Origin of the sequence: Gemella sp. 20925_1_85, from assembly GCF_041433735.1 — a bacterium.
Lineage (GTDB): Bacteria > Bacillota > Bacilli > Staphylococcales > Gemellaceae > Gemella.
In genome coordinates, this window is the sequence record NZ_JAPWCC010000014.1 from 1 (window position 1) to 52,100 (window position 52,100).

The 52,100-nt window shown below is 32.2% G+C and carries 45 protein-coding genes and 1 riboswitch; of the genes, 12 read left to right on the top strand and 33 right to left on the bottom strand.

Annotated elements, in window-relative coordinates; all coding sequences use genetic code 11:
- Positions 1 to 756: 756 nt before the first annotated feature.
- The 7 genes from nadE to pip all read right to left on the bottom strand — a co-directional run bounded on the left by nadE (position 757) and on the right by pip (position 8,959).
- Entirely contained in the window at positions 757 to 1,578 is an 822-nt protein-coding gene (gene nadE / locus O3884_RS05450) for an ammonia-dependent NAD(+) synthetase (protein WP_371452257.1), read from the bottom strand.
- A 12-nt stretch (positions 1,579 to 1,590) separates the two neighbouring features.
- Entirely contained in the window at positions 1,591 to 3,033 is a 1,443-nt protein-coding gene (locus O3884_RS05455) for a nicotinate phosphoribosyltransferase (protein WP_371452259.1), read from the bottom strand.
- Positions 3,034 to 3,274: 241 nt separating this feature from the next.
- Positions 3,275 to 3,910, bottom strand: a complete 636-nt coding sequence (locus O3884_RS05460) for an FtsB family cell division protein (RefSeq protein ID WP_371452260.1) — start codon at positions 3,908 to 3,910, stop codon at positions 3,275 to 3,277.
- Positions 3,894 to 4,172: an RNA-binding S4 domain-containing protein gene (locus tag O3884_RS05465; protein WP_294683634.1), complete on the bottom strand. Its 279-nt coding sequence runs from the start codon at positions 4,170 to 4,172 to the stop codon at positions 3,894 to 3,896. Before O3884_RS05465 ends, O3884_RS05460 begins: the two co-directional genes overlap by 17 nt.
- A gap of 159 nt (positions 4,173 to 4,331) precedes the next feature.
- Entirely contained in the window at positions 4,332 to 5,561 is a 1,230-nt protein-coding gene (locus O3884_RS05470) for an aminopeptidase (protein WP_371452262.1), read from the bottom strand.
- A gap of 285 nt (positions 5,562 to 5,846) precedes the next feature.
- Positions 5,847 to 7,640 carry an aminopeptidase P family N-terminal domain-containing protein gene (locus tag O3884_RS05475; protein WP_371452264.1) on the bottom strand — a complete coding sequence of 598 codons (1,794 nt, stop codon included), beginning with the start codon at positions 7,638 to 7,640 and terminating at the stop codon, positions 5,847 to 5,849.
- Positions 7,641 to 7,996: 356 nt separating this feature from the next.
- Entirely contained in the window at positions 7,997 to 8,959 is a 963-nt protein-coding gene (gene pip, locus O3884_RS05480; protein ID WP_371452266.1) for a prolyl aminopeptidase, read from the bottom strand.
- 247 nt (positions 8,960 to 9,206) lie between these two features.
- On the opposite strand from pip, the gene O3884_RS05485 reads away from it, so the two are divergent.
- Positions 9,207 to 10,286: a M24 family metallopeptidase gene (locus tag O3884_RS05485; protein ID WP_371452268.1), complete on the top strand. Its 1,080-nt coding sequence runs from the start codon at positions 9,207 to 9,209 to the stop codon at positions 10,284 to 10,286.
- An 87-nt stretch (positions 10,287 to 10,373) separates the two neighbouring features.
- Here the strand turns inward: O3884_RS05485 and O3884_RS05490 are convergent, their stop codons facing one another.
- The 5 genes from O3884_RS05490 to O3884_RS05510 all read right to left on the bottom strand — a co-directional run bounded on the left by O3884_RS05490 (position 10,374) and on the right by O3884_RS05510 (position 16,527).
- The gene (locus tag O3884_RS05490) at positions 10,374 to 11,300 is read right to left on the bottom strand and encodes an alpha/beta hydrolase (RefSeq protein WP_371452269.1); all 927 of its coding nucleotides are present in this window, start codon (positions 11,298 to 11,300) and stop codon (positions 10,374 to 10,376) included.
- A gap of 115 nt (positions 11,301 to 11,415) precedes the next feature.
- Positions 11,416 to 12,339: an ABC transporter ATP-binding protein gene (locus tag O3884_RS05495; RefSeq protein ID WP_371452270.1), complete on the bottom strand. Its 924-nt coding sequence runs from the start codon at positions 12,337 to 12,339 to the stop codon at positions 11,416 to 11,418.
- A 3-nt stretch (positions 12,340 to 12,342) separates the two neighbouring features.
- Positions 12,343 to 13,941 (bottom strand): ABC transporter permease, encoded by a 1,599-nt coding sequence (locus O3884_RS05500; RefSeq protein WP_371452271.1) that lies wholly within the window; start codon positions 13,939 to 13,941, stop codon positions 12,343 to 12,345.
- A 210-nt stretch (positions 13,942 to 14,151) separates the two neighbouring features.
- A complete protein-coding gene (locus O3884_RS05505; RefSeq protein ID WP_294683642.1) occupies positions 14,152 to 15,192 on the bottom strand; it encodes an ABC transporter substrate-binding protein in 1,041 nt (346 codons plus the stop codon).
- A 189-nt stretch (positions 15,193 to 15,381) separates the two neighbouring features.
- Positions 15,382 to 16,527, bottom strand: coding sequence for a BaiN/RdsA family NAD(P)/FAD-dependent oxidoreductase (locus tag O3884_RS05510; protein ID WP_371452273.1), 1,146 nt, complete (start codon positions 16,525 to 16,527; stop codon positions 15,382 to 15,384).
- Between the two features lie 405 nt (positions 16,528 to 16,932).
- Here O3884_RS05510 and O3884_RS05515 point away from each other — a divergent pair, with 405 nt between their 5' ends.
- Together O3884_RS05515 and O3884_RS05520 are read left to right on the top strand one after the other, a co-directional pair.
- Positions 16,933 to 18,132 (top strand): D-alanyl-D-alanine carboxypeptidase family protein, encoded by a 1,200-nt coding sequence (locus O3884_RS05515; RefSeq protein ID WP_371452275.1) that lies wholly within the window; start codon positions 16,933 to 16,935, stop codon positions 18,130 to 18,132.
- A gap of 2 nt (positions 18,133 to 18,134) precedes the next feature.
- Entirely contained in the window at positions 18,135 to 18,422 is a 288-nt protein-coding gene (locus O3884_RS05520; protein WP_371452277.1) for a YutD-like domain-containing protein, read from the top strand.
- Between the two features lie 52 nt (positions 18,423 to 18,474).
- Here the strand turns inward: O3884_RS05520 and O3884_RS05525 are convergent, their stop codons facing one another.
- Positions 18,475 to 18,639 carry a hypothetical protein gene (locus O3884_RS05525; RefSeq protein WP_371452279.1) on the bottom strand — a complete coding sequence of 55 codons (165 nt, stop codon included), beginning with the start codon at positions 18,637 to 18,639 and terminating at the stop codon, positions 18,475 to 18,477.
- 135 nt (positions 18,640 to 18,774) lie between these two features.
- A complete protein-coding gene (locus O3884_RS05530) occupies positions 18,775 to 19,791 on the bottom strand; it encodes a lactonase family protein (RefSeq protein WP_371452280.1) in 1,017 nt (338 codons plus the stop codon).
- 303 nt (positions 19,792 to 20,094) lie between these two features.
- Here O3884_RS05530 and guaA point away from each other — a divergent pair, with 303 nt between their 5' ends.
- On the top strand, positions 20,095 to 21,639 hold the full coding sequence (guaA, locus tag O3884_RS05535; RefSeq protein ID WP_060914642.1) for a glutamine-hydrolyzing GMP synthase: 1,545 nt from the start codon (positions 20,095 to 20,097) through the stop codon (positions 21,637 to 21,639).
- A gap of 277 nt (positions 21,640 to 21,916) precedes the next feature.
- The gene (locus tag O3884_RS05540) at positions 21,917 to 22,387 is read left to right on the top strand and encodes a GNAT family N-acetyltransferase (protein ID WP_371452283.1); all 471 of its coding nucleotides are present in this window, start codon (positions 21,917 to 21,919) and stop codon (positions 22,385 to 22,387) included.
- 318 nt (positions 22,388 to 22,705) lie between these two features.
- On the opposite strand, the gene O3884_RS05545 is transcribed toward O3884_RS05540, so the two are convergent.
- Complete coding sequence (locus O3884_RS05545; protein WP_081450717.1) at positions 22,706 to 22,810, bottom strand: putative holin-like toxin; 105 nt, start codon at positions 22,808 to 22,810, stop codon at positions 22,706 to 22,708.
- Positions 22,811 to 23,400: 590 nt separating this feature from the next.
- On the opposite strand from O3884_RS05545, the gene O3884_RS05550 reads away from it, so the two are divergent.
- The 3 genes from O3884_RS05550 to O3884_RS05560 all read left to right on the top strand — a co-directional run bounded on the left by O3884_RS05550 (position 23,401) and on the right by O3884_RS05560 (position 26,366).
- A complete protein-coding gene (locus O3884_RS05550; RefSeq protein WP_371452285.1) occupies positions 23,401 to 24,267 on the top strand; it encodes a hypothetical protein in 867 nt (288 codons plus the stop codon).
- A 135-nt stretch (positions 24,268 to 24,402) separates the two neighbouring features.
- Entirely contained in the window at positions 24,403 to 25,347 is a 945-nt protein-coding gene (locus tag O3884_RS05555; protein WP_371452287.1) for a hypothetical protein, read from the top strand.
- A 182-nt stretch (positions 25,348 to 25,529) separates the two neighbouring features.
- Positions 25,530 to 26,366 (top strand): hypothetical protein, encoded by an 837-nt coding sequence (locus O3884_RS05560; protein ID WP_371452289.1) that lies wholly within the window; start codon positions 25,530 to 25,532, stop codon positions 26,364 to 26,366.
- Between the two features lie 131 nt (positions 26,367 to 26,497).
- Here the strand turns inward: O3884_RS05560 and O3884_RS05565 are convergent, their stop codons facing one another.
- From O3884_RS05565 to O3884_RS05595, 7 genes are all read right to left on the bottom strand, one after another.
- Positions 26,498 to 27,217 carry a hypothetical protein gene (locus tag O3884_RS05565; RefSeq protein ID WP_371452291.1) on the bottom strand — a complete coding sequence of 240 codons (720 nt, stop codon included), beginning with the start codon at positions 27,215 to 27,217 and terminating at the stop codon, positions 26,498 to 26,500.
- A 99-nt stretch (positions 27,218 to 27,316) separates the two neighbouring features.
- A complete protein-coding gene (locus tag O3884_RS05570) occupies positions 27,317 to 28,237 on the bottom strand; it encodes an ABC transporter permease (RefSeq protein WP_299324669.1) in 921 nt (306 codons plus the stop codon).
- A complete protein-coding gene (locus tag O3884_RS05575; RefSeq protein WP_060914648.1) occupies positions 28,238 to 29,302 on the bottom strand; it encodes an ABC transporter permease in 1,065 nt (354 codons plus the stop codon). It abuts the gene before it with no gap.
- Positions 29,303 to 29,314: 12 nt separating this feature from the next.
- Positions 29,315 to 30,826 (bottom strand): ABC transporter ATP-binding protein, encoded by a 1,512-nt coding sequence (locus tag O3884_RS05580; RefSeq protein ID WP_371452292.1) that lies wholly within the window; start codon positions 30,824 to 30,826, stop codon positions 29,315 to 29,317.
- A 298-nt stretch (positions 30,827 to 31,124) separates the two neighbouring features.
- Positions 31,125 to 32,231, bottom strand: coding sequence for a BMP family lipoprotein (locus tag O3884_RS05585; RefSeq protein WP_371452293.1), 1,107 nt, complete (start codon positions 32,229 to 32,231; stop codon positions 31,125 to 31,127).
- Between the two features lie 450 nt (positions 32,232 to 32,681).
- A complete protein-coding gene (locus tag O3884_RS05590; protein ID WP_371452295.1) occupies positions 32,682 to 33,785 on the bottom strand; it encodes a BMP family lipoprotein in 1,104 nt (367 codons plus the stop codon).
- Between the two features lie 438 nt (positions 33,786 to 34,223).
- Positions 34,224 to 35,339 (bottom strand): BMP family lipoprotein, encoded by a 1,116-nt coding sequence (locus tag O3884_RS05595; protein ID WP_371452297.1) that lies wholly within the window; start codon positions 35,337 to 35,339, stop codon positions 34,224 to 34,226.
- Positions 35,340 to 35,642: 303 nt separating this feature from the next.
- On the opposite strand from O3884_RS05595, the gene O3884_RS05600 reads away from it, so the two are divergent.
- Positions 35,643 to 36,467 (top strand): purine-nucleoside phosphorylase, encoded by an 825-nt coding sequence (locus O3884_RS05600; RefSeq protein WP_371452299.1) that lies wholly within the window; start codon positions 35,643 to 35,645, stop codon positions 36,465 to 36,467.
- A 15-nt stretch (positions 36,468 to 36,482) separates the two neighbouring features.
- On the top strand, positions 36,483 to 36,908 hold the full coding sequence (locus tag O3884_RS05605; protein ID WP_299323444.1) for an HIT family protein: 426 nt from the start codon (positions 36,483 to 36,485) through the stop codon (positions 36,906 to 36,908).
- Between the two features lie 170 nt (positions 36,909 to 37,078).
- Here the strand turns inward: O3884_RS05605 and O3884_RS05610 are convergent, their stop codons facing one another.
- Positions 37,079 to 37,792 (bottom strand): hypothetical protein, encoded by a 714-nt coding sequence (locus tag O3884_RS05610; protein ID WP_371452301.1) that lies wholly within the window; start codon positions 37,790 to 37,792, stop codon positions 37,079 to 37,081.
- A 177-nt stretch (positions 37,793 to 37,969) separates the two neighbouring features.
- The gene (gene nrdD / locus O3884_RS05615; RefSeq protein WP_371452303.1) at positions 37,970 to 40,153 is read right to left on the bottom strand and encodes an anaerobic ribonucleoside-triphosphate reductase; all 2,184 of its coding nucleotides are present in this window, start codon (positions 40,151 to 40,153) and stop codon (positions 37,970 to 37,972) included.
- Between the two features lie 405 nt (positions 40,154 to 40,558).
- Here nrdD and O3884_RS05620 point away from each other — a divergent pair, with 405 nt between their 5' ends.
- Positions 40,559 to 41,251 (top strand): GTP pyrophosphokinase, encoded by a 693-nt coding sequence (locus O3884_RS05620; protein ID WP_371452304.1) that lies wholly within the window; start codon positions 40,559 to 40,561, stop codon positions 41,249 to 41,251.
- 57 nt (positions 41,252 to 41,308) lie between these two features.
- On the opposite strand, the gene O3884_RS05625 is transcribed toward O3884_RS05620, so the two are convergent.
- The 9 genes from O3884_RS05625 to O3884_RS05665 form a co-directional block, all read right to left on the bottom strand.
- Complete coding sequence (locus O3884_RS05625; protein WP_371452306.1) at positions 41,309 to 42,679, bottom strand: APC family permease; 1,371 nt, start codon at positions 42,677 to 42,679, stop codon at positions 41,309 to 41,311.
- Positions 42,680 to 42,988: 309 nt separating this feature from the next.
- Positions 42,989 to 44,131 (bottom strand): glycine/sarcosine/betaine reductase complex component C subunit alpha, encoded by a 1,143-nt coding sequence (gene grdD, locus O3884_RS05630; RefSeq protein ID WP_371452307.1) that lies wholly within the window; start codon positions 44,129 to 44,131, stop codon positions 42,989 to 42,991.
- 10 nt (positions 44,132 to 44,141) lie between these two features.
- Positions 44,142 to 45,665 (bottom strand): glycine/sarcosine/betaine reductase complex component C subunit beta, encoded by a 1,524-nt coding sequence (gene grdC / locus O3884_RS05635; protein WP_371452308.1) that lies wholly within the window; start codon positions 45,663 to 45,665, stop codon positions 44,142 to 44,144.
- Between the two features lie 54 nt (positions 45,666 to 45,719).
- Positions 45,720 to 47,027: a glycine reductase complex selenoprotein B gene (grdB, locus tag O3884_RS05640; RefSeq protein WP_371452310.1), complete on the bottom strand. Its 1,308-nt coding sequence runs from the start codon at positions 47,025 to 47,027 to the stop codon at positions 45,720 to 45,722.
- A 37-nt stretch (positions 47,028 to 47,064) separates the two neighbouring features.
- Complete coding sequence (grdA, locus tag O3884_RS05645; protein ID WP_371452312.1) at positions 47,065 to 47,526, bottom strand: glycine/sarcosine/betaine reductase complex selenoprotein A; 462 nt, start codon at positions 47,524 to 47,526, stop codon at positions 47,065 to 47,067.
- Between the two features lie 52 nt (positions 47,527 to 47,578).
- Complete coding sequence (locus O3884_RS05650; RefSeq protein ID WP_371452314.1) at positions 47,579 to 48,865, bottom strand: glycine/sarcosine/betaine reductase component B subunit; 1,287 nt, start codon at positions 48,863 to 48,865, stop codon at positions 47,579 to 47,581.
- Between the two features lie 31 nt (positions 48,866 to 48,896).
- A complete protein-coding gene (trxA, locus tag O3884_RS05655) occupies positions 48,897 to 49,214 on the bottom strand; it encodes a thioredoxin TrxA (RefSeq protein WP_060914663.1) in 318 nt (105 codons plus the stop codon).
- A gap of 32 nt (positions 49,215 to 49,246) precedes the next feature.
- Complete coding sequence (locus O3884_RS05660; RefSeq protein WP_294683669.1) at positions 49,247 to 50,191, bottom strand: NAD(P)/FAD-dependent oxidoreductase; 945 nt, start codon at positions 50,189 to 50,191, stop codon at positions 49,247 to 49,249.
- Between the two features lie 24 nt (positions 50,192 to 50,215).
- Positions 50,216 to 50,584, bottom strand: a complete 369-nt coding sequence (locus tag O3884_RS05665; RefSeq protein WP_371452317.1) for a GrdX family protein — start codon at positions 50,582 to 50,584, stop codon at positions 50,216 to 50,218.
- Positions 50,585 to 50,658: 74 nt separating this feature from the next.
- Positions 50,659 to 50,755, bottom strand: a riboswitch (glycine riboswitch).
- A 393-nt stretch (positions 50,756 to 51,148) separates the two neighbouring features.
- Between O3884_RS05665 and rarD the strand changes: the two genes are divergently transcribed.
- Positions 51,149 to 52,066, top strand: coding sequence for an EamA family transporter RarD (gene rarD / locus O3884_RS05670; RefSeq protein ID WP_371452318.1), 918 nt, complete (start codon positions 51,149 to 51,151; stop codon positions 52,064 to 52,066).
- Positions 52,067 to 52,100: the final 34 nt, after the last annotated feature.

A 52,100-nucleotide genomic window follows, 5' to 3' on the forward strand; every position in this document is an offset into this window, starting at 1 on the left:
TTAGCTCATTAAAAAGTTTTATAGTTTCTTTTTAAAACTGTCCTTTTTTGGAATTAACGTTGACTTAATTCGTTTAGTTTTCAATGTTCAAATCGTTGCGATTAACAACTTTTATATTTTAACATTTTTAAATTTCTTTGTCAAGCTTTTTTTAAAACTTTTTTAAAAATGTTTATTCGTCTTCTTCAGAAGACTTTTATTATTCTATCATTTCTACGAATGTTTGTCAAGAAGTTTTTTTATATTTTTTAAAACTTTTTAACCGTTTACTTCGTTGAAATAATTGATTTTGTCTTTCTTTAAGACTTTTATAAGTTTATCATTTCTTTTATATTTTGTCAAGAACTTTTTTATAATTTCTTAACATTTAATATTTCGAAATGTTTGATTGTTCGTCTTCTTCTTGAGAAGACTTTTACTATTCTATCATCACTTTTAAAACTTGTCAATAGCTTTTTTATATTTTTTTAAAAACTATTTTAACAGTTTATTTGGATGATGCCGTCTTTATAAGACAGTAATTATTTTAGCATTTCTATTATCTTTTGTCAAGTCTTTTTCTTAACATTAGTTCTTTAGAAATTCTTTATTGTTCGTCTTCTCTATCAGAAGACTTTTATTATTCTATCATTACTTCTAGATTATGTCAACACATTTTTTTTAATTTATTTTTATTTCTACCTTAAAATCTTTTTTTCTATAATAAACGCAAAAAAGAGAGAATTGTTTCTCATTCTCTCTTCTCTAATTTATCTACTATATATTGTAAAAGTCAAATATTGTTACTGGCAGATTTCTCTTGTGTTCTGATCTTAAATAATGTCCTTCGATTATTTCTTTTACATTATTAGGAACTTCTTTCCCTTCCAAGTAATCGTCTATGTCATTATATGTTACACCAAGTGCCACTTCGTCTTCTAACGCTGGTCTATCCTCTTCTAGGTCTGCTGTTGGTTTTTTAAGATATAAGTGCTCTGGACAGTCTAACATTTTTAGTAGTGCTTTACCTTGTCTTTTATTTAATCTATATAATGGGACTATGTCCGCTCCACCGTCTCCATGTTTAGTAAAGAATCCAGTGATTGCTTCTGCAGCATGGTCAGTACCAACTACTATACCTTTATTCATTGTAGCAATAGAATACTGAGCTTTCATTCTTTCTCGAGCTTTCTCATTACCTTTCGCAAAATCAGTAATTTCTACTCCTGCTACTTTTAATGAATTGACACTAGCATCTACTGCATCTTTTATATTGACAGTATATACTTTGTCAGGACTAATAAATTTTAATGCATCGTTACAATCATCTTCATCAAATTGTTCTCCGTATGGTAGTCTAACAGCGATAAAGTTATACACTTCCCCTGTTTCTTCCCTCAATTCAGTAATTGCCATTTGACATAGTTTTCCGCAAAGTGTAGAATCTTGTCCACCCGATATTCCTAATACTAAACTTTTTATGAAGCTATTTTTCTTTATATAGTCTTTTAGAAAATTGATTGTTAATCTTATTTCCTCTTCTACATTAATTTCAGGTTTACATCTTAATCTTTTTATTACTTCTTGTTGTAATGTCATATTATCACCTAATTATTTTGATTTTTTTGTTACTCTTTCCAATATTTCTTTTCTATTTTGCCAACATTTAGCACTTAAGTCTACTGGATAGAATTCTGGATTTAATAGTCTAAGATACTCATTCCATAATAATTCTTTATTCTTTTGGAAGTACTTAGCACTTTCTTGTACTGTTGGTACCTCATACACTTGCTCACCGTTAACAAAAATATCTTCGTGAATATCTATTGCTTTGAAGTTTTTTACTTCCTTAGCTAAGTATGTATGAGTTGGGTGGAAAAGTTTTATACTTTGTTCTGCATTCACGTCTTCTTTTTCCAATGCAATGTAATCCCCTGCTGCCATACCCGTGTCTGTATTTATTATTCTATAAACCTTTTTAACACCAGGAACAGTAAGTTTTGCAGGATTTTCTGAGACTTTTAGTCTGTCAATCATCTCACCATTATCATTTTCAAGACACGCAAGTTTATAAACAGCACCTAATGCTGGATTATCATAAGCAGTTATAAGCTTTGTCCCTACACCCCACGCATCAATCACTGCACCTTCTTGTTTTAAATGCGTAATTGTATCTTCATCTAAGTCGTTTGAAGCTACTATTTTAGCATTTGGATAACCCGCTTCATCAAGCATTTTTCTAGCTTCTTTTGACAGATATGCTATATCTCCTGAATCCAATCTAATACCATGGAAATTAATTTTATCTTTTAATTCATCCGCTACTTTAATAGCTGTAGGAATTCCAGAGCGTAATGTATCATAAGTATCAACTAAGAAATAGCAGTCCTTATGTGCAGCTGCATATTTCTTAAATGCAACTTCTTCATCTTCATAAGCCTGAACAAATGAGTGAGCATGTGTTCCGCTACATGGAATATTAAATAATTTTGCAGCTTTCACGTTACTTGTAGCATCAAATCCACCGATAATAGAAGCTCTCGTCCCCCAAATCGCTGCATCAAATTCATGAGCACGACGAGTACCAAATTCCATACAAACTTCATCTGGACATAAGTGCTTAATTCTAGCAGCCTTTGTAGCTATTAATATTTGATAGTTAACAATATTCAAAATAGCTGTTTCCATTATTTGCGCTTGAATAAGTGGAGCCTCAATTCTAAGTAGCGGCTCATTAGCAAAAATAATTTCTCCCTCTTTTACTGAACGAATATTACCAGTGAACTTCATATTACTTAAATATTCTAAAAAGTCTTCCTCATATCCTAATTCTCGTAAAAATTCTATATCAGAATTTGAAAATTCAAATGAATTCACATAATCTATAATTTTAGCAAGACCAGCGAATACAGCATACCCTCCTCCAAATGGTATTTTTCTGAAATACACATCAAAATATGACTTTCTTTCATGTACTCCATCTTTAAAGTATGCATATCCCATATTAATTTGATAAAGGTCAGTATGCAAAGCATCACCTAGATATTTATTCATAATCTCCTCCGATTTATGTATATAATTAAATTTGTCACCTATTATATTAACATTTTAACACCTTTTTAACAAATATTTATACTTAAATATAATAAATTTAATACTACATTTCTACTCTTTAGCATTTAGTTATTTCTATTGAATTAACTATTCCTTTTATTAACATTCAGAAGTATTTTTTCATAAAGTTGTTATCTAATATTCTGTATCAACAAAAAAAAATAAAAGAAGTAACAGTTGATTATCCTCTGTTACTTCTCTGATTATTAGTGTTTGAATTTTTATTATTAGTTGCTCTTTGTGTCTGATTAGCTTCTTGTTTATCTTCATCCTCATTATCTGACGTATTATCATTAGTTTGCTTATCACTTGATTTTTTAGTGTCTTGTTTGTCAGTAGTCTTCTCAGAATCTTTTTTTGATGATGACTTCTTATTATCTTTTTTAGCTAACTCAGGAATCTTACTATCATCAATTCTACCATTGTTATCCCCAGATTTTTCTAGATTTCCATCCATTATAGATTTTATCGTTGCTTGCAAGAAATTCTCTTGTAATGGGATATTAAAAATCAATTCTCCTTGATAACTAAGACCATACTCTTGTCTTACCAAGTCAGTTATAAAGTACGGATCTTTCAGTTTATCTATGACTAGCTCATTTACTTTATTCTCTTTCTCCAGATTTTCAATCATCTGATTTTGTTCTGCTAATTGAGCGTTGATTTGTTTCTTATCTCGAATATATAGAAATGTTTGTAGTAGTGTTACAGCTAAAGCGAAAGTCATAATAGCTAGAATAATAAACTTACGGCGTTTTCTATACTTAGCTTTTGCTTTTAAGACATCTTTTTTGAATTGGCTATTCTGCTCTCTCATCTTCTACTTCTCTTGATTTTTCAGATAAGATTTTAAACATTTTTGTTGCATCTTCTTTCTTAGTACTATCTTTTAATTCTAGTACTTCATATACAACTTCCTTCTTAGCAAAGTAAATAGTAATCTTATCCCCTATTTTTAAAGTGCTAGATGGTTTCGCCTTTTTACCATTAATCGCTATATGCCCCTCTGATGATATTTCATTAGCAACTGTTCTTCTTTTTATAATTCTTGATACTTTTAAAAATTTATCCAAACGCATTTAATCACCCCTAAATATTAGTACATTCTATTATCACATATTTACTCTCTTTTCGCAAATAAAATCCACGATAATCTATGTATTTTTAAAAACTTCTATAGTTTGTGCCACAAAAATACACAGCTGAAGAACTTTTCAACTGTGTATTTTTTATAATTATTAAGCCCAATTTCCGTCTTTGAAAATTGCTACTTCTTTTCCATCTGCTGTGTAACCAGTAATATTTGTTGTTGCTTCTCCAATCATAAAGTCAACGTGAACTAAACTATCGTTAGCACCAACTTCTGCTAATTGTTCATCAGTCATTTCTGGTCCACCTTGAACACATGTTGGATATGCTTTACCAAGAGCAATGTGACATGCTGCGTTCTCATCAAATAATGTTTCTAAGAATAGAATTTTTGTATTTGAGATCGGTGAATCATACGGTACTAATGCCATTTCTCCTATTCTTCTTGATCCTTCATCAGTTTCTAATAAGTTTTTAAGAACATCATAACCACGCTCAGCTCCGAAGTCTACAACTTTACCTTCTTCAAATTTTAACCAGAAGTTATCGATTAATACTCCACTGTAGTTTAGAGGTTTAGCATTATAAACAATACCACTAGTCTCATCTTTATGAGGCATTGTAAATACTTCCTCTGTAGGGATGTTCGCTACGAAACGGCCAGCTTTTTTAGCATAACTTCCTGCACTTTGCCAAATATGATTTTTAGGTAATCCTACATATAGATCTGTTCCTAAGTCATTTGTGATATGTAATTTAACTAATTCATTTTCGTGTAAGAATTTCGCTTTTTCATCTAAAACTTTAATGTGTTCTTCCCATTCCGCTACCGGATCATCTCCAGTTGAACGACAAGCACTTAAGATTTGATCCCAAAGTTTTAAATAAGCCGCTTCATCATCTAATTCAGGGTATAGTCTTTTTGCCCATCCTACTGTTGATGCAGAAACAACACACCAAGGACACTCATCACTCATGATAGACTTCATATAATTACGCATAGCTTTTGAACGTCCTACCATAGATGCTTTTAATTTCGCACTATCTACACCTGCTAGTCCATCTGGATCATCTCCGATAATAGATAAGAATGCTGCTCCTTCATCTAATTCGTCTTGGTACTTATCGATGTACCATTGACCAACCGTACTTAATGACTCTTCACTTTGATATTTTAAATTTAATTTTGTTAACTCTTGATCACGCCATTCTACTGATACTCTTTTTGCTCCTAATTCATAGCAAGCCTCTACGACTTTTGCAACAAAATCACGTGTTTCAGTACTAGCACGAACTAATACAGGTTGTCCTTCTTGAACATTTAATCCAACTTTTGCTATTAGTTGAGCATATTTTTTTAATTGTGTATTTAATTCCATTTGATTCCCTCGACTTTTTCTCTTAATTTGCAAATTAAACAAATAACTATTTCTTTAATTGCACATAATCTATTATATCACTTTTTGTTAGATAATATTAGTAGGGAGTGACTCAAAAATCGTGATTTCATAGAAATCGATTTTGTCAAGTCACCCCGCACAGTTTATTAGATATCTAAAAAGCTTTTATAAAGCGATTTTAGATATCAATAAACCACTGCGTCTATGAGTTTACATAGGCACTTTGTTAAAATTTAGGACCTTTTTATCAGTCCCCATAAAAAATTAAACTTCTCTAGTTGCTTGTTTTAACCATTCTAACTCTTCACCTTCAAAGTGTGGAGCTAGTACTTCGAATACTTTCGCATGATATTTATTCAATTCATATTTATCTTCGATTGTAAGCATATTTAGATTGATAGCCTCTAAATCCCATGGTACGAATGTCATTACTTCGAATTCCATAAATTGACCATACTCATTTTTTACTGTTTTTCTAACAATAAGTTCATTCTCTAAACGAATACCATGAGATCCTGAGATGTATAATCCCGGTTCATTAGTAACAACCATACCGTGTTTAAATGGTTCAGCTGCACGATAGATTCCCCAGTGAATACCATGAGGTCCTTCATGAATATTACCTAAGTAACCTACACCATGACCTGTTCCGTGATTGAAGTTCTCATAATCTTGCCATAATGGAGCACGCGCGAATAAGTCCACATTAGCTCCAGACACACCTTCCATGAATTTTAATCTTGATAGGCGCAAGTGACATTGAAGCACTCGTGTATAATCGTATTTTAATTTGTCGCTAACTTCTCCCATCGCCGTAGTACGCGTGATATCAGTTGATCCTTCTTCAAAATGTGCACCAGTATCGGTTAAAAAGAAAGTACCTGTACGTAGCGGAATCGAAGTCTCTTTAGAAGATGAATAGTGCACAATAGCTCCATTTTCACCATGACCGCAAATCGGAGAAAAACTTGGGCAGATAAAGCCACCTTGTTCTTTTCTGAATTCTACAAGTTTCGCAGATGCCGAAAGTTCATCCTCTTGTTCACTTACACCTTGTTTTACTAGTTGTTTTAGCCAATAAATAAATTTCGTATGAGCAATACCGTCTTTCACATGAGCTTTAATAGTATGTTGTAACTCAACTTCATTTTTTATAGCTTTCATTAAAATTGTAGGATTACGTCTTTCCACTAGTGTTATCTCTTTTGGAATATTATTAAATACCGCATAGTTTAAGCACTCTGGATCGACTAAAACTACATCATTACCTGAGAATTGTTTCACTTCTTCATAAATATCATTGTATGGTTTAATATTTACATTGTGGTCTTCCAAGTGTTTTTTGATTTCATCAGATAGTTTTCTCTCATCTACATATAAGTCAACACTATTTTCATAAACAACTGCATAACTTAATAATACTGGTACATAATCAACATCCATACCACGAATATTTAATAACCATCCAATATCGTCAAGTGTAGTAATAACATGAATATTTGCTCCTACTTCATGCATTTCTTTACGAACTCTCTCAAGCTTACTAGCTACAGATTCTCCAGCTCTTTCTAAATTCATATAAAACGCTGGTTTCTCTGATAAAGATGGACGATTTTCCCAAATCTCATCAACTAAATCAACATCATATTTTACCGTAGCATTTTTACGTTTTAGTTTTGTAGCTAAGTCTTTTCCTTCACCAAAAGTCACAACACGACCATCAAATCCTAATACTCCATTCTCAGGTGTATTTTCGACAATAAACTCCGCGATAGTCGGAACTCCAGGTTCACGCATTTTTTGCAATTCAATACCAGTTCCTTCTAATTGTTTTTCTCCTTGTAAGAAATATCTCCCATCTGTCCATAAACCTGCAAAATCTTTCGTAACAATTAATGTCCCTGCAGAACCAGTAAATCCACTCATAAATGCACGAGCTTTAAAATGTTCTCCTACATATTCACTGTTGTGAAAGTCCGCTGTTGGAACCATATAGACATCAATTCCATTTTTTTCCATTAATGCTCTTAACTTAGAAACTCTATCTTTTATCTCCATTGTTCTTACTCCTTTGTTATTTCATATACGATTTCTATATGAATTTTCTAACCAATTGCGAGAAACTTCATCAATAAATAATTCCTCACAATTATCATACTTAATATTTTATCACATTATAATACGCATTTCACTAGGGAGTGACTCAAAAATCGTGATTTCGGAGAAATCGATTTTATCGAGTCACCCCTGCACAGTTTATTTGATATCAACAAACCACTGCGTCTATGAGTTCTCATATACACTTTGTTAAAATTTAGGACCTTTTTGTCAGCCCCTAGATTTTTAAAATTCGTTAATTTTCCAATAAAATATAGACTATAGAATCAACCTCTACAGCCTATATATTATAATTATTATTTTAATAGCTCTTTGAAATAATCAGTTGCTTTTACCAATGAATCCACTATCGCTGGTTCTCCTCCTGAGTGACCAGCTACAACAATATCCAATTTACAATTATTTAACTTTTTACTTAATTCGTAAGCACCTACAACACGGCAGTCAACATCATAACGCCCATGAGTTATTGTTGTAGGAATATCTTTTATAACATCGATATTGTTTAATATCCAATCATCGTCATTCCAGAACATATTATTCATCCAAAAGTGGCATTCAATAGTCGCCATCGAAACTGCATAGTGAATATCACCAAAACTTTGTTCCAAGTTAGGGTCTGGATGAAGTGTAACAAGACTTCCTTCCCACATGCTCCACTCCCTTGCTGCAAGTTCTCTTGTTTCTCTGTCTTCACTTGTCAAACGGTTATAATACGCACGGACCATATCACGACGTTCATCTCTAGGTATTATACTTTCATATCTCTCGAATGCTTCTGGATGTATATTACTCGCTCCACCTTTTTCATAAATCCATAATATATCTTCTCTACGTCCTAAGAAAATACCACGTAGTACTAGACCTAACACGCTCTCTGGGTGTTTAATAGCATAACAAAGTGCTAAGGTAGAACCCCAACTCCCTCCGAATACTAGCCATTTATCAATACTTAAATCCTCCCTTATTTTCTCCATGTCATCAATAATGTGCCAAGTATCATTATTCTCTAAACATGCATGAGGCGTAGACTTCCCACTTCCTCTTTGATCAAATAATATAATTCGGTAGAATTCTGGATCAAAATATTGTCTACCGCTTGCTGATGTTCCACAGCCTGGTCCTCCATGTAAAAAAACTACCGGGACACCTTGAGGATTCCCACTCTCCTCATAATAAATAGTATGGGTCTCATCGACCTTTAACATTTTAGAGAAATTTTCTTTAATTTCAGGATATAAACTCCTTAATTCCCCCATAATAATACCTCCTGTTGTGTACTTGTTTACAATTTATTTGTATCACATAACAGTTTATTTTCTATTTTTTAAAAATAAACTAATAAGCAATATTTATATTCCTCTTCTATTATAGCTCAACATTTTTTAATATTCAATTATTTTCTTAATATCTATAATAATCATCTATCTAACAACTTTGCAATCGATTAATAATAGTGATATAATTATATTAAAGATTACAATATAGTTAAAGGAGTCGAGAAAAGTGAAACTTTCAAGAACTAACAAAATTTTAGAAAAAATGAAACAACAAGGAATTAACCAAGCTTTAATTAGCGATCCTTATTCAATTTTCTATCTAACTGAATACTTAGAGCATCCAGGCGAAAGATTTTTTGCAGTACTACTTGATGAAAATGGTGATCACAAACTATTCATTAATGCTCTTTTCCCACTTGAAAATGATTTAGGATTAGAAAAAGTAGTCTATTCTGATACTGATAATCCTATTGAACTACTAGCAAGATTCATACCAAATGGTTCTGTTGTGGGTATAGATAAAGTGCTTCCTGCTCGATTCCTATTGCCTCTTATGAATCACCTACCAGAAAACAAATTTGTAGATGTATCTCAAATCGTCGATCGTGTACGCATGATTAAAGATGAAGAAGAAAAAGAACTTATGCGCCGTGCTTCTATTCTAAATGACGCGGCTTGCCAAAGAGTTATAAATAGTATTTCTGAAGGAAAATCAGAAAAAGATGTAGCTAAAGACTTGCTTGATATTCACGAAGATCTTGGTGTAGACGGATTATCATTCGATCCTATAATCGCTTATGGCGCTAACGGAGCTAATCCTCACGGCACTGTAGGGGATAGATATGTAAAACCAGGAGATGCTATAATTATCGATATGGGTGGAATTAAAGATAATTATTGTTCAGATATGACACGTACTGTATTTTGGAAACAGCCAAGCGAAAAAGCTCGTGAAGTATTTGAAATAGTACTAGAAGCTCAAAAACGAGGCGTTGCCGCTGTTAAACCAGGGGTTAGATTCTGCGATATAGACGCGGCTTGTCGTGATTATATTACAGAAAAAGGATATGGGGAATTCTTTACACATCGTACAGGTCACCACATTGGATTAGAATGTCATGAATATGGAGATATTTCTAGCATCAATGAAACTAAATGTGAGCCAGGTATGATTTTCTCTATCGAACCAGGTATTTATCTTCCAGGAGAATTCGGTGTTCGTATCGAAGACTTAGTTCTTGTTACGGAAGATGGCTGTGAAGTTTTAAACAAACTTAACAAAGAATTAGTTATTATCGGTGAATAACTAATTATATTAAATTAAGCTTTTCATATTTACTCTTCCTTTATAAAAACAGACGATTGAAATTAAGGTCAATCGTCTGTTTTGTTTTTATTCAAAATGTTTCTTTAGAAACTCTCCTACAATATTCCAATATTGTTCTCTGAATTTTCTTTCAGCCTGAACATGTTTCATTCCTGGGAAACTATGGAATTCTTTTTCTGAAGTTATTAGATCATATGCGGCTTTCCCATGTTCTAACGGAACAAAACCATCTTCTTCACCATGTAGTACTAATGCAGGAAGCTTAGTTTCTTTCAAAGCTTTTGTTGCATCTACATCCCCAAAGAAATATCCAGCTCTGATTTTCGTTACCGTATTTGCCGCTGGGATTACAGGGAAACTCGGTAAATTAAATAATTTTTTCAACTGATATGTAAATTCTACTTTTAAATTCACATAACCACTATCTTCGATAAAAGTTTTTACGTTAGATGGCAAATCCTTACCTACTGCATTCATTACTGTAGCTGCCCCCATACTAATTCCAAACAATGCACTATCAGCATTGTTATTTTCTGATGATATTTTCTTCACCCAATTAACTAAATCATCAGAATCGTAACCACCCATAGAAATAAAGTCACCTTCACTGTTACCGTGAGCTATTAAATCTGGTGCAAAAACACTATAACCCATGTCGTAGAATTTTTTGATATAATTAACCATTTTCTTAGCATCACTAGTGTATCCGTGAACTACAAATATCCACTTTTTAGCATCCGGATTAACAAATTTATATCCTACAAGTTTATTTTTAGTAACAGACTCCATCTCAACAGTTTGCTTCGTTTCATCAAACCATTTGTTTAAAGCTGTTTTATCCTCTTTGCTCCCATCGCTATCTTGATTTACGATAGCACTCTTATCTACCTTCGGATTCAAACCAAAGTTATAAAAATAGTTTCCAACAAAACCAAATGCAACAACTACTAAAATCAACAGCGTCGCTAATATTTTTTTAAAATGTTTTTTCACTTGTCTTTACCTTTCATCTTCAAATTCAATAAAACTATTATACTATCACTTCGAATAAAAGTAAATAAAAAATAACACTAATAGAGACTTGAGATATCTCTATTAGCGTTGTTATTTAATTATTAATTCTTACCGAAACCTTATCCCCAATGTTAAATCTTTCTGCTGTTGATATCGTTAAAACTTTTAAAGTATTCCCATAAGAAGTCTCAACTAAATACTCAACTGTAGATCCTAGATAGGTTACATCTACAACTTCCCCATCACCAGAATTATCTAATTTTATAGATATTTCTTCTGGTCTAATTACCAAGTTTTCATCAATAATATTATTTTCACCTATAAAACTTGAGATAAAATTGCTCTTAGGCTGTTTATAGAGTTCTTCTGGAGTACCTATTTGTTCTATATGGCCTTCATTTATCACGATAACTCGATCAGCAAGCTTAAAGGCATCCTCTTGATCATGAGTTACTATTATCATTGTAACACCAAATTGTTTTTGGATTCTTTTAATTTCTTTTCTCATTACGTCCCTAAGATGCACATCTAGATTAGATAAAGGTTCATCCAGTAACAACAATTTAGGATTTAATACCATACTTCTAGCTATAGCAACGCGTTGCTGTTCTCCTCCAGACAACTCCTTAATCTTTTTCTTATCATAGCCTGCCAGTCCGACTTTTTCTAGCATCTCTTGCGCTCTTTTTTCCCTCGTATTCTTATCAATTTTTAATAATTTCAGACCATAACTCACATTGTCTATAACATTTTTATGAGTAAATAAACCATACGATTGGAATACCGTAGCAATCTCTCTTCTTTCAGGTGGGATATTATTAATATTCTCATTAGATAACACTACATTACCTGAATAATCTGATACGAAGCCTCCTATAATATTTAATAGCGTAGTTTTTCCACATCCAGAGGGCCCTAATATACAAACCAACTCACCCTCTTTTATATCAAAAGTAATACTCTTTAAAATTTCTTTATCTTTATACTTCTTTGAGATATTTTTTAAACTTAAGTACATACTCTATCTCCTTCTATTTACTATCAAGTAATACGATATATTTATCACTAGGCATATCATAATTATGTAAAATGCAATAACCGAACCTATATCATACTTACCACTTTCTATCACATCAAACATAACAATAGTCGCTACTTTTTGACTAGGATATATTAAGAAAATAATAGACCCAATTGTTGTCATCGTCGCCGTAAAACCATTAATAAAGCTTATATAAAAACCTTCATAACTCATAGGAAATACAACATCCTTAATCTCATTGAACCTACTTCCTCCTAAGTCCCTCACTGATTTTAACTGATCTTCAGATACTTGACTTATAGAGCTATAACCTATTTTTGTAGCAAACGGCATCTGCTTAAACACTAAGTTTAATATTACTATTAATGCTGTTCCTGTTAATTTCAAAGGATATGAATTAAAGGCTAATACGTAACCTAATCCAAAGAATGTACCAGGTAGTATATACGGTAATGTCGCTACAAAATCAATCATTTTTAAGACTTTGACATTTCTTATGTAAATATAATATTGAAGAACATGACCTACTACTGAGGAAATCAATCCAGCAATAAGCGAATAAATCACACTTCTTACAAATACATCAGTTATATAATCGTTAGCATCTATAAAATTCTGCAGTGTAAATATTAATTTTCCATATTCCATAGTTGAAAATGCCGAAATAATTATCGCACTATATAAACTAGCTAACATCAAAACAATAACTACAGTAACTATTAAAGATATATAGTAAATAATACCAGATTTCTTAATATTAGCCTCTAATACACCAACATTTTTACTACCTAGTGTAGTATTTCTAAAACTCTTAAAGAATATCAAAAATATAAGAAGCGACGGTATTAGAATAATTAAATTCATTACTACTGCTTTACTAATATTTCCTTCAGCTATGAATGATAAATAACCTTCAGTGGCAAGAACATTATACTTACCTCCTATTATAGCCGGTGTTGCAAAATCAGCCATACTTCTTAAGAACGTCAATAGAATAACTACTTTAATAACAGGTCTCATGAGCGGAAGAAGAATATCTAGTATTATTCTATTAGTATTTGCACCTAAAGACCTAGCTGAGTTAATCACACCTCTATCAATTCCTTTTAGAAATCCAACTAAAAGTAGTACATTTATAGAAATATGCGTCACACTCTGCATACTGACAATCCCGAAAAAACCATAGGGATCATAATTTAATTTCAGAAGATTGTAAGTTATTAAGCCGCGTCTTCCAAATAAATTTATATATGATAATGAAGTCACAAAAGGTGGTGATATCATAGAAATCATAAATATAAGAACTATTATCTTCTTGAATTTCGATGTTCCAATAAAATAATAAAGTGAAACAGCCACCGATATAAAGACGGTAACTACAGTAGTTGCTGTAGCAACTTTTACAGTATTTAGTAATAAATGAGAATAACTAGTAATATTAGTTATTAGTTCCGAAAACAACTCACCTTTGTACCCATAATTAAAGACAGCAACAAACGGATATAATACAAAAAGTATAAAAGAAATAATAATAAGTCCTATGACAATACTGTCAAATAAGTTTATTTTTTTTAACATACTATCTCCTTTAATATTATAAAAATTGGGAGTGACTCAAAAATCACGATTTCTTAAGAAACAAGATTTTGTCGAGTCACCCCCACACGGTTTATTAGATATCTAAAAAGCTTTCATAAAAAGAATTTAGATATCAATAAACCACCGTGTCTATGAGTTATAATGCACACTTTTTTAAATTTAAATCTTTTGGGCCAAACCCAATCCATTCTATTTATCTCCCACTAATTCTTTCCATTTTTTAAGAATAGCGCTACGTTCATTACCAAATGAAGCTAAATCTTCTTTAAGAAGTTTGTCTTTTGGTAATCCTAAATCGGCTCCTTTAGAACCGTCAATTACCATTTGTGCTCCATCTTTACCATCAAGTTCAGCGATTAATTGTTGATTTTCAGGTTTTAAAATAAAGTCTTCAAATGCTTTTGCTATATCAGTAGCTTGAGAATTTTTAAATATTGCTACACCTTCAGGAATCCAAGGAATACCATCTTCAGGATAAACAACTTTTAAGTTGTGTTTTTTAGCTGCATCAAAGGCAGATTTATCAACAGGAATAATACCTATTCCAAATTCACCAGCAACTGTTTTTTCTTGTGGATCTTTACCACGTTTACTATAAAAATCAACATTTTTGTTAAATGCTGTCCAGTATTCCCATCCTTTTTCAGTACCTTTTTGTCCTAAAATACCTGCTACAGCACCGAAATTAGTTCCTGATATTGCTGGATTACTCATAATAATTGTCCCTTTGTATTTCGGATCAGTTAAATCAGACCATTTTTTAGGAACCTCTAATCCTTTTTCTTTTAAGACATTTTCATTAACTAAGAAACCAACTACAGTAATACCTTTTGATAACCAGTAATTTTCTGTATCTTTGAATCCTTCTTTGATTTTGTCAGAACCCTTAGCTTCATATTGCTCTAAAAGGCCATCTTTTTTAGCAGCCATGAAAGCATCAATTCCTCCACCAAACCAAAGATCTGCCATCGGCTTACCTTCTGCTTTAGTTCTTGAAATTACTTCTCCACTAGACATTGATAAAAACTCAACTTTACTATTTGTTTCAGCTGCAAACTTATCAAATAGCTTTTTATATTTTTCAGAAGTTGCCACAACATTCATTGTTTTACCACCGAAATCAATTTTGCTAGTTTCTTTTTTACTTTCAGTCGCTTGTTTTTGACCGCAACCTAATAAAATTAGAGAAATTGATAAAATAATAGTTAATACTTTTAATATTCTTTTCATATTTATTGTATCCTTTCTTCAACTATAAGTTTATACAAAAATTATACTAAGAAATAAAGATACTTTCAACCTGTGCAAGAGTACATAACTTTTATTATTTTAATATTTTTATGTAAATATCCTTATTATTATTTTAAGTGTTATATAACTATTTTCACAATATTTACATAATAAGAATAATAAAAATTTTTATTCTATTCCATACTTCTCTTTAATTGCATCTGCCACTATCATCCCTGTAAACCAGGCAACCATAAGATTGTAACCACCGATTTCTCCATGTAAATCTAAAATTTCTCCTGCAAAGTATAAATTCTCTATTTTTTTATGGCTACATGTCTTCGGACTTACTACTTTAAGATCTACTCCACCTGCTGTAGTAAAGGCATATTCTAATGGCATCGTCTTAACATCAACTAATTCATAACGTTTGATTTTCGTTACAAATTTTCTTAACTCTTTCTTACTAACATTTTCTGGGAAATGTTTTTCGATCATGAAGTTATAAAAACTTTTCGGTAATTTTCCTTGTAAGAATTTATTATCCTCCCATAGTTTAGCAAAAAGTTCTTCCTCATTAAGGTCAGGATAAAAGTCTAGATAAAATTTATCTTCTGGATAACGAGCCACAAATTCTCCCATAGAAATTGATAATGGTCCACTCAACCCTTTATGCGTGAATAGAAGATCTCCACTTCTCTCGTTTTTCTTATGGAACATTCTTACATTTTGCAGAGCAACCCCAGATAATTCTCTAAAGTCTTCAAAAACTAAAGCTACTTCACTAGGATATATTTTAGTAATCTTCACACCATGTTTTTTCAGAATTTTATGTAATGAACCATCACTTCCACTCTGAGGGTATGTTTTCCCTCCAGCGCAGACTACGATATTCTTTCCATAATACGTATCAACATTTGTTTTTACACCAACTAGTTTATCATCTTCGAATACTAAGTCTTCTACTTTCTCTTTATAATTAATCTTCGCATGGTCTATTTTGAACGCATTAACTACATCTCTAGATTTTTCACTCGCTGGATATAATCTTCTGTTTTCTTGTTTTAATTTCAAATTATGTTTATCAAAAAATTTCTTAACATTATATTTATGATAAGCACTTCTTAAAAATCTACCGTTATGTACTGCCGCGACAAAATCTTCAGCATTGTCACTACTCATAACATTACAACGTCCATTTCCTGTTAAAAGCAGTTTTATTCCTGCACGTCTATTTTGTTCAAGAACTAATACTTTTAAACCACTATCATTAAGCCTATCCGCTATCATAAGCCCTGCACTACCAAGACCTATCACAATCACATCGTATTTCATCTTAAATCTCAACTTTCTCTTAATTTAATCAAATATCATCTAATTATAACATGGAATCTAATACTTTCAAATTTTTCTATGTTAAACATAATTTTACACTACATGCTTATAATAAAAATTCTAAAATTTTCCTTTCTTCTTATTGGAATTTTTCGCTATTTTGTAATATACTAAAAGGTATGTGTTTAAAGATGGGACTGTCCCAAAAGTCCTAAAATTTAGCAAAGTTCATATTAGAACATATAGACGCATTGGTTTATTGATAACCAAGTTCGCTTTGTAAAAGCTCTATAGATAGCTAATAAACTGTGCAAGGGGACTCGACAAAATCTTGTTTCTTAAGAAATCGCGATTTTTGAGTTACTCCCATGATTTAAACAATTTTAAAATAAAGGATTTTAAATAATGAGATTGAAAAAAATTGGTATTTTGATTTTACTTCTTGTATTTTTAGTTCCAAACTTCTCGAAAGCTGATGATAACTTTCTAGATAACAACGCAGTAACAAATTTAAGCGATGTTAATGCTCATCTTGTAGTTTCGGAATTAAACACGGGGAAAATCATTTCTAAACGTGGAGAAAATGAAAAAGTATCTGTAGGTAAATTACCAAACTATCTTGCACTTTACCTACTTACTGACAATTTAAAAAATAAAAAAATAACATTAGATGAAAAAATTAATATTAATAGTAGCGACGACATTCTTTCTAAATACAAAATTGAATCGTCAATTACAGTTAAAGATGCAATCTTCCTATTAGAAAATGAAAATTCTAATAGTCTTAACCAAGCAATATTCGCTCACTTTAACATAACTCTTGATAAAGCTAAAGAAACATTAGCTGCCATGTCACTACATGACACAAAACTAGAATCACTAGATAACAATGGGAATAATACTAGTACCGCAAAGAATATCTCTTACCTTACTAGTTTGATTCTTAAAAATTATCCTGAGATTACAGAAATCACAAAAAATCCAGAACATACTTTAGCATCTGGAGAAAAAATTAACAATAGCGTTGAGTTTAAAGAATCAGATAAGTTTAGAGTTTTAGGTTTAGATTACTCAGACAAAAATAGTGTAACTTACGCGTACAGTGGGAATACTAAATTAATTATCACAGTATTAAACCAAAGCGATGATAAAGCTACTTATTTTGATAAACTTCAAAAAACTTACGATTACCTATTCTCAAACTATAGCTATAAACTAGCTCTTAAAGCTGGAACATATACTATAAACAATGAACGTATTACTTTTAACGAAGATATTTACGACTTATTCTATGAAAAACATTCAATTAAAGATGTAACATACCTTCTTATGAATAAAAAAATACTTTTATTCCAAAAATACGAAACAATTTCTGCAAATGAAGGAACTGTATTCTCTGACTTCACTTCTAACGATAATACAGGAAACCTAGCAAAAATCAAATCGAACTTCATCAATGATGATAACTTTGATAAGAAAGATAATTACGAAAAAACTACTATTGTAATAGATCGTACGAAATACTTCGCTACGGGTATACTTGCAATATACACACTTGTTTTCGCAGCACTATACGTTATGCGACAAGTTGTTAGAAAGGATTAAATATGGAGCAAAACAATTTGGTTTTCGAAGTTGATGGTACAATTTATGAGCTTATTTACAACTTCAAAGATGCCTTTCAAAAAGAAACATTTGAAGAAAAACTAGTAGATGTGTTAAAAAATAAACCATATATCGTAGGAGATATTTCTCACGAAAAACTACGACTTACTGGATTCATTTTAACAAAGGATAACAACAATCCTAAAAACATAAACAACCTTGAAGATTACATACTAGAATATTGTAATTTCGGAGCACCATTCTTCGTAGTTAAAAAACGAAATTCATAAAAAAAAAAAAAAAAACAGTTTAGTTAAAACACTAAACTGTTTTTTATATCACTTAGTCTTCGTCTTCCCAAGATTTTTCTTCTAATATTTCATCAACATTATAACCATAAGTATTACAATATTCATCAATACTCATGCCTTGCTCATCCATTCTTTGTTGATGATATTTGTCTACTTCTGGAGCATCACTAAATAAATCAAATATGTTAAAAGCCATAATAGTCTCCTTTCTAATAATATTTATTTTTAAATATATCTTTACGACCAAAGTATATCACCTTTTATTTTCCATGTCAATATAACTTTTTCTTAATATCATCACATTATTTTATTTATAAGATAATTTTTTACTTTATATAAACTTAGCACAAACTGCCTCAGGTACAACTACCTCAGAAGCAACAACAGTTAGCTCTCCTGTTTTCTTATTAACAGTGTACACAGTAATCGTTCCACTATTTTCATTTGTCGCAATTGCTAAAGTATTATCTTTTGATAGGTCAAAATCTCTAGGACCTTGCCCTTCAGTACTAATAGTTTGAAGTTGTTTTAAACCTGATTCTGTGTTTTCAAAAACAACTACAGCATCTTGCCCTCTATTAGAAACATAGATAAATCTATTATCGTTTGAAATTTTTATCGCACTACCTTTATTTTCTAATGAAAAATCTTCAGGCAATGTAGGATAATATGTTGGATTTGTTAAATTCCCCTCTCTATCATAATCAAAAGCAATTACTTCACTAGTAAGTTCAGTCATGACAAAAGCTTGTTTTTCATCACTACTAAATACTATATGGCGAACCCCGCTTCCATCTTTAGCTTTGAAAGTAGCTACTTTTTCTAAAACTCCTTCGTTAAGCTTATACGATGTAATCTCATCTGTTCCTAAATCACATGAAAAAACATATTTTTCACTTGGGGTAAATCCTGAAAAGTGCACATGAGGTTTCTCTTGTCTCACGTGTACTCCACTTCCTTCGTGATGATCTGTTGATAAGAGTTTTACAAGCTCACCATTTTCAACAGAATAACTATCAATCGTACCTAAATGATAGTTCGCTGATAATAAAGTGTTTTTATCCGAGTTTAACTCTACGTAACAAGGAGGATTTCCTTCTTGGGCAATCGATGTTAATTCCTTCAAATCACCATTTTCTTGAACTTCAAAGCTTGTAACAGCACCTTTTCCATCTACTCTTGATACACTATATAAATATTTATTATCATTTGACAATGCTAAATACGTTGGATTATCAACCTTAGCTACATTTCTAACTTCTAGTACTTTCCCTTCTTCAGATAGCTCAACTAAGTATATTCCTTCACTATCTTGTTTTGTGTATGTTCCAATATATGCTCTTACCATTATTTTTCCTCCTACTTTCTATAAACTTATTATAACATTTTCCAAAAAAATTTTATAAAATTTTCTCTCGCCTATAATTCGTATAAATCAAAATTATCGTTTTTTTTGAAAAGTTAAAATCTCATTTTACGAATTTTCTATCCCTTTCACAAAGTTAAAATTCGTTTTTAACTGTTTTTTCGTTAAAAAATCAATATTTCATCAGAAAAATTCACAAAAATTCTAACATTTAAGATTTTACATATCTTCAACTTCTTGATATAATAGTTTATATTAATAAAAGTATATTTTAGGAGGAAAACCGTGAAACACGAATTTATATTAGTTCTAGACTTCGGTAGTCAATATAACCAACTTATCACTCGCCGTGTACGTGAGCTTGGTGTATATTCTGAACTACACGACAATGAAATTTCTATTGAAGAAATCAAAAAAATGAACCCTAAAGGAATTATCCTTTCAGGTGGACCTAACTCAGTATATGAAGAAAACTCTCTTACAATTGATGATGAGATTTTCAACCTAGGTATTCCTGTATTAGGAATTTGTTACGGAATGCAACTTATGCAACACAAACTAGGAGGAAAAGTAGAATCTGCGACTAGTAGAGAATACGGAGCTCACAATGTTGACGTAACTCCAGGAGCTAAATTATTCGAAGGTACTCCTGCAACCCAACAAGTATTAATGAGTCACTCTGATAAAGTTGTTGAACTTGCTGAAGGATTCAAAGTTGTAGCGACAAGTGATAACTGCCCAATCGCTGCTGCTGAAAACGTAGAAAAAGATTTCTACTGCTTCCAATTCCACCCAGAAGTACGTCACTCAGAATACGGGTATGACTTAATTAAAAACTTCATCCGTAATGTATGTAAATGTACTGAAAACTGGACTATCCAAAACTTCATCGATGAAAAAATTGAAGAAATTCGTGCAGAAGTTGGAGATCAAAAAGTTCTTTGTGCACTATCTGGTGGTGTAGATTCATCAGTTGTAGCAGCCCTACTAGACAAAGCAATCGGAGATCAACTAATCTGTATGTTTATCGACCACGGTTTACTTCGTAAAGGTGAAGCTGAAGCTGTAATGAACACATTCAGTAAAGAAATCGAAGGTGGATTCAACATGAATCTAATCAAAGTCGACGCTAAAGATAGATTCCTTGGGAAACTTAAAGGTGTAAGTGATCCAGAACAAAAACGTAAAATTATCGGTAATGAATTCGTTTATGTATTTGATGAAGAATGTGCTAAACTTCACGATGTTCCATTCTTAGCTCAAGGTACTCTTTACACTGACGTTATTGAATCAGGAACTAAGAATGCACAAACAATCAAATCTCACCACAACGTAGGTGGATTACCAGAAGATATGCGTTTCTCTCTAATCGAGCCACTTAACACTCTATTCAAAGATGAGGTTCGTGCATTAGGTGAAGCTCTTGGTCTTCCTCACGAAATCGTTTGGCGTCAACCATTCCCAGGACCAGGACTTGGTATCCGTGTTCTTGGAGAAGTAACAGAAGAAAAACTTCAAATCGTTCGTGACAGTGACTTCATCTTACGTGATGTTATCGCTAAACGCGGATTAGAAGGAGAAATCTGGCAATACTTCACATGTCTTCCAGATATTCGCTCAGTAGGAGTTATGGGAGATGTTCGTACATATGACTACACAGTTGCAGTTCGTGCCGTAACAAGTATCGATGGTATGACAGCAAGCTGGGCTCACATTCCATTTGAAGTACTTGAAGAGATCTCAGCTCGTATCGTAAACGAAGTTGCTCACGTTAACCGCGTAGTCTACGATATTACAAGTAAGCCTCCGGCAACGATAGAATGGGAATAGCCTTAAAGGACTAAAAACCCTTAATATAACTGACTTTTAGAAATTATATATAAACTAAACCCCACCAATAATTTTTGGTGGGGTCTTTTTGTTAAAATCTTTGATTTCTTACCTTATCTACACTAAAATATAAATATGAAAATAGGTAATGCAGAATAATACATTCAACAACAAATTTAATTAAAATAGCAACATTTCAATTTCTTGTCACTACTTGTATGATACTTATTAGCTGTGTTATAATTAAATGGAATTATAATTTTAAGAGGAAAATAATATGGATTTAATAATTAAAGAAATAATAGACAAGAAAGAAAAAGAAATAATATCTAAAGAGGTCCTTTACGACCTCCCTGAATGGTTTGGTCTACCTGAAAGTACAGAAGAGTATATTAAAGATTCACAAGATAAACCATTTTTGGCTTGCTATGCGGATAATGAAGTTGCAGGTTTTATCGTATTAAACGCAACAAGTAAGGATACTGCAGATATTTTTGTAATGGGTATAAAGAAACAATTTCATAGAATGGGAATTGGAACAAAACTAAATACAGAATTTGAAAATATGGCAAAAACTCTTGGATATTCTTACTCGCAGGTGAAAACTGTAAAAATGGGACACTACAAAGAATATGATATTACTAATGAATTCTATATCGCAATGGGTTATAAAGAATTAGAATGTTTCCCTACCTTATGGGACGAATGGAATCCATGTCAAATATATATTAAATATTTAGGGGAATAATACTTCAATAATGTTTTATTTATAAAAAAAATATTTTAGTATCTAAAAGCTCGATGAGTAAAAATAAAAGTAGTATATTCACCAAGAAACTTGATATAGTTTACTTTTAAGAACCAAATACAGGATAAATACAAATTTATACCCTTCCATTTTCCCTAGAAATAATTTTCGGTGGGGTCTTTTTATTAAAATCTTTGATTTCTTACCTTATATATGCTAAAATATAGATATAAAAAAGAAAGAGCCGTTTTAAAGACGGTGACTCGAATATTTTAGTATTAAATAACTATCTTACCCCAAGCCAAAGTGTAAAGATGGTTATTTTTTATTGTCTTTTTTTAACGCTACAATACATGCACTAACTACTGAAACAATCAATAGATTTATTCCAATAATCGTCTGTACAATTTCGTAAGCTGACAACTTGCTACTCCTTTCATCAAGATTTCAGTGTATGCGAGCATAGCACCATCCCCTTTCAATTTGAAGTAGCCACCATCTTTATCGGGAACTAATGCCCCCTAACTTCTCTCTCCAGTTTCGATTATATCAAATTAAACTATCATAATCAACTATTTATAAATACTAATATATCAGCACTTTTTACTAAATAATTATACTTTTTATACCCTGCCATTTCCCCTGCCAATATAAAAAACAAAGTCGATACTCCCTATGATATCAACTACTCAGGATAGATTCTTCCCCTATCGAATGGGAGTAACTTTTAAAAGTCAAGAAACCTTGCTATAACTGATTTTAAGAAATATTATATAGATTAAAAACAAGTTAAAACACTTTGGATTGTCTCCAAAGTGTCTCCAAAACCCCCACCAATTATTTTTTGATGGGGGTTATTTTATAGTTATAATAATGATAAAAATAATCTATATCTTTTATAAAAAGTATTTACAAAGAAATTTCTAAGACATATAATTAAATGGAGTATCACTAAATCGTTTTGATTTCCTAGTTACTTATTACAATAAAAATAAAAAGGAGATACATATTATATGTACAAAAAACTTATAGCTATAGTATCTAGTCTTATAGCTTTAATAGTTATTGCTAGTGGGATTTATTACTTCTTCGGTTCTAATAATTCTATAAAAGAAGAACATACTAAATACCTAGCTCTTATAAATGATAGTCATGATTTTAAAGGGGGACTTGCTGGATTAGAAACTCTTGACAACGAGAAAGGTCAAGAAGCATTCAAAAACATTAAAACTGAAATTAAAATCGCTAAAGAATTAAAAAATACTGATGTAAGTCTAGATAACAAAGATGTAGATGCTGCTAAGAAATCCCTAGATAAAGTAGATTCTCTTACTACTGATAATTCTTTCGATAAAGCAATTGAATGGTTAAAAGAAGATATTACTAACTACGAAAAAGCTCAAAAAGAAATCAAAGATGCTAAATCTGACGATATCAATTCAATACTTGATAAGTATAAATTCAAACATAGTGCTTTAAAAGTGAAACTGAGTGAAAGCAACTCTAGTTCTCAGAAAAACGTAGAAACTGAAAAACAAAATACTAGCGTAGAAACTAAACCTGTTAAAGCGTCTAGAAAAAATACTATGGGAGCTACAATACCTGATAATGTAACAAGTCTCCAACAAGAATGGATAAGAAGAGGTGGCGATGCAGAGATGTTAACTACTGTTAGAAACTCATATAAAAATGTTGAAAAAATAACAACTAATTTTAACTCTCTTCACCAAGCAAATCCCGATGACCCTATCACAATTTATTTGGAGATGAGAGATGGAACAAGAAAAACTGCTGAGTTTGATTACGCTTGGGCCAGCGGGGCTTTCGTAGGATATACAGTCCATGTATTTGATGATAATTTTTATATCACTGTAAATTAATAATAATATATAAAACCTTGGAACATTTTATGATTAGAGATGTTCTGAGGTTTCTAGTTTATCCACCACCTCTCATTGACGTAATCATACTATTATTCTATAATTATTTATGTAAGATAATAAAAGGAGAATTTTATGAATAAAAAGAACAAAACTATAATATCAATTGTTTCGATAATCGCTGCTCTTGTTATTTGTTTTTTCGGATATAATCTTTATCAAAAAAAACAGGCTGAAGTTGTTTCAGCAGAGAAATTAACAGCACTACATGAACTAACAAAACAATTTAATGATGAAAATGATAGAAATAATAAATTTAACCTACTAAAAGACACTCTAGACGAACAATCAAAATACAATCTAAATTCTTATAAAGACCCAAAGGTTAAAGATGAATTTAAAAATAGTATAAATATCATGAGAGATTATTTCCATAGAGATTATGACAATACTATAAAAGAAAACAATATCTCAGATCTTAATAACACTTCTGACGAAAGTAAATTTTCTGATAAGAAAGCAAAATTAGATGATTTAACAAAAGTTATAGAAAAAGAAAAAGACGTTACTTTTGAAACTGAAGAACAGGCTCAAGAAAAGAAATCTGAAGTGGAAAAACTTATAAAACAATATGAAGAACGTATAACTGCATTAGGTAAAAAAGAGAAAGAGACAAAAACAGAAGAAAAAAGAAATGGCTCATCAGATAATATTGGAGAAAAGGCTGTAACTATGACTTCTACTCATTATGAGAATGAGTACTTTATCGTCGATGTACCTGCTAAATGGTCTGGGAAATGGTCTATTAGTAAAACTATAGACACAAAAAATCTTGGAACGCCTTCTCAACCAGCTATAACATATATGTTTGGTCGTTCTGGTGATAATCCTATGTTCGGTGGCGGTGGACAAACCGTACATGTTTATCCTAATGGATTACCAAGCAAGGCAAACTCAGTTAAAGAATGGACAAAATTTGGTTCTAATATCTATGTAGGAGCCGGCGCTAGTAGTGGTTTCTTTAACGAAAAAAATGAAACATACTATAGGGAAGAAATGGCTAAAATACGTGCTAAATAAGATAAAATACCTCAATCAAATCAGTGATTGAGGTGTTCTTTTATATAGTTTCCTTATTATCAATTATAATTAATCTTAAGATGGCTTTTATTAATAAGTTAACCTTTCTCTACTGACTATTATTGACGTAGCCTTGATATTATTCTATAATTATTTATGTAGAAGAATACAAGGAGAATTTTATGAACAGAAATAATAAAACTATAATATCAATTGTTTCAGTAATCATTGCAGTAGTTATTTGTTTCTTCGGATATAATTTCTATCAAAAGAAACAGGCAGAAGTTGTTTCAGCAGAAAAATTAACTGCTATACATGAAGTCATAAAAAAATTCAATGACGGAAATGATAGAAATGAACGATTAAACTTATTAAAAGACACTCTTGACGAACAATCAAAATACAATTTAAATTCTTACAAAGATTCAAAAGTTCAAGATGAATATAAAAACAGCATAACTACAATGCGTACTTACTTCCAAAACGATTATGATAGCACTATTAAAACAAACACTCTATCAGATATCAGTACTGTATCCGATGAGAAAGTAATTTCAGATAATAAGACAAAATTAGATGAATTAACTAAAACAATAGATAAAGAAAAAGATATTACTTTTGAAACAGAGCAACAAGCACAAAACAAGCAAGCCGAAATAGAAAAACTTGTAAAAAAATACGAAGAACATATAAATGAACTAAAAGCCAAATCGAAAGATAGTAAAACAAATAAAGAGAATTCAGTAAAAAATAGTGAAGAAAAATCAGGAAAATCGAATGCGACACACTACGAAAATGAATATTTTAGCGTAGACGTACCACAAAAATGGGATAAAATATGGTCGTTATCTATGGATGTTGATTCTAGCAATTTAGGAACACCATCTCAACCTGCCATAATTTATTCATTTAAACATGATCCTGAAGGTAACGTCCCCTTTGGTGGAGCTCAGACAATCTACGTCTTCCCTGATGGAGTACCTAGTAAGAGCGAATCTTCACCAATGCTAAAAAAATAAGCTCAAATGTCTACTTAGGACCTGGAGCTGCTTCTGGTTTCTTCTCAACAGATGGAAGACCTGATAGAGCAACTATTAAAGTTAAATAATACAATAACACCTCAATCAAATTTAGATTGAGGTGTTTGTTTCTATGCAGTTTGAACATCAGCAACATAATATTTAGACTTACTGTGTCCACCTGTATAATTTTTATTATTAAGTTTTAATGTTATTGTTGAAATTTTTGTTTTCGTCATAGCATCTAGTACATCAATCTTTATGCTATCCCCTTCTGTTTTCCAGTTTTCTTTTTTATCTAATACCTGTGGATAATTGTGTCCTCTTTCAACAGATACGAATACAAGTGTATTATCTTCTTTGTAGTAGTTTATCTCGCTATCTTTAGGGAATGTAGTCGCAGCAGAAGACTTACCTTCAATCTCACTGAAAGCTGGACTTTGTAGTAACTCTAATGCTTCTTCTTTAGAGTATGTTTTATCAGAAAATTCATTAACTACATCTACGAAATCTTGTACCGAAACTTTCGCTAATGGTACTCCTTCTGGTGAATTAAATTTTGTAGATTTATCTTGAGTAATCCACGCTAATAAGTTTGTTTGTTCATTTAATTTTGATAAATCATTTCCAGAAATAGCTACTAAGTGAGCTAATTTCTCTGCAGCTGCTAAATCATGTTTAACTTCTGCTTTTTCCTTTGAAGCTGTTTCTTTATTCTCTGTATTTTCTTTTTTATTTTCTTTTTGCTCTGGGTTATTTTTTTGATCTGAAGTTTTTGAAGCCTCTTTCCCTGCACATCCTGTTATAGCTAGGGCACCTGCCGCAAGTAACATTAATAACTTTTTATTCATATACTCATCTCCTTTTTTTATTTATCTATATTATACCATATTTTAGTGATAAAAAAAGTAGTCCCTGAAACTTATAGATTTCAAAGACTACTGTATATATTATCTTAAACCTTTATCGTATGGAATACCAAGTGCTTCTGGAGTAGCAGTTTTCTTAGAAAATACGATAAGTGCAATAATTGTAGCTACGAATGGGAACATGTTCCAGAATGATACCGGAATTGGTAGGTCTGGTGCTAAGATAGAAACTTTCTCAGCGAATACTTTAGTTCCTCCGAAGAATAACGAAGCTAACGTGATTGTAATTGGGTTATATTTACCAAAGATTAATGCTGCTAATGCTAAGTATCCGAATCCGTATACTGTGATTGCTGCGTTGAATCCTTGAGAGAATGTAGTTGCAATGATAGCTCCAGCTAATCCTGCTAAACATCCTGAGATAAATACCCCAATGTAACGGTATTTAAATACGTTTAATCCAAGTGAATCACTCGCCTGTGGGTTTTCCCCTACAGAACGTAAACGTAATCCGAATGGACGTTTGTAAATTACATAATATGTTACAATTACTAGAATTACAGCTATAAATACTGTTGGGTAAATAGTAAATTTACCAAATACTGTATATCTTGGGAAACCACTTGCTAATAATAATTCATATGTACCATTAAAGTGGTTAACTAAGAATAACGCTATAGCTGGTGTAATTAAGTTAATCGCCGTACCTGAGATAACTTGGTCAGCTTTTAAGTTAATACTGATATATGCGTGGATTAATGACATTAAACCACCAGCAAGTGTTGCAACAACTAAACAAATTACTAATTGGAATAATGTTGGAGATCCATCGAACACTGATAATGCTAATAGTGATGCGACGAATGATCCGAAGATTACGAAACCGTCAAGGGCAATGTTAACAACCCCACTTTTTTCTGAATAGAAACCACCGATGGCAGCTATAAGAATAGGTGCAGTATATTGTAACATTGAGTCTAATAGTGATAATACTGTATCCATCTATTTGTCTCCTTTCTGTTTCTTACTACTAAATAATTTATCAAGCAACTTGTTATCAAAGATAGCTTTAGCTGCAACGAATAATACGATTAATCCGATTAAAATATTCGCGATATCTTTTGGAATACCGATGAATGATAATTGTGGAGTTAGTACTCCTAGGAATCCGAATAATAATGCTCCTAATAATGATCCTAACGCAGTGTTAGCTCCGATTAAAGCAACCGCGATTCCCATGTATCCAAATCCTTGGAATGTTGAACCTGCAACTACTTGTCCTACAGGTCCCATGTTGTAAAGTGCTCCACCTAGACCGGCGAAAGCTCCTGAAATAGCCATAGATAATACAGTGTTTCTGTTAACTTTCATACCTACGAATTTTGATGCATTCGGGTTAAATCCTACAGAACGTAATTCATAACCGAAAACTGTTTTTTCCATTACGATATAGAAAATAATAACACTAAAAATAGCTAAGAATAAATCTGTTCCTAAACGGTAGTTGTTGAAAATACCTTCTACTAAACTATTTTGTAAATACCCTGTTCCATCAGCTGAAACGATAGGTTTAGAAATGATATCGTTAGTCCCTTTAATATATTTAGGTACAGCAAATTGTACGAAATACAAAGCTGTGTAGTTTAACATGATTGTTACAACTACTTCACTGATATTGAATCTAGCTTTTAAGTAACCTGCAATAGCAGCCCAAAGACCACCTACTACAATCCCAACTAAAATACTAGTAATTAATACTAAATAGAAGTTCATACCTTCCATTTTAATCGCAACAAGTCCAGCGAAAAGTCCACCCATAATGAATTGACCTTCTGCACCAATGTTGAATAAACCTGTTCTAAATGCAAATGCAACAGATAATCCAGTACAAATAAGTGGAATTGTTGATACGAAAATTTCAGCTATACTGTTTGAGTCTGAGAAAATATCTCCAACTACTCCAAACACATCTCCTGGTGCTGCCCCTATCGCTGAAATAAGAATCGCCCCAATAATAAATGAAGCTAATATCGGTAGCACCGCATTAGTTAAAACTTTTTTTAACATACGTTCTCCTCTCTACTTCTTAACCCCTGCCATAAGCAGACCAAGTTGTTCTTTTGTTACATTTTCGTCATTATCAACGATATCAATAATGTTACCATTGTGAATAACTGCAATTCTATCAGATAATGTTAAGATTTCATCTAAGTCAAATGAAATTAAAAGTACACCATTACCTTTATCACGGTAGTCGATTAGCATTTTGTGAATACCATTAATAGCTCCAACATCAAGTCCACGAGTAGGTTGTGTTGTTACTAATAATTTCGGATGTAATTCTAATGCACGCCCGATAATAAGTTTTTGTTGGTTACCACCACTCATACTACGAGCCGAAATTTTCTCATCACCTGCTTTACGAACATCGTATTTTTCACAGATTTCTTTTGCAAATTTAGAAATAACATTTTTCTTCAAGAATCCACGGTTAGAGAATTTTTCTGTGTAATAATTTTCTAAAACTGAGTTTTCTTCAACACTAAAGTCCAGTACAAGACCATCTTTGTGTCTATCTTCTGCAATAATCTCAAGTCCAAGTTCTTTACGTTTTGCAGTAGATAATGAATTGATTTCTTTTCCGTCGAAAATAATTTTACCTTTTGTTTCTTTAAGTAAAGCATTTAGTACTTCCACAAATTGTTGTTGACCATTTCCATCAACCCCTGCGATACCTAGAATTTCACGTTCACGTACATTTAAGTTGAAATCGTGAAGGATATCTTTTTTCTCAGCAGTATCTGCATATACCCCTGAAACTTCAAGTATATTTTTCTTACCTTCTCTTGAACGCTCATATTTAATTATTTCTAGATCTTTACCAATCATAAGACTAGCAAGTTGTTCTTTTGTAGTTTCTGCTATTTCAACAGTTCCAAAGTACTCGCCACGGCGAATAATACTACAACGATTCGCAACAGCCATAATTTCGTTAAGTTTGTGAGTAATTAATAAAATAGTTTTTCCTTCTGCTTGAAGATTTTTAAGAATAGCTAAGAATTCTTTAATTTCAGCAGGAGTTAAAACTGCCGTAGGTTCGTCAAAAATTAAGATGTTTGCATCTCTATATAACATTTTTAGGATTTCTACCCTTTGTTGCATCCCGACACTAATATCCCCAACTAATGCTCTAGGATCAACTTCTAAACCATATTTTCTAGATAGTTCTGTAATCTTTTCAGCTGCTCTATCTAAATCAATTTTTCCACCTTTTACTTCTTCCATACCTAAAATAATATTTTCAGCAACAGTGAAGTTTTTAATAAGTTTGAAGTGTTGGTGTACCATACCAATCCCTAATTTATTCGCATGCTTAGGATCTTTAATATCAACTTCCGTACCATTCAACTTAATAACACCGGCTTCTTGATGGTACATACCAAAAAGAACCGACATCAACGTAGATTTTCCAGCACCATTTTCACCAAGTAAGGCATGAATTTCATTGTTCTTTACTTGAATAGTGATATCTTTATTTGCGTAGAAGTCGCCAAACTTTTTAGTTATGTTTAGCATTTCTATAGCGTACATATCTTTACCTCTCTTTTATATATTCTTACATACTATATATTATAATATATTTTGACAAAGTAGTATAGCTTTTTAAAGTATTTTTTTATTTATATTAAATATTAATTTACTACACAGTAAATTAATTAAAATCTATACTGTATTCGTTTTAACATTTTATAATATAATACGATTTTTCTAACTTAAATAATCATCAATACAATATAAATTTTTTAATACTATTTAAGAAATTTAATAATAATTATCATAAAAAAAGACCTAGCAAATGCTAGGCCTTTTTACTATAAACTTTTTAAAATTAAAGTTCTCCGTCGATATTAGCTTTATCAGCTACACCAGCTGCATCTGCTGCAACTGTTGCTTTTCCAGCTTTAAGATCTTCAACAACTGTTTTAATTTTACCTTTGATATCATCGCTTAAGTTAGGGTTTTCTGCTGGAAGTCCAACACCATCTTCTTTAATAGTGAAGACTTTAGCTGTTCCACCTTCAAATTTGTTAGCTTTGATAGCGTCTAAGATGTTAGCAACTGCTACGTCGATACGTTTAACAGCTGAAGTTAAGATAACTGATTTTTCAACATCTTTTCCATCTTTATCTTTAGCTTTGAATACACCTTCAGAATATTGGTCTTTATCTACACCAACGATCCAGTGTTTAACTTCTCCGCTTTCTTTAAGATCTTTAGTTGCTCTTTCTTGAGCTTCTTTAATAGATCCACTTCCAGTACCACCAGCTGCTACGAAGATTACGTCAGCACCAGCATCGTACATAGTTGCTGCTAAAGTTTTACCTTTGTTAGTGTCGTTGAATGAACCACTGTAGTTGTAAACAACTTTGATGTCTTTTTTAGCTGCTTTAGCACCTTGAACGAATCCAACACCAAATTTAACTACTGCAGGAATTTTAGCTCCACCAATGTATCCAACTTTACCAGTTTTTGATTGTAAAGCTGCTGCATATCCAGCTAAGTATCCAGCTTCGTGTTCTGAGAATGTTACAGAAGCAACGTTTTTGTTTTGAACTACACCATCGATGAAAATGAATTTTTTATCTGCAAATGAATCTGCAACTTTTGGTAATTCTTTTTCAAAGTAGAAACCAGCTAATGAAATTACGTCAGAAGCTTTTGCTGCATTTTGTAAGTTAGCTGCAATGTCACTTTGGTTTTTAGTTTCGATTGGGTTAAGTGCTTTTCCACCATTTTTTTCAGCCCAAGCTTTTACAGTTTCAACGTTACTTTGGTTAAAACTTTTATCTTTTGCTCCACCTTCGTCAGTTACAACACCGATTTTTAATCCAGAGTTGTTAGAAGATGAATTTCCGTTAGATGATTTAGAAGAACATCCAACAATAATTAATGCTGCTGATAAAACAACTGCTATTAACGAAAATACCTTTTTCATAAATAAAAAGTCTCCTTTATTTGTATATTGTTTATATCTAAATAATACCACATTATCTTTGAAACTTCAACGATTTATTTTTGAAATGTTAACATTTTTTTATAATGTTCGTTTTACAATTATAAAAAGCTATGAAAACAACATTCACAGCTTATATCATATCTATTCTGCTTCATTTCCATATAATTATTTTGAAATTATAAAGCATTTTCAAAACATTAATAACGTTTACAATTTAATACGAATTTTTATATGAAACGTATTATTACACATTAATTAAATAAAACAAAATAATACTACTAAAACAGGATTATCTATAAATTAAAAAATTACGAACTTTTAAATAACCTACACTTATAATAAACAATTATTACACACTAATGATTGTAGATAAATAAAAAAATCTCTATAAAACTTTAGGTTCTATAGAGATTCTAACACTAAATAATATTACAACTCACCGTCAATATTATTTTTATCACTTAATTTATCAGCTTCAGCCACAACTGTCTCTTTACCAGCTTTTAGCTCTGAAATTTTATTTTTGATTTTTGATTTAGTTTCATCATTTAAGTTAGGATTTTCTAAAGTTAATTCAATACCATCTTCTTTAATAGTGAAGATATGCTCTTTTCCACCTTCGAATTTACCTTCTTTGATACTGTCTAACACATTTTTCACTGCAACGTCTACACGTTTAATAACTGATGCTACAACAACTGATTTTTCAACATCTTTTCCATCTTTGTCCTTAGCTTTAAAGATTCCATCAGTATATTGGTCTTTATCAACACCTACGATCCAGTGTTTGATTTCTCCGCTTTCTTTTAGGTCTTGTGTAGCTCTTTCTTGCGCTTCTTTAATAGCTCCATTACCAGTTCCACCTGCTGCTACGAAGATTACATCAGCCCCTGTATCATACATAGTTGCTGCTATTGTTTTACCTTTATTTGTATCACTAAATGATCCGCTGTAGTTATACACTACTTTAATATCTTTATTTGCTGCTTTTGCACCTTGTACAAATCCAATTCCAAATCTTGCTACTGTAGGAATTTTTGCTCCACCGATAAATCCAACTTTACCAGTTTTAGATTGTAATGCTGCTGCATGCCCTGCTAAATATCCTGCTTCTTGTTCTGCAAAAGTAACAGAAGCTACGTTTGCTTTTTCTACTACTCCATCGATAAAAATATATTTTTTATCTGGGAAGGCATCTGCCATTTTTGGTAATTCTTTTTCAAAATAAAAACCTGCTAATGAAACTACATCAGCTGCTTTAGAAGCACTTTGCATATTAGCTGCTAAATCTGAATGATTTTTTGTTTCAACCGGAGTTAATGCTTTACCTCCATTTTTTTCTACCCATGAAGTTAACGCCTCTGCATTACTTTGGTTAAAGCTCTTATCTTTTGCTCCACCTTCATCAGTTACGACAACAACTTTTAAGTTAGACTTATTAGTTGAATTGTCTTTTGACGATTTAGACGAACATCCTGTAACAACTAAAATAGCAGATAATACTATCGCTACAAATAAAAATAATTTTCTCATATTAAATATTAATCTCCTTACGATTAAAAATTGTTTTTAAAAAAAGATAATATCATATATTTAATGACAAAGTCAAATCGGTATATAGCTCCATAATTCAATTCTAGTTAACGTTCGGATTTATTTGAAAGTGTTATCTTCCTTTATATTTTAAGATTTAAAAAGTTATACTGTTTTCGTCTATGTTTGTACACATTTTTTTATTCTACATAAAAATATTATCGCTTTTTTAAAAAATACAGTAACGTTCCCACCCACTATACTTTAGTACTTAGCAATCATTTAATGCCCAAAAATTTTACAACTACACATGAAATATTGAAATTTTTAAAGTTTTTTTGTTTTTTAAAAGTTCGTTTTAATGTCACTAAAAGGAACCATCAATAATGATGGTTCCTACTAATTAATATTTTTAAACAATCCCTATAATAATTTATACTATAGTTCCCCTTCGATATTCGTAGCTGCTCCTTTTGCTTTAAGTTCATCTCCAGTAGCTACTACTTCAGCTTTTCCTGATTTTAATTCTTCTACTGCTTTAGCAATTTTTGTTTTTGCTTCTTCGCTTAGGTTAGGATTTTCTTTTGGAATTCCTACCCCATTTTCTTTAATACCAAAGATATGCTCACCTTTAGTGAATTTACCTTCTTTGATTTCATTTAAGATTTTTGTTACAGCTACTTCGATATTTTTAACAGCAGAAGTTAAGATTGCAGATTTTTGATATTCTTTTCCATCTTTATCTTTCCCTTTAAAGATACCTTCTTCATATTGGTCTTTATCAACACCAACAACCCAGTGTTTAATCTCTCCACTCTTAGACATGTCGATTATTCCACGTTCTTTAGCTTCTGAAATTACACCGTTACCTGTATTCCCAGCAGCAACGAAAATTACATCTGCTCCTGAGTCATACATAGTAGCCGCTAATGTTTTCCCTTTATTTGTGTCTGAGAATGTTCCACTGTAATTATACATTACTTTAATATCACTTTTAGCTGCTTTTGCACCTTGTACGAATCCAATTCCAAATCGTTCTACTGGCGGAATTTTAGTTCCTCCGATAAATCCAACTTTTCCTGTTTTAGACTGTAAAGCTGCTGCATACCCTGCTAAATAACCTGCTTCTTGTTCTTTAAAAATTAATGAAGCAATATTTGGAGCATCTACAAAACTATCTACATACATGAATTTTTTATCTTTATATTGTTCTGCGGTTTTTGTAATTTCTTTTTCAAATTCAAATCCAGCTAAAGATACAATATCAGATACCTTCGCAGCATTTTGCAAGTTCGCAGCTAAGTCTGCTTGATTCTTCGTTTCAATAACAACTGGATCTTTTGCTCCATTTGCTTTTGCCCATGATTGAATCGCCTCTACATTAGCTTGGTTAAAACTCTTATCTTTTGCTCCACCTTCACCAGTTACAACACCAATCTTATAGGCATTCTTGCCATCAGATTTCGTATCGTTCTTAGCACTCTTTGAAGAACAACCAACAACAATTAATGATAATGCAACTAAAATTGCAAATATAGTACGTAATTTTTTCATAATCTCCTCCTAAAAATCTTTATGTACTAAGTTCATAATACAATATTTTTAAAACGCTTGCAAATATTTTTTTGAACTTTTTTAAAATTTTTTAACACAACTAAAAATTTGATTAAATAAATCATAGTACTTTAGTACCTATTAATATCCATTTTTCTATTTTAATAGCATCATTAAAAATAACATAAACGTATTTATATTAATAATACAAACGTTGATAATAATTAATATAAAATTATATATTTTCTGAATTTTTTATGCTATAATAACTTTGATAAAGCATTTTCAGGAGGAATTTATATTATGACATATTATCAAAATATTATTGAAACGGCAAACTATATCATAAAATATTTTGGAGAACAAATTGACTACGCTGTAGTTTTAGGAAGTGGAATTACATTAGAATTAGAGGATCAACAAGAACTTGGATACGAAGCTATTCCACTTTTCCCAGGAAATAAGCATGCTAATCGTGTTAAAGGACATGCAAATAAACTAACTTTCGGAAAGATTTCTGGAAAAAATGTATTAGTATTAAATGGACGTCTTCACTACTATGAAGGATACAGCATGAAAGATGTTGCCTTTATGACATACGTTGTTAAACACCTTGGAGTAAAAGGATTATTCATCACAAATGCTTGTGGCGCTATCAACACTAACTTCAGCGAAGGAGATATCGTTTGTCTTGATGACTTCATCTCTCTTGTAAGCAACAATCCATTAATGGGAGAAAACGAACCACGTCTTGGAGAAAGATTTGTTGATATGACTACTCCATTCGATCCATACTTAGTAGAAAACTTACATAAATCAGCTAAGAAATTAGATATTACATTACACACTGGTGTTTACGGATTCTTCCAAGGACCTTACTTCGAAACACGCGCAGAGATTCGTGCATTCAAAACTATGGGATGTGACCTTGTAGGTATGTCTACAGTGCCAGAAGTAATCGCTGCTAACCACGCATCACTTCCAGTTGCAGTATTAGCATGTGCTACTAATATGGCTACAGGTGTTCAAGAGAAAAAACACGATCACGAGCACGTTCTACAAACAGCACAAAAAATTAGTGTAAACCTGAAAAAACTTTTAATTGAAACATTAGAAAACTTAAAATAATAAGGAGTAAAAATTATGGAAAAAACTATTTTCGAAAAAATCATTGATGGAGAAATCCCAAGCTATAAAGTATATGAAGATGAGCATGTATACAGCTTTCTAGATGTGTTCCCTATTACAAAAGGACACACTTTAGTAATTCCTAAAAAACACAGCAGAAATATTTTTGATTGTGATCCTGAAACAGCAGCTAACATTGGACGAGTTCTTCCAAAAATTGCTAACGCTGTAAAAGAAGCGTATGGTTGTGACGGAGTAAATATCTTCCAAAACAACGAAGAATACGCTGGACAAAGTGTCTTCCACCTTCACTTCCACATCGTACCAAGATATAAAGATAAAGATGTAAACTTCGATAACTTAGAAGTTAAATGGCCGCCTCAAAAAGTTGAGCCTGCTGAATTCGAAGAAATTAGAAAAGCAATCGCTGATAGACTATAAAAATAAGAAACTAGGTAGCTATAAGTAGTTACCTAGTTTCTTATTATTCAGCAAATCCAGACTATACAAAAAATACGAACTCAAGCTTCTTATTCTGAATTCAAATTCTTACTATAAAAAAATCGAGGATGAGAATTTTTTCTCATACCTCGCATTCAATATTTATTATATTATTTTTTTCCTTCTTTTGAAGCGAATAAAGATACGATAGAATCTAGAGTTGTTTTTGGTTTTTCTTCTACAACTTCTTCTACCTCTTCTTTAACTTCTTCTGCTTTTTCAATTACTGGAGCTACCGCTTCATGAATTTCTTCAAATGTAGGTTCTACTTTTTCTTCATAGTGATCTACAACTGTTTCTTTTGCACTCTCTACAACTTCTTCTACTTTTGAGAAAGTAGGTTCTGCAGCTGGCGCAAGAGTTTCTTTTACTTCCTCAACTACTTCTTCTGCTTTCTCTACAGCAGGAGCCGCTACTTCTTCTACTTTTTCTACAACTGGAGCTGCTACTTCTTGTGCTTTTTCTACTACAGGTTCTGAAGCTTCTTTCACATCTTCTACTTTCTCAGTTACTTCTGCAACAACTTCTTCTTTAACCTCTTCGGCTTTTGCTCCTAATTCTACGAAGTTCTCTTCTACTTTTTCAAATTCTGCAGTCGCAGTTAATTCTTCTAGTTTTTCTTTAGCAAGATCTTGTTCTTCTTGTGTTTTTGCTTCTAATTCTTGAGTTTTTTCATTAATAATTGCTGTTAGTTTTTCAATACCATTTTTAGTATTTTCTTTCAGTAATTCTTTATGTTTTTCTAACTCCTTAGGATTTTTATAATAATAAGCTCCTAACGCACTCACTGCTCCTAATAAAGCACCTTTAAAAATTTTACCCATGTTTAATTTCCTCCTAAATTCTTATCAGTATTGATTTTATCAAAAAAATCAGATAATGTAAAGGATTTAAAGGATTTTATTTTTATAGATTAAGTTTTTATGCTAATCATATTAAAAGAGTATAGAAGCAACATTCAAAAATATACCACTGAATGTCGCTTCTATTAGAAATTATTTTTATTTTAAATGTTTAACCCTTGCTACAATTTCTTTGTGTCGTCCTTTAATCATAGGTCGTGCTTGAGGATTTCCTAAATAGCCACATGTTCTCTTCACAACATCACAGCTTTTCGGATCTCTATTTCCACATTCTGGGCATTTAAATCCTTTTTTAGTAGGTTCAAATTCTCCCTCATATCCACATTTATAACAACGGTCAATCGGTGTATTTGTTCCTAAGTATCCTACCTTGTCATAAGCAAAGTCCCATACCGCTTCTAATGCCTTTGGATTTTGTTTCAACACTGGATACTCACAATAATGTATGAATCCACCGCTAGCATAATATGGATAATCCTTTTCAAACTCTAACTTCTCAAAAGGTGTTGGATTTTTCCTTACATCATAATGATATGAATTCGTATAATATTCTTTGTCCGTTATATTTTCTACAATACCGAACTTCTCAGTATCCATACGGCAGAATCTATCAGTTAGCGATTCACTAGGAGTTGAGTAAATACTATACCAGTAATCTCCTTCCGCAGTCCATTTATCCACACATTCCTTCATATAACGCATAATATCTAAAGTGAATTCTTTCGCCTCAGGATTCTTCTCCCATTCTCCTCCATAAAAGACACTTGCCACTTCATATAAACCTATATATCCTAATGATAATGTAGAACGTTTATTGTCAAATAATTGTTTTACCCTATCTTCAGGTTTAAGTCGTTTACCGAAAGCTCCGTGCATATAAAGAATCGGTGCATTTTGAGGTTTAGCCTCTCCACAGCGTTTCGCTCTGTAATCTAGCGCATCTTTACAAATTTCTAATCTCTCTTTAAAGATGTTCCAAAACTCTTCTTTATCTCCTTTTGATTCTAGCGCTACTCTAGGAAGGTTTAATGTTACCACCCCTAGATTCATACGCCCACTCTCAACTAACTCACCTTGTTCATTTCTCCATGCAGGTAAAAATGATCTACACCCCATCGGAGTCTTACAACTACCAGTAATCTTCGTAATCGTATCATACATAAGTACATCTGGGTACATTCTTTGAGTCGCACATGATAATGCAAGTTGTTTAACATCATAGTTAGAATCTGTTGGTTTTAAATTCAGACCATCTTTAATAACAAAAATCAATTTAGGAAAAATAGCAGTTCTTTTCTCTTTTCCTAATCCTTCAATTCTCACATTTAGAATAGCTTTTTGAATCTCTTTTTCAAAGTACCCTTCACCTAAACCAAACCCTAGAGACGTAAATGGTGTTTGTCCTTGAGATGAATACAAAGTATTAATTTCATATTCTAAAGATTGCATTGCATCAAAGATATCTTTCTTAGTTTTCTTATCAGCAAATGCTTTTTGTTTTTCCTCATCATCAATCCACTCTTGAGCCATTTTTAAATTCTTTTCATAGTTCAATTGTGCAAACGGTGCAAGAACTTCGTCAATTCTATCAGCACTGCATCCACCATACTGACTTGAAGCAACATTAGCGATAATTTGAGCCATTTGAGCAGTCGCTGTTTGAATACTCTTCGGACTATCTACATCTGCATTCCCAATTTTAAAACCTTTTGTTAACATCTCTTTAAAGTCAATTAAACAACAGTTTGTTAAAGGTTGATAAGGTGAGTAATCTAAGTCATGATAATGAATATCTCCCTTTTGGTGCGCATTAGCAACATGTTTTGGTAACATTTTAAGCCCAATTGCTTTGGCTACAATACCACTAGTTAAATCACGATGCGTATTAAATACTAAACTATCTTTATTAGCATTTTCATTTACCACATTCTCATCACGATTCACCAATTTTTCTATCGCTACATTTATGTCAAGACTACGTTCACGCTCAATATCACGTATACTTCTATAGCCTACATACTCTTCATAAATCGCCTCTTCTCCTAAAGTAAGAAGAGTATGCTCAACAATATTTTGAAGTTCATAGATCTTGATATCCCCTTTAAATCTATTAGCAATCTCTAAAATAACATTGTCCACAATACCATTAATATTAACACTATGGTTTTTGCCAAAGACAGAATGTACAGCTTTTTCTATCGCATTATAGATTTTTTCGGCATCAAACTTTACTATGCGTCCATCCCTTTTTATAACTAGTAAATTTTTTGTTAAACTTTCTACTTTCGCTTTTGTATATGAATATAAATTATTATTTTGCATGTTATCCCTCATTTCTATATAATTTTAGATTCATAAAAACATCATAATACTATCTTATCTCAAAAAAATTCCCCTGTCTATAGTTTTCATTTCCGGGAAATTTAGAAACGTTGTAGGCTAGCCTTTCAGCTAAATTGTGAATTTTTTTAGCTCTTCTGTTTTTCTAAGAAAATTTCAAAAACGTTATTATATAAAGGTTTATAGAGGTTAACATATACTTCTGTAGCAATTTTTAAACAACTAAATCTATAATACAGTTCAACTTTTCCTAATACAACGGCAATTAAAAATGATATTCAAAAAGTTCACTTCAACCTAAAATATTTATTTTTTTACCACTTAAACTATATTTTAATATAGAGATTTATGATAAAATTATATTAAACAATAAAGTGAGATATGTATATGAAAAAAACACAAATTGAAAAACTAACAGATCAATTATTTTCTATGGAAAATGATAGTTCACTATTAATAAACGAATTAGAACCTTATGTAGAATTATTTATGCACTACGAATGTGCTATGCTTGAAATTGAAACAAAACTAAATGTATTCGATAAAGAATTTTCTCTTCACGGCGAGAGCAACCCTATCGAGTCCGTTAACACTAGACTGAAGACTCCAATGAGCTTAATGAACAAGCTTAAACGTTTGGACTTACCTTTTGACATAAATACAATAAAAGAGAACATCTATGATGTTGCGGGTGTTCGTGTTATATGCTCATTCAAAAACGATGTTTATAAACTTGTCGACGCACTAAAGCAACAAGATGATCTTACGGTTATAGCTGAGAAAGACTATATTACAAACCACAAAGAAAATGGCTATAGAAGTTATCACCTTATCGTTAAGGTACCAATCTTCTTATCAGATAAAGTCGAACATGTGGCTGTTGAAGTTCAATTTAGAACAATAGCTATGGATTTCTGGGCAAGCTTAGAACACAAGCTTAGATACAAGAAAAATCTAAGTGAAGAGAAAGAAAAAGAAATAGCGCGTCGTCTTCAACTCTGTGCGGAGATAAGTGCTAAACTAGATAACCAAATGCAAAAGGTTAAAGAAATAATAGAAGATGATTCACAATTCTTATAAAAAAAGCTTGGATATTAGACATAACTAATATCCAAGCTTTTTTGTATTATTATCAACTTATTTTTCTTTACTATGCTTTACAGAATAAGCAAAGTAAATTACTAAACCTACTAAAATCCAACATCCAAAAATAACCCATGTTGAAAATTGAATACCATATAATAGTACGATAAACAATAATATTGATACTATTGGTAAATAAGGCATCCCCGGCATAGTGAATCCACGTTTCACATTAGGATACTCTCTTCTAATGACAAACATTGAATAACTTACCAACATAAATGCTATGATGTAAGAGACATTAGCTAAATCCGCTAATTGACCTAACGGTAAGAAACCAGTTAAAATTGCCATTAATAAACCAACTCCAATTGTTGTTGGACCTGGAACGCCACCTTTATTTAACGACGATAATTTCTTTGGTAATAGACCATCTCTACTCATCGTGAATAATATCCTTACAGCAGCAAACATCGTTCCCAATGGTCCAGATAAAAGACCAATTACCGCTCCTAAAGAAACTATTCCAGCTACCTTATCTTGTCCAACTACTCCAAGAACATACGCTAGGGCATCACCTTTTCCTAATTGGCTAAATGGTACCATTCCCGTTATTACTAAACAAACAATTATATAAAATACCGTACAAATTAATAGTGTAATAATAATCGCTCTAGGTAATGCTTTTTGCGGGTTAACAGTCTCTTCTGCTGAAGTTGAGATAGTATCAAAACCTAAATACGCAAAGAACACTGTTGTCGCGCCTATCATTATTCCTGACATTCCTTGCGGTGCGAAATTATCCGTCCAATTCGTAGGAGTAACATAAAACATACCAACAAGAACGAATAGTAAAATAACAATAATCTTAATAGCAACCATTAAATTATTTACAAACTTACTACTATTTGTCCCTTTAAATAAGACTATCATTATTAGTAGAACTACAGTAATTGCTAAAATATTACCATATCCACCTTCACTTGGTAATGTTGTATATTCCTTCGGTAATATTATTCCAAACCCTTCTAATAAAGATTTAAAATAACTTGACCATCCATTAGCTATTGCCGCTCCCGCTATAATATAACTTCCAGCTAGAAGCCATCCCATACAATGCGCTACAACCTCACCTAAGGTAATATAACTATATGTATAAACACTACCACTTGATGGTATTGTAGAAGATAACTCTGCATAGCATAAAGCCGTAAGTCCACAAGCTAATCCCGCTATTAAAAATGAGAATATTACCGATGGTCCAGCTTTAGACGCTGCTTCACCTGTTAACACCAGTATACCTGAACCAATAACAGAACCTATACCAAGAAGTACTAGGTCCATAGTTCTTAACGTTGGCCTCAAGGTCTTCTTGCCACTCTCTCCAAGTACCCTTTCCAATGTTTTCTTTCTAAATATTTGCATTAATAAAAAATTCTCCTTTCATTAGAATCACTAATACATTCTAACAATCCTTCTCTTATTAAATCTAACAACAATCTATTATAACGTGAGAACCTAATTTAATCAAATTTTTCTTTTATCACAGTTTTTCAAATAATTAATACAACGATATTACTTTTATTGATTTGCAGAACTTTGTAACTTCATATTACTAACTACATAAAAAACCCTCTTTATTGGAAATAATTTTATCCAATAAAAAGGGTATTTATAAATTGTTTAAACCATATGGCTTTTCCTTCTCTAAGAAACCGTTATACCTGTTTCAAATTATGAAATAAGCCCTTCATTTTTAAGAATTTCTTCTGCTGAATCTTTCTTATCAGGATTTACTAAAACGATCGGTCCAGTACATCCCATTCCGCTCTCAGCATATATTCCATTTTTCCAAAGTAGCTTAGTTGCATCTTCAAGGTCTAGAATATCAATTCCAGAGATTTGCGCAGTAACTACTTCTTTTTCTGGCATTTTAACTTCTTCAGTTGTTGCTGAGCCTTCTTTTTTAACTTTCAATTTAGAAATGAATTCATCTAGTTTAGCTTTATTAGCTTTTTCAAATTCTTGTCTTGCTATTTGGTTTACTTTACCTTTTGCTACTTCATAAGCATATTTCAATGCATTGGCTACAACAGGTGAACCAGATGCTCTTGATAAGATTAAAATTCTTCTATCATAATCTTCTCCCACACCAGGTCCATATCCAAATCCACTAGCTTCATAATCTCCACCAGTAGTAAATGCTGAGAATACTTTCATGAATAAGTTACCAGTTAATGAATCAACAACCATAACATCTGGAGTTCCCATAAGCAAATCATTACCTCTCATTACAGAACCACCATCTGCTCTTTGAGATGTTGCAAATTCAAATTCATAACCATTTTCTTTAAGATCTAATAAAACTTTCTCAACTTGTCTAGCACCTTCAACATTCGCTATACCAACAGTAGGATTAGATTTTCCAAGTGATTTAGCAGTTGCAATACCATAAAGTGTATTTCTTACCATTGCTTCAACTCTGTTAGTAGCTGAAGTCCCTGTTGTTGTTGCAAGAAGCATTTCCGTACCTCTAGCAGGTGTAATAACTCTACCTACTGTAGATACACCGATAGGGAAATTATAATGCATAGTTACACAAGAAGCTATTTCCCCTTTATCTAATAGGTCTTCCATAATTTTGTGAGCTTCGTCTTCATCTTTAGCTTCATAAGATTCGAAATCTTCATGTCCCTTACCTATTAAAACTATGTCGAATACAGGATTTTTAGCTAATATTGCACCTTGTAGTATATTCTCGAAACCATGTTCACTTCCTAAAGTCGTTAAACCAACTTTTAATTTTTTACCAAAGTTACCTGTTTCAATGGCATTAGCTACTTCTAGCAATACTTCTGATATAACTTGTTTACTCATAGTATCACCCCTATTCTTCTAACATTTCTTGGGAAATTTTTCTCATTGATTCTGCTATAATTTTTCTGATTTCATCTTTAGAAATTCCTGCAGATTCTCCTTCTACAGCACCGTTATTTCTTTCAACTACAAAAGATACTCCATCAAATAAGTTTGTCATTCTTCCTAAGAATAGACTACCTTTACCTACGATCATAGCACGGTTTTTATCACCTTTTGTTAAGTCATCGATTAAGAATCCTACATAAGGTACTCCTGAAGGAATGTGTCCTTGTGTTGGAGCCCAACCAGGTAAACCTTTAGCTTCGATAAATGTTTTAAGTTCTTTTTTCTCAATATCTCCACGCATTGCTGCTAATGCCGCAATCATTTTATAGTTAGCTTCTGGAACATTACCTGCTCCAGCTGCTTTAGTGATGTCTGGGTTTTGCATTTCTACAGAGAACACATCAACATCTGTAATTTTCAATTTAGCTTTATCTAATGGATCAGCTACTAAAGCTCCCATTACAGCTTGTGGTGAAGATCCTGTTCCCACGTTGTGTTTTCCGACCATATCAGTTCTAATGATTGGATTTACTCCATCATTTTCACTAATAAGAACAGCGAATCCACCTAGAACATCTTCTAGAACTGGAAGACCTTTTTTAACGTGGTCTTTACCATTCATACCTAATTTAGCACTTGCTCCACCAGCAACTACTAATACATTTTTGTATACTCCAGCTTTTACTAAAGATGAAGCACTAATTAATGCGTGAGTTGGTGCAGCACAGAAACCTCTTAAGTCAGATCCAGTAGCATTTACTAGACCTACAACTTCTGCAATTGCTTTAGCAAAGTTACCACCACCACGTTGGTTGATATCTCCACAAGCTTCTTCAGAACATTCTACAACATAGTCAATATCTGCTGGGTTAACACCAGAATTACGTAATAATTCTAATGCTGCAATAACTCCTGACGCTTTAACAACTAAGTTTTCAAAGATAACGTGAGCATTTAAGTTCACATCAACATCATGAGCTTTTTTAACGAAACCAACTACTTTACCTTCATGAACTAAGTCTTCGAATGATTCTTCATTATCGCTTAAGTCAGATCCTTCTAATTTTTCGAATAAAGGAGCTAGCTCTTTGAAGTTTTCCTCTATTTTAGGACGAACGTCGGCTACAAACTCTTCTGATAGTTTAACTAAGTCAAAAGCATCACAAAGTTTCATCAATGCTATAAACTCATCTTGTGGGACAATTTGTCCAAATTTCCCGTGTCGTTGACCTTGTTCATCTTTAATATCATACCAAGGCATTGGATAAGCCTTTAATTCTTCAGGAGTTTTATTTCCGATATATACTTGGTTAGGTAAATAATTAACCACTTCTTCATATGTACGAATATGGTTATTTACTTCTTTTAAAAACTCTGAATCTGGATTTGTTACTCTCTCTACAGAAGCAGTCGATCCATTTCTTACTATCATATCTGGTGTGTGAACAAGAATGTATCCTGCTCCCTTAAATACTGGATAATTCATAGCTATATTGTGCTGAGGGTATAAATATACCCTCAGCTCCCCTTTCTTTCTTTATTATTCGAATACTGTTTGACCGTCAACTTCTACAGTTAAAGCATGTAATGCTTTTTCTACAAGTCCACGTCTTAATTTTTTCTCTTCATCCGCTTCTAATTTTGGATTTCCTAGTGGGTGAGGGATTGCGATAGTTGGAACGATTCTGTTAGCTCCAACTGTTAGAGAAATCGGTACTACTGTACACATGTGAACCACAGGTATACCCGCTCTCTCAATTTCTTTTACCATCGTTGCACCGCAACGAGTACAAGTTCCTCAAGTAGAAGTTAAGATAACAGCATCTACTCCGTCGGCTACTAATTTTTGTGCATATTCTTTAGCGAATCCTACAGCACTAGCTACGGCAGTACCGTTACCTACTGTAGTATAGAATTTTTCGTGTAAGCTTCCAACTTTACCTTCTTTAACGAATTCTCTCATTACGTCTACAGGTAATACACGGTCAGCATCTTCGTTAGCGTATACTGGGTCGTATCCACCGTGAGCTGTTTCGTGAGTTGCATCAGTTAAATCAGTGAATCCTTCTAATGAATATTCACCATATTTAGATGCTGAAGATGATTCAATGTGGTCTGGGTTTCCTTTTGGAACAATACCACCAGAAGTAACTAAAGCGATTTTAGCTTTGCTTAAATCTTTAACAGCTGGGTTTGGCTCAACTCTGTCAAAGTTAGGCATTGGATATTCTGTTTCGAATTCTTCACCTTTAATTTTCTTAACAAGCATTTCAACAGCACGTTCTGATCCACGTTTATCGCTGAAGAAGTTAACACGGATTCCTCTTTCATGGTATCCTTCTTCTTTTGGAGAAAGGATTTCTTCACCTTTAGCTAATTTTGCTGCAAATTTAGCTAATTTTGGTAAAGCTTTTCTCATACCAGCTGCACTGTCAGCTGTTTCAAGAATATAAACTTCTTTTCTGAACATGTCTGTTCCTGGGTTTTCTACGTACATTGCAGTTACAGCTGGAATTTGTAATTCGTCTTGAACAGCTTTAGTAATTGTACCAGCTGCTACCCCGTAACGCCCTGCATTGAATGCTGGACCAGCGATGAATAATTGTGGTTCGCATCCTTTAATCATTTCTAAAAGTTCTGCTTGAACTTTTTCTAAGTTTTCGTTGAAGTAGCTATCACCACATACTACAGTTGCTACTACTTCAAAATCTTCTCCCAATTGCCCTTGTAACTGAACACTAATCGGTGGTAATTCAGTTCTTAATTCTGGTGCAATGTGGGCTTGTTCTTCTCCACCTACTCCAGCGAAGAATTGGTTTATATAATGTACTACTCTTATTTTAGACATTTTTATTTCCCCCTATAACTATTATTTAGATCTTTAATTACTCTCCACGAACGTCTTTCATTTCGCTTGCGATTTCATCAATATCTAATACCATTTCCATCATTCCAACTTGATCTTCATAGATAGCTTCATCTATTTGAGATTTAATTTCTTCTTCTACAATGTGATATACAGCAAGATTTAATGCTACACCTGCAAGTGGCCCTGCAAATGTTGGGTCCCCTGCTGTTACTGTTTCAGCTGCTAGACCAGCAGCTTCGGCTTCAGATGCACCTAGTAAAACAACAACGTTTTCGTTACCGAATTTTTCGGCAGCTTCTTTAACACGTTTTTGGTTTTCTAAGTCCATAGCCCCTGCGGCTGTTCAGACGAAACATTCAGTAGATGAGAATACTACTTCTACTCCTTCAATTGGTTTTACACACTCTTCAATAGCTAATCCTGGGATACCATCACGGTCACCAATGATAACTACTTTTTTATTAATAAGACTTACCATTATCTTATTTCCTCCTTGTTAAAATCTATAACATTTATTTTTATTTTGCTTACTAGAAAGTTTTAGTACTTAAGTAACCGAAACCTGTTTCGTTAGTAGCACCTGTAATAGCTTGAATTTCAACTTCGATAGTTCCATCTTCTCTTAATGAGTCTTGGTTACCACCAGCGATTACGTTTACTACATCGATGTGTCCGATAACTTTATCTAATTTTGGTAATACAACCACTTGGTTAGCGTTACCTCCAGTTACTACTGCATCAGCAGCTACGTCAGCATCAGCTAAACTTTGGCTGGCTCCGTCACGTCCTGCATATTCATCAGTTACGATAACTGTTTTAACTTTTTCAGCTTCAATTTTTTTACAGTTCATGATTAAGTCAGTATCTGGGTTACCGAATCCTTCTTGAGATACGATTACAGCATCTAAGTTTAAGTAACGGCAAAGTTTTGCAGTCCAGTTAGATGAACGTTCTTTATCCATTAAGTAAACATTTTCGTTAGTGATGATTACACCTAAGAAGTTAATTTCTTTACCATGTTTTTTGTATAAATCTTCAATAACACCATTGTTTAAGTGTACATATGTTGGGTTTTTATCACATGCTGATACACAGTTACCACTTACGATAGCACCATCCATAATTTCTGTTGGATATAGAATAGTTGGTACTATTTGTTTAGCATCAACACCATATACATAAGTATCGTGTAATAAACCTTGAGTTTGAAGCATGTATACATATCCTACTTTTGGTAAATCTGGATATTCAGCAATTTGTTCTAATAAAGGTTTAGTTTCAAATACTTCTACTTCTTCTGGTTCTAATGAACGAGCTAATTCTGCAATGTAACGAGCAGCTTTGAATCCGATATAGCGAACTGCTTTTTCGTGTTCGTGTTGTTTAACTCCTTCTTTAGGTTCAGCAATAACGATTAAGTTATTTGTTTTAGAGAATGGAGTATAGTCAGCTCCAACTCCAGTCATATCGATAATACCTTCTTGGAATCCTACAATTTTACCTGTAGTTACTACAGCCATACCTTTAAGTGCAATTGTACGACCTTCACCTACAGTATCTACTTTTGAAAGGATACCTGGGAAAATTCCTCCACGACCTTCAACTTTAACACGAGGTTCAATTACATCCTTAACTGGTGTAATACGAACACTCTCACCTGGACGAGCAATATCTAAATCAACAGATTCAATTACATCATCCTCGAAAACAGCTTTTACAAGCTCTTCTTTATTTACATATAATACGTTTGCCTCGATTTTTGATTCTGCAGCAAATTGTATATCTTTAATATGGATCTTTCCTAATTCAAGACGCATACCTAATACCTCCCCATTGAGTTTATTTTTTTTATAAATATTTGTTAATCATAGCTTCTATATTTGGAACAGTAGCATCGTCTTTAGTTACTTCTTCGACTTTGTTTCCGTCTTTATATATGGCTATTGTTGGTAACCCTAAAACTTTTTGTTTGATTGCAAGTCTTCTTGCTTTTGTTGTATCTAGAGCAGCAAACTTAAGTTTGTCTCCGTATTTGTCTGCTAATTCATGTACACTTGGCATAAGTGCTTTACATGGTTCACATCCTTGGCTCCAAAAGTCTACTAGCACGTATCCTTCTGCTTCCAATACTTCACTCTCAAAGTTTTCTTTGTTTAGTTCTAACATTGTCTTTGTCTCCTTTTATTTATTTTTAAATTTTATTCAAATTTCTCAGCAATATATTTTTCTGCAGTGATTGCTGCTACAGCACCATCACATACAGCTGTTACTACTTGACGGATTTCTTTTTGACGACAGTCACCAGCTACGTACACACCTTCAACACTTGTTTTAGTGTCTTCTCCAGCTTTAACATAACCACCTTCTGTAAGTTCAACTTTTCCCTCAAATAATTTAGTTTGTGGAACATATCCGATAAAGAAGAATAATCCCATAGTTCCATCTTCTTCGTCTGCTTCTACCACATATTCTTCACCTGTAGCTACATTTTTCAATTTAATAGCTTCTAGAATTCCATCACCAATTGCTTCAAGAACAACTGTTTCAGTTCTAATTTCGATTTGTGGGTGATTTCTTGCTTTTTCAGCTGTAATTCTTTCACAGTGAATATCTTCTTCAAAGTGAATGATTGTTACTTTACGAGCAAATTTAGTTAAGAATAGAGCTTCTTCTACAGCACTGTTTCCTCCCCCAACTACGAACACTTCAAGTCCATCGAAGAAGTCACCATCACAAGTAGCACAGTAAGAAATACCTTTACTTTCTAATTCTCTAACTCCTGGAATATCTAATTTTCTTGGAGATGCTCCAGTTGCAATTACTACCGCTTTAGCTGTGTAATCACCGCTTGTACAAGTAACTACTTTTTCGTCCCCTTCAAGTTCAACATTTAGTACTTCTTCTTGTTTGAACTCAGTACCAAAACTTTTCGCTTGTTCTGCCATTCTCGCTGTTAAACGTGGTCCAGTTGGATCTTCAATCGCACCAGGATAGTTTTCAATCATGTGAGTGATTGCAGCTTGTCCTCCATTTTTTGATTTTTCTAGAACCAAAACGTTTAATTTAGCACGTGAAGCATATAACGCAGCTGATAACCCTGCAGGTCCAGAACCAATAATAATTACATCATAATTTCTACTCATAATTATTCTCCTTTATTTATTTTTTTATAAAATTCTATTTATCGCATTTAATAATAAATCGTGATCAATAACACTAAAGTCATCTTTTACTCTATCCGTCCACTGAGGAACTTCTTTATTTTTTCTAAATTTTTCAAAAGTTCCTACGGCTTCAGAAATTAAGTTTATAGAAGCAACATCTAGTTCATTACTTTTCTTAATAACTACAGATCTGTAAATTGTTTCATTTGGTTTAACACTTCCGTATAGAGGATGTGTGACAACTTCCCAATTTACATGTACATAGTCCCTAACTTTTTTTAATACATCTAGATAATCTATATCATGATATTCAACTTCTATATCTTTAAATTTTTCATTTGAAAATCTTGGATTGTTTGTTATCAATTTCATAGCATCCCACCTAAAATAAAAACAACACAAAGAAAGCTAGTTAGCTCTCTCTCTGTTGACTTGCTTCAGAGTCCTGTCATAGTACAGTCTTTTTACCTGAGAATTTCATTAACATTCGCTAAATGTTAACTTGTACCTTCGGTGTCCATTGTCCTCTCCCGTACTAATCATACAGTTATCTTTTTCATACCCTTATTTTATACTATTTCTCTAACAAATGAAACCCTTTTTTTATCTGATGTATGCGCTCTAAATAAATATATTAGCATATGTTATTTCTGAAATCAGCATTAAATCCAACTAAAATGTGTTATATAACTAATTTCAAACTTAAGACATGGAAATATTTTTGTTTTTTCTTGGTTATAGTTTTATAAATTAAGATATTACTTATACTTGAAAACTCTACTGCAAAGCTTTTGAAAATAAAGAAAATGACTTATCTATAAAAAAATATTAGATTTTTTCTATTAATTTCAATATGTAGTTATCTATTTTCATTGAAATATACAATATTTTTCGTTATACTTAATCATACATCCATCTAGTTTAAGGAGGTATAATATGAATAATACACAAAAGAGTTTAATAGCTATTCTTATTTGTTATTTTTCATGGGGATTATTTCCCATATATTTTAAATTACTAAAAGAAATAGGTGCATATGAAGTTCTTGCGATGAGGATTATATGTTCTTTTGTTTTTATGATTATTGTAGTCGCAATTGCAAAAAATAAAAAATCTATTTTAAATGAAATAACTACTCTCTGGAAAGATAAAAAGAGTGTCTTACTATTAGTACTAGCATCATTTTTAATAACATTAAACTGGCTTACATATATAATTGCGGTAAACACTAACCACGTACTAGAGGCAAGTTTTGGATATTACTTAAATCCAATTGTTACAATTATACTAGCAGTAGTATTTTTAAAAGAGAAGTTAACACGTACACAAACAATAGCGTGTCTATGCGTTGGAGGTTCTTTAATATACCTATTTATTTCGCTCGGATCTCTTCCTTGGATTTCTATATTACTAGCACTAAGTTTTGGACTTTATAGCTTATGTAAAAAGAAAATTGTCCTTAGTCCAAAAGCAAGCTTACTAATAGAAACAGCAATAGTTTCTCCTATCGCACTTATTTACATGGGATATCTTTCATCGAATAACTCAATTACATTCTATTCTTTTGGAACAGATACATTAATATACTTATTATTATCTGGTGTAATTACTGCAGTTCCACTTATGTTATTTGCTAAAGGAGCCACAGCAATACCTTTATACATTCTAGGTATTCTTCAATATCTACCTCCTACTATGCAATTCTTCATAGGAATTTTTGTATATAGAGAAGTATTAAGCGTTCAAAAACTAATATCATTCTCAATAATTTGGGTCGCTGTAGCAGTATTCTGTTATTCAGCAGTTATCTCAATGAAAAAACAAAACTTAATCAATGAGAGTCACAAAAAATAAAAAAGAACTTATCCATATTTTTTCATGGATAAGT

Bases quoted from the DNA above. Each gene is read 5' to 3' on its own strand.
- nadE (WP_371452257.1), bottom strand. From the start codon at position 1,578: ATGACATTACAACAAGAAGTAATAAAAAGATTAAGATGTAAACCTGAA.
- O3884_RS05455 (WP_371452259.1), bottom strand. From the start codon at position 3,033: ATGAATAAATATCTAGGTGATGCTTTGCATACTGACCTTTATCAAATT.
- O3884_RS05460 (WP_371452260.1), bottom strand. From the start codon at position 3,910: ATGAGAGAGCAGAATAGCCAATTCAAAAAAGATGTCTTAAAAGCAAAA.
- O3884_RS05465 (WP_294683634.1), bottom strand. From the start codon at position 4,172: ATGCGTTTGGATAAATTTTTAAAAGTATCAAGAATTATAAAAAGAAGA.
- O3884_RS05470 (WP_371452262.1), bottom strand. From the start codon at position 5,561: ATGGAATTAAATACACAATTAAAAAAATATGCTCAACTAATAGCAAAA.
- O3884_RS05475 (WP_371452264.1), bottom strand. From the start codon at position 7,640: ATGGAGATAAAAGATAGAGTTTCTAAGTTAAGAGCATTAATGGAAAAA.
- pip (WP_371452266.1), bottom strand. From the start codon at position 8,959: ATGGGGGAATTAAGGAGTTTATATCCTGAAATTAAAGAAAATTTCTCT.
- O3884_RS05495 (WP_371452270.1), bottom strand. From the start codon at position 12,339: ATGTACTTAAGTTTAAAAAATATCTCAAAGAAGTATAAAGATAAAGAA.
- O3884_RS05500 (WP_371452271.1), bottom strand. From the start codon at position 13,941: ATGTTAAAAAAAATAAACTTATTTGACAGTATTGTCATAGGACTTATT.
- O3884_RS05505 (WP_294683642.1), bottom strand. From the start codon at position 15,192: ATGAAAAGAATATTAAAAGTATTAACTATTATTTTATCAATTTCTCTA.
- O3884_RS05510 (WP_371452273.1), bottom strand. From the start codon at position 16,527: ATGAAATACGATGTGATTGTGATAGGTCTTGGTAGTGCAGGGCTTATG.
- O3884_RS05515 (WP_371452275.1), top strand. From the start codon at position 16,933: ATGAGATTGAAAAAAATTGGTATTTTGATTTTACTTCTTGTATTTTTA.
- O3884_RS05520 (WP_371452277.1), top strand. From the start codon at position 18,135: ATGGAGCAAAACAATTTGGTTTTCGAAGTTGATGGTACAATTTATGAG.
- O3884_RS05525 (WP_371452279.1), bottom strand. From the start codon at position 18,639: ATGGCTTTTAACATATTTGATTTATTTAGTGATGCTCCAGAAGTAGAC.
- O3884_RS05530 (WP_371452280.1), bottom strand. From the start codon at position 19,791: ATGGTAAGAGCATATATTGGAACATACACAAAACAAGATAGTGAAGGA.
- O3884_RS05540 (WP_371452283.1), top strand. From the start codon at position 21,917: ATGGATTTAATAATTAAAGAAATAATAGACAAGAAAGAAAAAGAAATA.
- O3884_RS05550 (WP_371452285.1), top strand. From the start codon at position 23,401: ATGTACAAAAAACTTATAGCTATAGTATCTAGTCTTATAGCTTTAATA.
- O3884_RS05555 (WP_371452287.1), top strand. From the start codon at position 24,403: ATGAATAAAAAGAACAAAACTATAATATCAATTGTTTCGATAATCGCT.
- O3884_RS05560 (WP_371452289.1), top strand. From the start codon at position 25,530: ATGAACAGAAATAATAAAACTATAATATCAATTGTTTCAGTAATCATT.
- O3884_RS05565 (WP_371452291.1), bottom strand. From the start codon at position 27,217: ATGAATAAAAAGTTATTAATGTTACTTGCGGCAGGTGCCCTAGCTATA.
- O3884_RS05570 (WP_299324669.1), bottom strand. From the start codon at position 28,237: ATGGATACAGTATTATCACTATTAGACTCAATGTTACAATATACTGCA.
- O3884_RS05575 (WP_060914648.1), bottom strand. From the start codon at position 29,302: ATGTTAAAAAAAGTTTTAACTAATGCGGTGCTACCGATATTAGCTTCA.
- O3884_RS05580 (WP_371452292.1), bottom strand. From the start codon at position 30,826: ATGTACGCTATAGAAATGCTAAACATAACTAAAAAGTTTGGCGACTTC.
- O3884_RS05585 (WP_371452293.1), bottom strand. From the start codon at position 32,231: ATGAAAAAGGTATTTTCGTTAATAGCAGTTGTTTTATCAGCAGCATTA.
- O3884_RS05590 (WP_371452295.1), bottom strand. From the start codon at position 33,785: ATGAGAAAATTATTTTTATTTGTAGCGATAGTATTATCTGCTATTTTA.
- O3884_RS05595 (WP_371452297.1), bottom strand. From the start codon at position 35,339: ATGAAAAAATTACGTACTATATTTGCAATTTTAGTTGCATTATCATTA.
- O3884_RS05600 (WP_371452299.1), top strand. From the start codon at position 35,643: ATGACATATTATCAAAATATTATTGAAACGGCAAACTATATCATAAAA.
- O3884_RS05605 (WP_299323444.1), top strand. From the start codon at position 36,483: ATGGAAAAAACTATTTTCGAAAAAATCATTGATGGAGAAATCCCAAGC.
- O3884_RS05610 (WP_371452301.1), bottom strand. From the start codon at position 37,792: ATGGGTAAAATTTTTAAAGGTGCTTTATTAGGAGCAGTGAGTGCGTTA.
- nrdD (WP_371452303.1), bottom strand. From the start codon at position 40,153: ATGCAAAATAATAATTTATATTCATATACAAAAGCGAAAGTAGAAAGT.
- O3884_RS05620 (WP_371452304.1), top strand. From the start codon at position 40,559: ATGAAAAAAACACAAATTGAAAAACTAACAGATCAATTATTTTCTATG.
- O3884_RS05625 (WP_371452306.1), bottom strand. From the start codon at position 42,679: ATGCAAATATTTAGAAAGAAAACATTGGAAAGGGTACTTGGAGAGAGT.
- grdD (WP_371452307.1), bottom strand. From the start codon at position 44,131: ATGAGTAAACAAGTTATATCAGAAGTATTGCTAGAAGTAGCTAATGCC.
- grdC (WP_371452308.1), bottom strand. From the start codon at position 45,665: ATGAATTATCCAGTATTTAAGGGAGCAGGATACATTCTTGTTCACACA.
- O3884_RS05650 (WP_371452314.1), bottom strand. From the start codon at position 48,865: ATGCGTCTTGAATTAGGAAAGATCCATATTAAAGATATACAATTTGCT.
- trxA (WP_060914663.1), bottom strand. From the start codon at position 49,214: ATGTTAGAACTAAACAAAGAAAACTTTGAGAGTGAAGTATTGGAAGCA.
- O3884_RS05660 (WP_294683669.1), bottom strand. From the start codon at position 50,191: ATGAGTAGAAATTATGATGTAATTATTATTGGTTCTGGACCTGCAGGG.
- O3884_RS05665 (WP_371452317.1), bottom strand. From the start codon at position 50,584: ATGAAATTGATAACAAACAATCCAAGATTTTCAAATGAAAAATTTAAA.
- rarD (WP_371452318.1), top strand. From the start codon at position 51,149: ATGAATAATACACAAAAGAGTTTAATAGCTATTCTTATTTGTTATTTT.